Raw genomic sequence first — 55,120 nt, forward strand, 5'->3', positions numbered from 1 at the left:
CTCCATCTCGCGCAGCGATTGCTCGCGCGTGGCCAGCTCGGCGGCGCCGTCGGCCTGGAGCTGGGCCAGCAGGCGCTGCTGCTGCGCCAGCAGCTCGGCCGACTCTTGCAGTGCTGCCGGCGACACGAAGCCGGCGTTCGCGAGCTCGGCCGTGCGCCCGTGGTTGCGGCGCCCGGCGGCCAGCTCGAACTCGGCCTGCGTCAGCGCGCGGCGCTGCGCCGCCCGCGCGGCCATCCATTGCGAGCGCAGGCTGGAGAGATTGGCCAGCTGCTGGGCCACTTCGGCCGAACGGGCCAGCAGCTCCTGCTCGCGCTGCGGGCTGGAGAGCCGGAACATCAGCTGGCCGCGCGTCAGCGTGGCGCCGTCATTGACCAGCACGGACTCGACCCGGCCGTCCTCGACCGAATCCAGCAGCACCGATTGCAGGGGCGCCACGCTGGCCCGGCTGACCAGGTCGTCGCGGAACTGGCCGGCCTGCACCGTGCTCAAGTCCACGTCGGACAGGCGCACCGGCGCGCCCAGCGACAGCAGCGGCAGGCCCTGCCACAGCAGCAGGCCGAGCAAGCTGGCGCCGCCTGCCGCGAGCGCGGCGCGGCGCTGCCAGCGCGGCCGGCTGGTCAGTGGCCGGTCCATCGCGGCGCCGCTGTGGGGCGGCGGATGCAGGGGGCTGACGCTCATCGTCATTGCAGGGCCAGCACAGGCCGCAGCGCCAGGGCCCGCCGCAACTGCCTGAGCGTGGACAGGGCGGTCAGCAGACCCAGCAGGACGATGGCCATCACCAGCGGCCACGGGCCCAGCGGCGCCTGGGCCACGAACTCGCGCAGATAGAGCTGCCCGGCCCACCAGGCCAGCGGCAGCCCCAGCGCGCAGCCGGCCAGCACCACGGCGGCAAACTCGCGCATCAGGAGCGCGAGGATGGCGCCATGGCCGGCGCCATGCAGCTTGCGCAGCACGATCTCGCGGGTGCGCAGGCGCAAGGTGTAGGTGGCCAGGGCATAGATGCCGACGCTGGCCATCAGCAGGGCGATACCGCCTGCGGTGGCGATCAGCCAGCCCAGGCGCCGGTCGTCCTCATACTGGCGCGCCAGCTGCTGGGCGACGGTCAGGGTCTCGACGACCGTGTCGCCGGCCCATTGCTGCAGCAGCGGAGCCAGCGCGGCGCGGGTGGCGGCCGGGTCGCTGCTGCGCAGGCTGACCGTGCCCAGGCGGCCGGTGCGGGGCTCGAACAGCGCGGGCTGGTGCGGCTCCCGAGTGCTCTCCAGGCGGATGTCCTCGATCACGGCCACCACCTGACGCGGCGCCTCCCAGTAGCGCGCGCCATCCAGCGTCTGGCCGATGGCGGCCGCCGGGCTGGCGAAACCGAGCGCGGCCACGGCCGAGCGCTCCAGCACCACGCCTTGCTTGTCTTCGGCCAGGTGGTCGCTGGAGAGCCTGCCGGCCACCAGGGGAACGCCGTAGAACTCGAAGAAGCCGGGGCCTACCTCGTTGCCGACGCGCAGCGACACCGGCCCCCGAGTGGTCTTGAACTCGGCGACGTTGGACATGAAGTTGCGCCCCGGGATGTCGCGGCTGCTGGTCACCGCCTGCACGCCCGGCAGGCGTTGCAGGCGCTGCCAGAGGGCCGGGTACTCCTCGTCGCCCCGGCCCTGCGGCAGGTCGAAGGCCAGCCGGCCATCGACCTGGATGCCCAGATCGCGGCGGCCCGCATACTCGTTCTGCCACAGCACGGTGCAGGCCAGGGCCACCAGGGCGGCGGCAGCGGCAAACTGCAGGAGGGTCAGGCCGCGGCGCAGCCAGCGTCCGGCCGGGCCCTCGCTGTGCTGGCGACCGGCCAGCGAGGCGGCGCAGGGCACGCGCAGGGCGATGCCGGCGAGCGGCGCACCGGTCAGCAGGCCCAGCAGCAGGCACAGGACAGCGACGCCCGCGATATTGCCCAGGCCCAGCAGCGGGGTGTCGAAGCGATGGCCGACCAGGCTCTCGAAGCCCGGCGCGGCCCACCAGGCGAATAGCAGGCCCAGGGCGCCGGAGAGCAGGGCCACCAGCGCGGCTTCACCGAGGAACTGGGCCGTCAACTGCCGGGCGCTGGCGCCCAACGATTTGCGCAGGCCGATCTCGCGCTGGCGGCGCAGCGTGCGCACGCTGGAGATGTTGACGAAGTTGATGGCCGCCAGCAGCAGCGCCGCCAGCGCTGCCACCCCGAGGCTCAGCATCTGAAGACGGCGCAGCGGGCTGCCGGCGCCACGCCAGCCGTACTCGCTGAACGTGATGGCGCGGAAGTAGCCGGCCTTGCCGCCGCCGGCCAGGAAGTCGGCCGGCATCTGCGGCGGCAGCGGCTGGGCGTCCAGCAGGGCCTGCGCGCGCTCGGCCAGCTCGGTGGGCGTGGCGCCGGGCGCGAGCTTGGCGAACAGTGAGGAGCCGCCCCACCACCAGTTGAGCATCTGGGCCTCGGCGGCCCGGGCCGGCGGAGAGCCGAAGCCGGCCAGCACCTCGTAGCGGCCCAGCATGCTGTTGCGGCTGGGCTCGGCCAGCAGGGCCTGGACCGTCAGGGTGATCTCGAACGGTCCCTCCGGGCCCTGGCCATAGACCTGCACCTGGCGCCCCAGCACCTCGCGGCGGCTGCCGAACAGACGCTCGGCCGCCGCCTCCGTGAGGGCCAGGCCTTCGGGGCTGGCGAGCGCCGCCTTCAGGTCGCCGGCCAGCACCTGGATGGGGAACAGCTCGGGCAAGGCCGGATCGGCCAGCACCACCTGCATCTGCGCGGCCCGCTGGCCGGCCCGCAGACCCACTTGCACATTGCGCGCACGGGCCATGGCCTGCAGCGGCGCATGGCTGTCCTTCAGGCCCTGGGCCAGCGCGCCGGCCGGCACCGAATCGAACCATTCGCTGTGCCGGCCGCCGGGGCCGCGCACCCGCCATTCAAAGCTGATCAGGCGGTCGGCATCGGGCAAGGCGGCGTCGGTCCAGAGCTTGTCGCGCGCAAAGGCGCCGGCCAGCACCGTCATGGCAATGGCGACGGCCAGGCCGATCACGACGATGGCGGCATAGCCCGGGTCGCTGATCAGCTGGCGCCAGCCCACGCGCAGCTGGCGGGAGAGTGAAGGGAGATGGAGGCTCATGCCGGTGTTCTGTGCAAATACCGGGCCAGCGTTGAAGGCCTGGCGGATCAGGCACTTGGCCTCGGTGGATGGGCATGCTGTCCGCTCCCGGACAGGGGCTACTGTCCGGATCCGGACAGTCGATTGCCGCCGCCGCGCCGGCCCTGCTATGGTCGCGCTCCGATGACAGACGCCCGCATCCTCGTGCTCGACGACGACCCCGACGTGGGCACTGCCGCGCGCCTGCTTTTGCGGCGTCGCTTCGGCAGCGTCGAGTTGCTGAACCGCCCGGCCGAGCTGCTGCCGCAGCTGGAGCGCGGCCCGGCCGATGTGCTCTTGCTCGACATGAACTTCACGCCCGGCCGCTCCGATGGCGAGGAGGGCCTGCGGCTCTTGCGCCAGGTGCTGAGCCGCAACGATGCGCCGGCCGTGGTCATGATGACCGCCTATGCCGAGATCGACCTGGCGGTGCAGGCCTTGAAGCTCGGCGCCTTCGACTTCATCACCAAGCCCTGGGACAACCAGAAGCTCGTGGCCACAGTCAACGCCGCACTGGCCAGCCGCCAGCCGCGTGCGGCGGCGAGCAGCGACAGCCTGCTGCTCGGCGACTCGGCGTCCATGCGCGAGCTGCGCGCCCTGATCGCCAGCGTCGCGCCCACCGAGGCCAATGTGCTGGTGCTGGGTGAGATGGGCTCGGGCAAGGAGCTGGTGGCGCAGGAGATCCATGCCCGCTCCCGGCGGGCGGGCCAAGCCTTTCTGGCCGTGGACCTCGGCGCCCTGCCCGAGACGACGCTGGAGAGCGAGCTTTTCGGCCATCGGCGCGGCAGCTTCACCGATGCGCGCGCGGACCGGCCCGGCCGCTTCCAGGCGGCGCAGGGCGGCACGATTTTTCTGGACGAGATCGGCAACCTGCCGCTGCAGCACCAGGCCAAGCTCCTGACCGCGCTGGAGCGTCGCGAGGTCACGGCGCTCGGCGCGGACCGGGCCGAGGCCATCGACGTGCGCGTGGTCAGCGCCACCAACCTGAGCGAGCGCGAGCTGTTCGATGCGCAGCGCTTCCGGCCCGATCTCCTGTACCGGCTCAACACCATCGTCTTGCGCGTGCCGCCGCTGCGCGAGCGGCGCGATGACATTCCGCTGCTGGCCCATCACTACCTTGGAAAATACGCGTCCCAGTACGACAAGCCGCCGCGTCCGCTGTCCGATGCGGCCCTGGAAGCGCTGCAGCGCCACGACTGGCACGGCAATGTGCGTGCGCTGCGCCATGCCTGCGAGCGGGCCGTGATCCTGGCGAACGGCGCGCGCTTCGAGCCCGCCGATTTCTCCTTGCAGGGACCGCCGGCCGCCGCTGACGTCATGCCCCGCATGGCCTCGATGAACGAGCGTGAGCGGGCGGCGCTGGACGAGGCGTTGCACGAATCGCAGGGCAATATCAGCCAGGCCGCGCGCCTGCTGGGCCTGAGCCGCGCGGCGCTGTACCGGCGGATGGAAAAGCATGGACTTTGAGCGCCTGACCCGTCGCCGCCGTGCCCAGGTCGCGCTGGGCAGCCTGCTGCTGATGCTGGCCGCCGTGGGCGCCACGCGCTGGGCAGATGCGCCGCGCTGGCTGGCCTTGGCCCTGCTGCTGGGGCTGGCCGGATTGTTGCTCGCCTGGCGTGGCCTCGCCGGCCTGCGGGCGGGGCCGGCTGCGGCGGCCCCGCTCCCCGCTTTTGCCGAGGACAGCGAGCGCCAGGCCCAGCGCCTGGTGCTGCTGGAGAGCCAGCTGGCCCAGGTGCCCGTGGCCTTGTGGACGCAGTCCGCCGGTGGCGAGGTGAAGCCGCTCAATGCCCGGGCCCACCGGCTGATCGCCCCCGGCGGCGCGCTGGACCGCAGCGAGCTGCTGGCCCGTCTCGCGGCCTCCCGGGGCGCTGCCGGCCATGAGCTCCTGCGCGTGGCCACCGAGCGGGGCAGCGAGCGCTGGCTGCTGGCCGGCAGTGCCCTGAACCTGGCCGGCGCCCAGACACGCCTGCTGGCCCTGATGCCGGTGGAAAGCGAGCTGGAGGCCGAGACGCTGCGCGCCTGGCGCCAGCTGGTGCATGTGCTGACGCACGAGATCATGAACTCGCTGACGCCCATCGCCTCGCTCTCGCGCACCGCGCAGGAGCTGGTGGCGGAGTCCAATGCGCCCGATCCCGATCTCACGCTGGCGCTGGAGGCCGTGGCCCGGCGTGCCGAGTCGCTGGCCCGCTTCGTCACCGACTACCGCCAGGTCAGCGACTGGCCCGAGCCCCGCTTCGAGGTGGTAGAGCTGCGCGCCTTGCTGGACCGGCTGGAGGCCCTGGTCGGCGAGAGCTGGCGCGCGCGCGGCGGCACGGCCCGCTTCGAGCTCGACGAAGCCACGCTCAGCCTGCGCGCCGATGCCGGCCAGCTGGAGCAGGTGCTGCTGAACCTGATCAAGAACGCCGCCGATGCCACCGCCGGCCTGGCCGCGCCCAGCCTGCAGCTGAGCGCCCGCCAGGTGCGCGGCGGCCGCCTGCAGATCAGCGTGCAGGACAACGGCCCCGGCGTGCCGCCGGGCCTGGAAGCCGACATCTTTCTGCCCTTCTTCAGCGCCCGCCCGGGCGGCTCCGGCATCGGCCTCGCCGTGGTGCGCAACCTCGTGCACGGCATGGGCGGCACGGTGCGCTGCCTGCGGCCGCTGGGTGGCGGCGGCCTGTTCGTGCTGAGCTTCTGAGACTGGTCAGGCCCGGGCCGTCCTGGCATGCTGGGCCGGCCCTCGCGCATGCCCGGGGGCCGGAGATCTTCATGCGCAAAGCGATCGTCAGCTTGTTGGGAGTCCTGGCCATGAGCCTCACATCGATGGCAGGCGCCCAGCCTGCAGCCCCTGCCTGCGAGGGCGCGGAACACCGCGCCTTCGACTTCTGGCTGGGTGAATGGAATGTCCATGTGGCCGGCGGCAAGCTGGCCGGTACCAACTCCATCAAGCGCGAGATCGGCGGCTGCGTGCTGCATGAGCGCTATGACACGGGGCGCGGCTACAGCGGCGAGAGCTTCAACATCTACGATGCGCCCCGCAAGCTCTGGCACCAGACCTGGGTCGACTCCAGCGGCCTGCTGCTGGTGCTCGAGGGCGGCCTGCGCGAGGGCCGCATGGTGCTGGAAGGCCAGACCACCGGTGGCGACGGCAAAGTGACCCGCCACCGCATCAGCTGGACGCCGCAGGCCGATGGCAGCGTGCGCCAGCTGTGGGAGTCGACAGGCCCCTCCGGCGAATGGACCGTGGCCTTCGACGGGCGCTACACGCGGCGCTAGTCCCCGTAAGAAGGCAGCGCCGCTGCACCGGGACTTGCCTGTTCAGCGCCTTGCGGGCCTGGCATGCTCGCGCCTTGCCCAACACAAGCAGACAGGAGCAGCCCATGGAACTCGGCGCCTTTTCCATCAGCCTGGCGGTCAAGGACATCACCGCGTCGCAGGCTTTCTACGAGAAGCTCGGCTTCAAGGCCTTTGGCGGCAATGCAACGCAGCGCTGGCTGATACTCAAGAACGGCCCCCACGTGATCGGCCTGTTCCAGGGCATGTTCGAGAAGAACGTGCTGACCTTCAACCCCGGTTGGAACCAGGACGCGCAGGCGGTGGACCCGTTCACCGATGTGCGCGAGATCCAGCGCCAGCTGAAGGCGGCAGGCCTGCACCTGGCGAGCGAGGCGGACGAGGGCACGAGCGGCCCCGCAAGCCTGGTGGTCGTCGACCCCGACGGCAATCCTGTGCTCCTCGATCAACACCGCTGATCTGCCGCTGAAATTTTGAAACCTGCCGCCCCACCAGCACCTGGCCCGATGTCCGTCCATGAAGAGCGCCTGCGCGCGCTGGCCCTGCAATCGCCCTGGCTGATGGAAGGCCTGCGCGCCGCCCGCAGCCTGGGTCTCTCGTCCTGGTGCATAGGCGCGGGGGCGGTGCGCAACCTGGTGTGGGATTCGCTGCATGGCCGCAGCGGGCGGCCGGAGCTGGCCGACGTGGACCTGGTGTATTTCGATGCCCATTCGATGCAGGCCGGGTCGGAGCAGGCTTTGCAGCAGCGCCTGCAAGCGGTCTGCCCCGAACTGCCCTGGGAGGTCTGCAACCAGGCGCGGGTCCATCTGTGGTTCGAGGCGCACTTCGGCCATGCCGTGGCGCCGCTGCAGTCGCTTGAAGAATCGGTGGCCTGCTGGCCCGAGTACGCCACGGCCGTGGGCCTGTGGCTGGATGAGCGCGACGAGATCCAGGTGATCGCGCCGCATGGGCTGGATGATCTGTTCGGCTGCGTGGTGCGGCGCAACCCGCAGCGCGTCAGCAGCGAGACCTACCGCCAGCGCCTGGCGCAAAAGCGCTACGCCGAGCGCTGGCCGCAGGTGCGGGTGCACCCGGCCTGAAAAGCCATTGCGCCTTCAGGCCTCTTCGGCCAGGCTGGGCTGCGGCGGGCGCTGGGCCGGGCGGGCCAGCACGCGGCCGCTGACCCAGGCGTTCTGGTACTCGGGCAGGGTGGCCAGGGCCGAGTCCAGGCCGCGCACCAGGGCCACGCCCGAGGCCCCGGCGGCCGCGCAGTCGCGGGCCTGGGTGGGCGCGAGCACACCGCCAATCGCCACCACCGGCCGGCCGGCCATCAGCGACCACCAGGCCAGGTTGTCCATGCCCTGCGGATGCCAGGGCATGTCCTTGGTTGTCGTGGGCCAGACCGGGCCGCAGGCGATGTAGCTTGGCGCCAGGCCCCGTGCCCGTGCCAGCTCCCACAGGCTGTGGCTGGACAGGCCCAGCGCAATGCCGCTGTCCAGCAGCCAGCGCTGCTCGTCCGGACGCAGTGCGGCCCAGTCCTGCTGTCCGAGGTGCAGGTGGCGGGCGCCGGCCAGCACGGCGGCACGCCAGTGGTCGTTGATCCAGAGCCGGCTGCTGCGGCCCTGCACCGCCAGCAGCGCGGCGCGGATCTCTTCGGCCAGCGCGTCATCGCTGGCCGGGGCCTTGATGCGCAGCTGGATCTGAGGCACGCCGGCCTCGGCCAGCTGCACGACCCGCGCGGCCGATTCGCACAAGCCGTAGAGGCCCAGCTCCACCGGTTCGGCGGGATAGCGCAGCACATGCAGCCAGCGCGCTGGCGCCAGCGGGTCGAGTTCGGGGCCGAAGCTCATCACCGGCATGGCGCCGGGCTCCAGCACGAAGCTCGCTCGGGCGCGCACCGGGCCGGGCCCGCGGCCGGCGGCATGGCCGTCGCGCACGGCGCACCAGGTCAGCATCTTGGCCAGCACCACGGCATCGGGCAGGGCGAAGCCGCGGCTCAGCGCCGCCGCTGCCGCGCTGGCGAAGGTGCAGCCGGTGCCGTGGTGATGCCTGGCCGGCAGGCGCGGGCTGGCCAGCCAGCCGCTGGCCAGGTCGCTGTCGAGGTAGTCAAGGGCCAGGTCTTGCCCAGCGGGCGTGGAGAGATCATCGCCGCCGGTGATGCAGACGGCGCGGGCACCGGCCTCGCGCAGCCTGGCGGCGAGCTCGGGCAGGCTGTGGGTCTGCGGCGGCAGGGCCAGCAGGCGCTCGGCCTCCTGGCGGTTGGGCGTGATCAGGCTGGCGCGCGGCAGCAGCTGCTCGCGCAGGGCCTGCAGCATGGCCGTGTTGCCGAAGCTCAGGCCGCCGGCACTGGCGCCCAGCACCGGGTCGACGACCAGCGGGAGGCCGGGGTCGTCCCTGCGCATGCGGTCCAGCGTCTGCGCCACCAATTGCACGGTGGCGGCCGAGCCGAGCAGGCCGGTCTTGATGGCACGCGGCCACAGGTCGGCCGCCAGGGCCTCGAGCTGGGCCTCGATCTGCACCACCGGCAGCGGGCAGATGGCGCTGACGCCGCAGGAGTTCTGCGCCGTGACCGCCGCCACGACCGGGCACAGGTGCACGCCCAGGGCCTTGGCGGCGCCGCTGTCGGCCGTGAGGCCAGCGCCGCCGCCGCTGTCGCTGCCGGCGATGCTCCAGACGATGGGCGGATGGGGCTCCCTCGTCCAAGTCATGTGAGCCCCTCGCTCAGCGGGTACGCTGACCGATCCCCCGAGGGGAACGATGGCCGCGGCTCCAAGCTCGCCTGCGCGAGCTTGGACGGCCAGAGTGCCATCGGCCTCTGGCCGGTGGCGGGGGCCGGCTTGGGAGCGGCCCTGCGCTCGGCCCGAAGGCACGCTGTTTGCGAGACGCTCATTGTGCTTCTCCCAACAAGAACGCATGCCCGCTGACCGGCGTCGAGGCGCGCGCAAAGTCCTGCGGCGCCATCAGCCCGGCGCGGTAGGCCGTGCGGCCGGCGCGCACGGCTTCGGCGAAGCCGCCGGCCATGGCCACCGGGTCGCGGGCCTGGGACACGGCCGAGTTCAGCAGCACGGCGTCGAAGCCCAGTTCCAGCGCCTGGGCCGCCTGCGAGGGGGCGCCGAGGCCGGCGTCGATGATCAGGGTGGCGTCGGGCAAGCGCTCCCTGAGCGTGCGCAGGCCCGGCAGATTCAAGAGCCCCTGGCCCGAGCCAATTGGCGCGCCCCAGGGCATCAGCACGGCACAGCCGGCATCGAGCAGGCGGCGGCACAGCACCAGGTCTTCGGTGCAGTAGGGCAGGACCGTGAACCCGAGCTTGACCAGGCTGCGTGCCGCCTCCAGGAGCTCGAACGGATCGGGCTGCAAGGTGTGGGCATCGCCTATCACCTCGAGCTTGACCCAGGCCGTGCCATAGAGCTCGCGCGCCATGCAGGCGAGTTGCACGGCCTCGCGCGCCGTGTGGCAGCCGGCGGTGTTGGGCAGCAGGTGCGCGCCTTGCGCGCGGGCTGCCTGCAGGGCCAGGTCCACGAAGCCGTTGTCGCCGCCCTGGACGGTGCGCTTGAGGCCCAGGGTCACGAGCTGGCTGCCCGAAGCCTGGATGGCCGCGCCGAGCACGGCCGGGCTGGGATAGCCGGCCGTGCCGAGCAGCAGGCGGCTGCTCAGGCTGACGCCGGCAATGGTCAAGACATCGGTAGGGCTCATCCTCAGCCTCCCGTGATGGGCTTGAACAGCAGCACCTGGTCGCCATGGCGCAAAACCGTGTGATGACGCGCATCACGCGGCACGAACTCGCCATTGCGGGCCGTGGCCACGCCGGTGGGTTCGCGGCCCAGCTGGCTGATCAGGCCGGCCAGGGTGGTGCCGGCGCCCAGGCGCAACGGCGCCTCATCGAGACGGATCTCGATGTGCGGTTCTTTGCTCGTAGTCACGATTCCTCCTCCAAGGTGCCGAGCCCGCTTCTTGTGAGCAGCTCTTGCACCAGCGCCGGCCCCAACAGGCAGCCATGGCGATACAGGCCGTTGATACGCAACTGGCCGGGTGCGCACTGTACCTCGGGCCGGTGGTCGGGCAGCGCCGGCCTTAAGGCAACCTCGAGATTCGCGATGCGGGCCTCGGCCAGCGCCGGCATCAGGCTGTGGGCCGCTGCCATCAGCTCGACGGCGGTGCGCAGGCTCACCGGGCTCAGGTCTTCGCTCTCGATTTCGCTGGCGCCCAGCACCAGGGTCGATTCGTTGCGCGGCACCAGGTAGAGCCGGTGGCGTGGGGGCAGCAGCCGGAGCGGCCGGCGCAGGCCGTGGTCGCTCAAGGAGAGCGTCAGGATCTCGCCGCGCACGCCACGCAGTGGCAAGGCGGGGCGGGCACCGAGGCCACGGCAGTCGATGGCCCAGTCGGCCTCGATGTCGCGGCCGTCGGCCAGCAGCAAGCGATGTGGCAGCACCTGGCTGACCGGCTGCTCCCAATGCCAGCGCGCAGCGGCAGCAGCTTGGTGCAGGGCGGCCAGCGCGGCCGGCGGGTCGATGAAACCCTCTCCCTCCAGCCGCCAGGCCAGCAGACCGGGCGCCAGCGAGGGCTCGAGCTCGCGCAGGGCCGGCTCGGCCAAGGGCACGGCACCGACCACGTGCTGCAGCACGCGCTGGGCCGCGCCGGCATCGCCGCGATGCGCGAGCAGGAGGCTGCCCTCGCGCCGCAGCCGTACCTTGGCGGGCAGGCGCGCGCAGATGCGCGGCCACAGCTGCAGCGAGCGCCAGCCGGCCGCCACCATGGCGGTGTCGGCGCCGCTGTCCTGCTCGGCCAGCGGGCTCAAGAGGCCGGCCGCGCTGAAGGCGGCGGCACGCGGCGGGCCAGCCGGGGCGGGGCCGGACGAGGGATCGAAGACCTCGACCTCATGACCGGCCCGCACCAGGGCCCAGGCGAACAGGCGGCCGGCGAGGCCGGCGCCGGCAATGGCGATGCGGGCCATCAGGCGCTCGTGCTGACGCTGATGGGGATGTAGAGCTCGCCCCCATGGGCACGGAACTCGGCGCTCTTCTGTGCCATGCCGTCGGCCGCCGCAGCCTGGGCCGCGCTGTACTCGCGCACCTCCTGCGTGATCTTCATCGAGCAGAACTTGGGGCCGCACATGGAGCAGAAATGCGCGACCTTGGCGCTGTCCTTGGGCAGGGTCTCGTCGTGGAACTCGCGCGCCGTGTCGGGGTCGAGGCCGAGGTTGAACTGGTCCTCCCAGCGGAACTCGAAGCGCGCCTTGGACAGCGCATCGTCGCGCGCCCGCGCCCCCGGATGACCCTTGGCCAGGTCGGCCGCATGGGCGGCGATCTTGTAGGCCATCAGGCCCTGCTTGACGTCGTCGCGGTCGGGCAGGCCCAGGTGTTCCTTGGGCGTGACGTAGCAGAGCATGGCGCAGCCGAACCAGCCGATCATGGCCGCGCCTATGCCCGAGGTGATGTGGTCGTAGCCGGGGGCGATGTCGGTGGTCAGCGGGCCCAGCGTGTAGAAGGGCGCCTCGTCGCAGTGCTTCAGCTGCTCGTCCATGTTGGCCTGGATCAGGTGCATGGGCACATGGCCCGGCCCCTCGACCATGGTCTGGACGTCGTGCTGCCATGCCAGCTTGGTCAGCTCACCGAGCGTGCGCAGCTCGGCGAACTGCGCCTCGTCGTTGGCGTCGGCCAGCGAGCCGGGGCGCAGGCCGTCGCCGAGGGAGAAGCTGATGTCATAGGCCTTCATGATTTCGCAGATCTCTTCGAAATGCGTGTGCAGGAAGTTTTCCCGGTGGTGGGCGATGCACCACTTGGCCATGATGGAGCCGCCGCGCGACACGATGCCGGTGCGCCGCTTGACGGTCAGCGGTACATGGGCGAGGCGCAGGCCGGCGTGGATGGTGAAGTAGTCCACCCCCTGCTCGGCCTGCTCGATCAGGGTGTCGCGGAAGATCGCCCAGTTCAGCTCCTCAGCCACGCCGCCGACCTTCTCCAGCGCCTGGTAGATGGGCACGGTGCCGATGGGCACCGAGGCGTTGCGCAGGATCCAGTCCCGCGTCGTGTGGATGTTCTTGCCGGTGCTGAGGTCCATCACCGTGTCCGCGCCCCAGCGCGTGGCCCAGACCAGTTTCTCCACCTCTTCCTCGATGCTGGAACCGAGGGCCGAGTTGCCGATGTTGGCATTGACCTTGACCAGGAAGTTGCGGCCTATGGCCATCGGCTCCAGCTCGGGGTGGTTGATGTTGGCCGGGATGATGGCGCGGCCGCGAGCCACCTCGTCGCGCACGAACTCGGGGGTGATGAGGCTGGGGATGGAGGCGCCGCGCGAGTCGCCGCGCAGGCGGTTCTCGCGCTCGGCGTCCAGCTCGTACTCGCGCATCCACTCGAGGCGCTGGTTCTCGCGTATCGCCACGAACTCCATCTCGGCCGTGACGATGCCGCGCCGCGCATAGTGCAGCTGCGTGACGTTGGCGCCAGGTCTTGCCCGGCGCGGCTGACGCTGCAGGCCTTCGCTGCCGGCGCGCAGGGATTGCTGCTGGGCGACTTCGCGCAGTCCGTCATCCTGAAGCGCGATGCGGCGACCCTCGTAGGCCTCGGTGTCGCCCCGGGCCTCGACCCAGGCCGAGCGCGGGGCGGGCAGGCCGAGGCGCACGTCGATGGGCATGTTCGGGTCGGTGTAGGGGCCGGAGGCGTCGTAGACGCAGACCTGCTCGCCGTTGGTCAGCGAGATCTGGCGCTGCGGCACGCGCAGCTCGGGGAAGCGTTCGCCGCGCAGCCAGGTCTTGGTCGATGCGGGCAGGGGCGTGCGGCTGCGCTGCAGCAGCTCGGCGAAGTTGGGCTTGTCGCTCATGGCGTCTCCGGTGGTCGCTGGTGGACTCCGGAGGTCTGCCCTGGGCTGGCCATGGCGGCGTTAGGGCGGATGACGGACGGCCGGCGGCAGGCAGCCGCTGGTACTACATCTCGTCAAGCTCTTCTTACGCCGGTACTGGCCGGATCAAGTTCAGCGGGTCCGTGGCTTTGGCCACATCTCAGCCCGACGCCGTCGACTTGACAGCAGGGCCCCCCGGAGCGAGCCGCGAGTATAGCCACCGGTCTGCGCAGGACTTCACGGCCGCGCCCAGCGGGTCCGGAGAAACCCGTGGGTCCGCGCAATCCACCCTGGCTAAATTGCTCGCGCAAGGCGTCACGAGCGCCAAATTCCATTGACGCCACGACGACGAGGGGAGGCTGCCATGAAGCACTGCATTCGCATGGGAACGGGTCTGGGCCTGGCATGGGCCCTGTGCGGCGCCGCCTTGGCGCAGAGCAATGCACCGGTTGTCGTGACCCCGGCGGCCAAGCCGGCGCTGACGCCTGAAGAGCGCGCCAAGCGCGACGCCGACAAGGTCTTCCACTGGATACGCATGAATGCCGACAAGGCACCCGCGCCCAAGCCGGTGGCCGCTGCAGCCCCCAAACCCGCAGCCAAGCCGGTGGCTGTGGCTGCGGCCGCGGCGCCCAAGGCCGCCAGCAGGGCGGTCGTCGATGCCGCGCCCGAAACCTCAGCGCCGCCCACCGTGGTGGCTGTGTCGGACAACACCAGCGTCGCCTCTCGTGAGATCGAACCGCCGCCCCAGGTGGCGCTGGCGGTGCCGCGTTCGGAGCCGGTGCCTGCGCCGGCCGTTGCAGCCCCGGCTCAGCAAGCGGAGCCCGAGTTGCAGTTGCTGAACCGCGTGGCGCCGGAGTTCCCGCGCCAGCTGGCCAACACCATCACCAGCGGCTCCGTGATGGTGCGCTTCATGGTTCAGCCCGATGGTTCGGTGCGCAATGCTGAGGCCCTGAAGAGCTCGCACCGCAAACTCACCGTGGCCGCGCTGGATGCGGTCAACCAATGGCGCTTCGCGCCGGTGAGCTCGCCGCGCGAAGCCACGGTCGAGATCGGCTTCAGCCGCGGCGAGTAGGCGCTGCTGGCCCTGCCAGCCAGCGCTCGAAGTCGGGTGCCGGCATGGGCCGGGCGAACAGATAGCCCTGGCCATAGTCGCAGCCCGCAGCCGCCAGCAGCGCGCGCTGCTGCTCCGTCTCAATGCCCTCGGCCACCACCTTGAGTCCGAGCTGGTGGGCCATCGCGATCATGGCCTCGCACAGCACCAGGTCGTCGCTGCCCGGTTGCAGGTGGCGCACGAAGCTCTGGTCGATCTTCAGGAGATCGATGTCGAACTTCTTCAAGTAGGACAGCGAGGAGTAGCCGGTACCGAAGTCGTCGATCGCCACCTGGATGCCCGCGTCGCGGAAGCGCAGCAGGTGCTCGTTGGTACCCGCCTGGTCGTCCATCAGCAGGCCTTCGGTGATCTCGATGACGATGGCCTCGCCCGGCAAGCCGAGCTGCTTGAGCTGGGCCAGCCAGTCCTGGAACAGCGTGCCGCCACCCCTGTACTGCTGCGGTGAGGTGTTGATCGCGATCTGCAGTTGCGCGTGGCCGGCGGCACGCAAGTGCGCCGCGAACGCAGTGGCCTCGCGGAACACCCAGTCACCGAGCTCGTGGATCAGTCCGGATTCCTCGGCCAGTGGAATGAAGAGGGCCGGGCTGACGGCACCGCGCTCCGGATGCTGCCAGCGCAGCAGGGCTTCGGCCTTGTGGGCGCGGCCATCCAGCAGGCTGACCACCGGCTGGTAGTGCAGCGCGAACTGGCGCAGCGGCAGGGCTGCGCGCAGGTCGCTGGCCAGGGCCATGCGCCGCTGCGCGGACTCCTGCATGGCCGGCGTGTAGAACTGGCAGCGGTTGCGGCCCTCGGCCTTGGCGGCGTACATGGCCTGGTCGGCATTCTTCATCAGGAGCTCGGCATCCGCGCCATCGAGCGGGAACACCGTGATGCCTATGCTGGCCGACAAGTACACCTCGGTGCCCGCAATCGCAAACGGGCGCGCCAGCTGCTGCAGGATGTCGGTGGCGATGCGCTCGATCTGAACAGGCTCGCCGAGCTCCGCGAGGATGACGGTGAATTCGTCGCCGCCCAGGCGGGCCACGATGTCGGTCTCGCGCACGCAATGCTGGAGCCGTGCGGCCGCCTCATGCAGCAGCGCGTCGCCGGCGCTGTGGCCCAGGGTGTCATTGACTTCCTTGAAGTGGTCCAGGTCGATGAAGAGCAGGGCGAAGGGCTGGTTGCTGCGCTGCGACTTGGCCAGCTCCAGGCGCAGCCGCTCGGCAAACATCGAGCGGTTGGGTAGGCCGGTCACCACGTCGAAATTGGCCTGGCGCCAGATCAGCTGCTCGTCCTGCTTGCGCCGGGTGATGTCGACGAACAGGCCGATGTGGCGGTGCACGCTCCCGTCGGCCGCGTAGATGGTCGAGACGGTCAGCCATTCGACATAGAGCTCGCCGGTCTTGCGGCGGTTGCAGATCTCGCCCTCCCAGCGCCCCGTCTGGCTGATCTGGCGGGCCATGTCGGCATAGAAGCCGGGCTCATGTTGGCCCGAGCGCAGCAGCGCCGGCGTGTGGCCCAGCGCCTCGGCCTCGCTGTAGCCGGTGACCTGGGTGAAGGCCGGGTTGACCGCGACGATGCGGTGCCCGGCATCGGTGACCACCAGGCCTTCGCCGGCCTGCTCGAACACCTGGGCGGCCAGCTCGACGCGGGCATGCGAGTCGCGCAGCCGCTGCTGCATCTCGTTGATGGTCTGCTCCAGCAGATCCAGCTCGTCATGGCGGCGGGCACGCCAGCGCCGGCCCAGGCGCAGCGGCGCGGCACTGCGCTCGGCGCGCAGCTGGTGCAGGTGGCTGGCCACGTTGGCCAGGTGGCGGCCTATCAGCCCGTGGAACAGCAACAGGATGAAGGCCGAGAGCGCAAAGATCTGCACGCCCTGGCTCAGCAGCGTGGTGAAGCTGCGCTCGGCCACGCGTTGCAGCGCCTCGTCCAGCGAGCCGGCGATCAGCACGCTGCCCACATGCTGGCCGCGCGACTCGGCCGGGCCGTAGAGCTCGAAGCGCTGGCTCAGGCGTTGCCGGGCCTGCGGGTGGCCGTCCTCGAGGAAGGCCTGGCCGGCCTCGTCCAGCAACTGGACCGATTCGATGTCGGGCAGGCGCAGGATGCCCTGCAGCTGCAGGCGGGCATCGCGCTGGTCCAGGTTCCAGAGGCTGAGCCCCAGGCTGTGGCCGAAAGCCTGGCCGACCCAGTGCAGCCGGGTCTCGACGGCACGCACCTCGCGGCGGTAGTCCAGCGCCAGGTTGAGGCCGGTGGCGAGCAAGGTGATCAGGAGGCTGAAGGCGAGCACGCTGCCGGCAAAGCGCCAGGCCAGGCTGCTGCGGCCCAGCTGTTGCAGCGTGGCATCGAAACGTCGAGGAGAGGCGGGCTTCACGGTAGGCAGGGACGACGGCAAGCGACCCGGCAGGGCGCATGGGTCGGCCGGCATCATGACCCTGGCCGCCCGGGCGCAGGTTGACTGCCGTCAAGCCGAGGCCGAGCAGTTGCCGAGCGTCGCCGCCATGGCCTCGATGAAGAGGCGCGAGCGCATCGGCATCAGCTTGCGGCCCGGGAACACGGCCCAGCATTCCACCGGCGCCAGGCACCAGTCGGGCAGCACCCGCACCAGTTGGCCGGCCTCGACGAAGGGGCGGGCATAGTGGTCGCCCACGGCCGTGATGCCCACGCCGGCGCAGGCCAGCTTGAGCAGCATGTCGGGGGCATTGATCAGCGTGCGCTGGGCTGGCTCGCCCTGCCATTGCTCCTGAGCCGGCTCGCCGCGCCGCAGCTGCCAGGGCATCGGGTCGCCGTTGCGGCCGAGGATCATCAGGCCGTGCATGCTCTCCAGCGCCTCGGGCCGCAACGGTTCGCCGTGGCGCTGCAGGTAGTCGGGTGAGGCATAGAGGCCATTGCTCATCAGGGCCATGCGGCGCGCGGCGAGCTGGCTGTCCTCGCCCAGCGTGCCCATGCGCACGGCGATGTCGAAGCGCTCGGCAATCAGGTCGACCCTGCGCGGCGAGAGGTCCAGCTCCAGTTGCACATCCGGGTAGTCCAGCGTGAAGCGGGTCAGCATTTCGGAGAGCGCCTGGTGCGCCAGATCCGCCGGCATGGTCACGCGCAGCCGCCCGGTGGGCCGCTGCTGGCGGTGCAGGGCCAGGGCCAGGGCCTGGTCCACCTCGGCCGTGAGGGCTCGCGCATGCTCCAGCACACCCTGGCCGAACTCGGTCAGCACCAGGCGGCGGGTGCTGCGCTGCAGCAGCTTCTCACCCAGGCGCTGCTCCAGCGCGGCGATGCGGCGGGAGACGGTGGATTTGGGCAGGTTCAGGCGCTCGGCGGCACGGCTGAAGCTGCCGGCTTCCATCACCCTGGCAAACATCAAGAGATCGTCGGCGTCCAGGCTCATTGTTCTATCAGTGGAACAGTCATGTCCAATTTGAAATCTTCTGTGCCACGGATGTTCCCAATAAAGTGAGTCCATCGTCAAGCAACGGACGAAACAACCCCAGCAAACGGAGCTCACCATGAACATTCTGCAAATCAATTCCAGCGCCCGCCGAGTTCAAGACGGTCAGGGCTCCTGGTCCACCCGCCTGGCCGACGAAATCACGGCCGCCCTCAAGGCCCAGAACAACACCGGTTCGCTGACCGTGCACGAACTGGCCGCCACGCCGCTGCCCCCGATGGACGAGGCCGCCCTCGGCGCCCTGTTCACCCCGGCCGAGGCTCGCAGCCCCGAGCAGCAAGCCCGCGTGGCCCTGAACGACGCCTTGATCGCCGAGGTGCAGGCAGCCGACGCCATCGTCATCGGCGCCCCGATGATCAATTTCGGCGTCAGCTCGCAGCTGAAGAACTGGATCGACGCGATTGCCCGCGCCGGTGTCACCTTCCGCTACACCGCCACCGGTCCTGAAGGCCTGCTGAAGAACAAGAAGGTCTATGTGGTGACGACGCGCGGCGGCGTGCACCGCGACCTGCCGACCGATGGCGTGACGCCCTATCTGCGCACCGTTTTGGCCTTCCTGGGCCTGACCGACGTGCAGTTCGTGTTCGCCGAAGGCCTGAACATGGGCCCCGAGGCCGAGGCCGCCGGCATTGCCAGCGCCCGTGCGCAGATCGCCGCCATCACTGAAACCGCTACGGTCTAATCAACGCAACGCATCAAGAAGGAGATCCGTCATGTCTGCCACCGTCACCCAAGCCCGCCCCGTGGAGCGCCTGATCGCAGGCCAGCCCACCAGCGATGGCGCCGGTGTGAAGCTGACCCGTGTGCTCACGAACCAGTTGCAGCGGCGCTTGGATCCCTTCCTGATGCTCGATGCCTTTGGCTCGGACAAGGCCGATGACTACATCGCCGGCTTTCCCGACCATCCGCACCGGGGCTTCGAGACCATCACCTACATGCTGGAAGGCCGCATGCGCCACCGCGACTCGGCCGGCAACGAAGGCCTGCTCGGCCCGGGCGGCGTGCAGTGGATGACGGCCGGCCGTGGCGTGATCCATTCCGAGCTGCCCGAGCAGCAGGAAGGCCGCATGGAAGGCTTCCAGCTCTGGCTGAACCTGCCCGGCAAGGACAAGATGCGCGACCCCTGGTACCGCGACATCCCGACCGCCGAGATCCCGGAGCTGGCTACCTCCGAAGGTGTCGAGGTGCGGGTGATCGCGGGCGAGAGCCATGGCCTGGCCGGTGCAGTGCAGCGCGACCATACCGAGCCGCTCTACCTGGACCTGCACCTGCCCGCCGGTGCCCGTTTCGAGCAGCAGCTGCCGGCCGCGCACAACGCCTTTGTCTACGTCTACCGGGGCAGCCTGAAGATCGGTGCAACGAATGTGCCGCAGCAGCGCATGGCCATCCTGGCCAATGCCGCAGGCAGCGACGGCATCGTGGTGCAGGCCGGCGAGGAGCCGACCCGCGCGATCCTGATCGCCGGCCGGCCCTTGAACGAGCCTATCGCCCAGTACGGCCCCTTCGTGATGAACACGCAGGCCGAGCTGATGCAGGCGGTGCGCGACTTCCAGGAAGGCCGGCTGGCCTGAGCCGGCTCAGCCGCCGCGCAGCCGCAGCGCGCTGGCATCGGGCGCCAGCAGTCGGGCGCCGTCATAGCCGTGCACCGCGCCGAAAGGCCCGGTGCCGGCGTTCCATTCGGCGGCCCATTGGCGCATCTCCTCGTTGCTGCGGCCGACGAAGTTCCACCACAGCAACACCGGCTCGTCGAGCGGCTCGCCGCCGAGCAGCAAGAGCCGCGCTGCGCCCTCGTTTTGCAGCTGCACCTCGCTCGCGCCCGGCGGCACATAGAGCAGGCGGCCCGGTTCCAGCGTCTCGTGCTGGCCGTCGATCCGCACGCTCAGGCGGCCCTCCAGCACCATCAGCCCATGCTCGAAGCTGCGCTGGAGCGGCAGCTGCAATTGCGCGGCGGCGGCGCAGGCCAGGTCCAGGCCGAGCAACGGCGTGTGGGCCGGCACCGGCGATTGCTGCAGGCCGTGCTGCGCGCTGTTGACGCTGCCCATCAAGAGGGTGAGTTCGAAGCCACCCTCTTGCCAACGCGGCAGCTGCGGGAAGTGCTCGAAGGCCGGCGCGCAATGGCGCTCCGACTCGGGCAGGGCGATCCAGAGCTGGGCCAGTTGCAGGCGCGCGCTCAGCGATTCTTCCGAATGGCAGATGCCGCGCCCTGCCGTCATCAGATTGACCTGGCCGGGCCGCAGCACCTGCTCGCTGCCGAGGCTGTCGCGGTGCAGGATCTCGCCCTCGATCAGCCAGCTGAAGGTCTGCAGGCCGGTGTGCGGATGCGGGCCCACGCGCATCGGGGTTGTCAGGTCGGCAGGGCCGGCGTGATCGAGGAAGCACCAGGCGCCGACGCGCCGGCGCGCGGCCACCGGCAGGGCGCGGCGAATCGGCAGGCCGCCGACATTGCCTTCATGGGCGTTGAGCAGTTCGAGTTGAGCCATCTCAGTACCGCCCGGCCGTCCGTAGGTACTGAGGCGCCCCCTCGGGGGGCAGCGAAAGCATTGAGCGTGGGGGCTTCATTTCGTCAGACTCGCTTGGACTTCTGCACATGGGCCGCAAAGCCCTTCATGAAGCCGCGCAGCTGTTCGCGCAGCGCCTCGTCGCTCAGTTGGCCATCGGCATCGAACAGGTTCTGGGCGCGCGAGACCATCAGGCGGCCGCCCATCCAGAAGTCCACCGCAAAGGCCCGCATCACGCTCAGCAGCGCGTCTTGCGACTGGATGGTGCCGAAGCCGCCCTGGCTGGCGCCCATCATGGCCACCGGCTTGCCGGCGAAGAACCTGCCTTCGGCCGGCGGGCGCGACAGCCAGTCCAGGCCGTTCTTCAGCACGCCGGGGATGGCGTTGTTGTACTCGGGCGTGCCGATCACCAGGCCGTCGGCCGCCTTGATCGCTTCGCGCAGCGTGGTCACGGCGGCGGGCACGCCTTGCGCCTCCAGGTCGCCGTCGTACAGCGGGATGCCGTGCAGCGTGTGCACCGTCAGCGTCACGCCCTCGGGGCACAGGGTGGCGGCGGTGCGCAAGAGGGCGGTGTTGAAGGAGGCGGCGCGCAGGCTGCCGGACAGGGCGATCAGGTTCATGGTCATGGCGGGCGATCCTCGTGCTGGCAACGGTACCGGGCCGATTATCGGCAGCCCGGCTGTGTTGGAATCGGCGCCTTGTGCAGATTGGAGTTCGCATGAAAAAGCACGTCCGCAGATCGCCCCTTCTGGCCTTGTTGGCCGCCTTGAGCTGCACCGCCTTCGCCGCCGATGCGCCGCAGCGCCTTGACAAGCAGGGCGAGCAGGCCTTCCGGCTGCAACAGCCGCTGCAGGACTTCTACGACACGGCCTTCGTCTGGAGCGACGGCGGCCGTGCCGAGCCCAAGCTGCTGGACCTTGATGAGCTGGCCCAGCGCCTCGTGGCCTATGACGTGGTCTTCTTCGGCGAGAGCCACCGCCACCCCGGCATCCACCTGCAGCAGCAGCGCCTCTTGCGCGCGCTGCAGGCCCGCCACCCGGCCATGATCGTGTCCTTCGAACAGTTCGAGCGCGACGTGCAGCCGGTGGTTGATGCCTACCTGGCCGGCAAGCTGGGCGAGAACGCCCTGGTCGAGGACGGCCGGGCCTGGGACAACTACCGGCCCTCCTACCGCCCGCTGGTCCAGTTCGCCAAAGACCGAGGCTTGAGCGTGGTCGCGGCCGAGGCGCCGACCTGGGCGATCTCCTGCATAGGCCAGCAGGGCCTGGCGGTGCTGGAGCGTTTCACGCCCGAGGAACGCAGCTGGGTGGCGCGTGAGCTCGATGTCGGCCCTGGCGCCTATCGCGACAAGTACATGAAGTTCCAGGCTGGCGCCGCCACGCATGGCGGCGGCGCGGCGATGTCGGAAGCGGCCAAGGCACGCGCCGAACGCAGCTTCGCCGCTCAGGTGGCGCGCGACGAAACCATGGCCGAAGCGATTGCCGAGGCGCTGAAGAAGCAGCCGGGTGCCAAGGTCCTGCACCTGAACGGCAACTTCCATTCGGCCGCTTTCCTCGGCACGGCCGAGCGGCTGCAGCGCCGCCTGCCCAAGCTGAAGATCGCGGTGATCGACCCCGTCGAGGTGGCCGATCCCAAGGCGCCGGGCTTTGCCGCAGCGGCGCTGAAGGAGGGCACGGTGCTGCAACTGGCCTATCCCAACCCCGAGGCCTTTGCGCCCATTGAAGACCAGAGCGCCTGGGTCCGCAAGATCATGGCCAAGCGCGCAGCCAATCCCTGCAAATACCCGCCGGCAGGCTCCTAGCAGACCGTCGGCCGGCAATTCCTTGCGTTTGCGCAGAGGGCTGGCGGGTCGGGGGTCGGACGGCTGATTTCTGTCAATGACTTTCAGGGGCTTGGCGCCGAACATTCGGTGCAGCCGGAACGCTTTTTCAGAGTCCGGCAGGGGAGTTCCATGCGACTGAAAGACTTGCGTATCGGCGCCCGGCTGGGCCTGGGGTTCGGCCTTCTGATCATGCTGCTGCTGGGCGTGAGCCTGCTGGCCTACCGCAACTTCGGTGTGGTGCAGACCGTCAATGCCCACCTCATCGAGGTCGACTGGGTGAAGGCCGATGCGGCCAATGCGATCAATGCGCTGACCCGCGCCAATGCGCGGCGCACGATGGAGCTGGTGCTGGCCACCGATGCCGCGCAGCTGCAGCGCGTTAAGGCCGACATCGAATCCAACAAGCAGCAGATCAACGAGGCCCTCGCTACCCTGGACAAGCTCGTGGTCCTGCCGGAAGGCCGTGCCTTGCTGGCCGAGCTGGTGGCGGCTCGCAAGCGCTACGTGGCCTCGTTCGGCCAGGTGGCCAAGTTGGTCGACGAAGGGCACAAGGACCAGGCGGTGCTACTGCTTCAGGGCGAGACGCTGCCTGCGCTTGATGCACTCCAGGCGCCGGTGACTGGACTCGCCGCGCTGCAGAAGAAGGTGGTGGGGCAGAGCAGCGCCGTGCTGAGCGCCGACATCGATACGGCACGCAATCTGGTGCTGTTGCTGGGCCTGGCTGGGCTCTGCATTGGCGTGGTGGCGGCATGGTGGATCACCCGCTCGATTGCCGTGCCGATGGCGCGGGCGGTGCAGGTGGCACGCACGGTGGCTGCGGGCGACCTGAGCAGCCACATCGTTGCCGACAGCCACGACGAGACCGGCCAGCTGCTGCAGGCGCTCGACGAGATGAACCGCAGCCTGCTGGACATCGTCGGGCAGGTGCGCAGCGGCGCCGACGGCATGGCCACGGCCACCGGCCAGATCGCGGCCGGCAACCTGGACCTCTCTCAGCGCACCGAGGAGCAGGCCAGCGCCCTGCAGCAGACCGCAGCCTCGATGGAGCAACTGGCCGCCACCGTCAAGCAGAACTACGACAGCGGCGTGCATGCCAACCAGCTCGCCGAATCGGCGGCCCAGGTGGCCGTGCGCGGCGGCTCGCTGGTGGGGCAGGTGGTGCACACGATGGAGGCCATCAACCAGTCCTCGACCCGCATTGCCGACATCATCGGCGTGATCGATGGCATTGCCTTCCAGACCAACATCCTGGCCTTGAATGCGGCCGTCGAGGCCGCGCGTGCCGGCGAAGAGGGGCGCGGCTTTGCCGTGGTGGCCAGCGAGGTGCGGGCGCTGGCGCAGCGCTCGGCGGCCGCCGCCAAGGAGATCAAGACGCTGATCACGACCTCGGTGGAGAACGTCTCCCAGGGCTGCCAGCAGGTCGAGCAGGCCGGCAGCACCATGGACGAGATCGTGGTCTGCGTGCGCCGCGTCGCCGACCTGATGCGCGAGGTGACCCATGCCAGCCGTGAGCAGACCACGGGCATCGAGCAGGTCAACCAGGCTGTCGCGCAGATGGACCAGGTGACGCAGCAGAACGCCGCGCTGGTCGAGGAGGCGGCGGCGGCCGCCCAGTCGCTCGAGTGCCAGGCCCAGGGCCTGCAGCACTCGGTCAGCGTGTTCCGCCTCAGCCCGGCCTGAAGGGAGTCCCGACATGGCCTACTTCGAATGGGCGGACGACCTGGCGATCGACGCCGGCGGTCCCATCGACCAGGACCACCGCCACCTGGTCGACATGGTCAATGCGCTGCACACGGCGACCAGCGAGGGGCGCGGCCGCGAGGTGGTCGGCCCCATCCTCGAGGAGCTGATCGCCTACACCGATGCCCACCTGCGCCGCGAGGAACAGGAGATGGCGCGCGTGCGCTTCCCCACGCTGGAGGAGCACTTGCGCTGGCACCGCAAGTTCATCGCCGACTTGAACGACCTCAGGCAGCGCTACGAGACCGGCAGCGTGACGGTGGCGGCGCAGTTGTCCATGGTGCTGCGCGACTGGCTGTCGCTGCACATCCGGCGCTCGGACCGCGAGCTGCGGGAGTTCCTCAAGCAGCCCTAGGCTTCCAGCGCTTCAGAAGCAGGGCATTGCTGACCACGCAGACGCTGGACAGCGCCATGGCGCCGCCGGCGATCACCGGGTTCAGCAGGCCGAAGGCGGCCAGCGGAATGCCGACCACGTTGTAGGCAAAGGCCCAGAACAGGTTCTGGTGGATCTTGCGCACGGTGGCGCGCGACAGCGCAATCGCCTGCGGCACCAGGGCCGGGTCGCCGCGCATCAGGGTGATGCCGGCCACCTGCATGGCCACGTCGGTGCCGGTGGCCATGGCCAGGCCCACATCGGCGGCGGCCAGGGCGGGGGCATCGTTGATGCCGTCGCCGACCATGGCCACGCGGCGGGCGCCGCCGGCCTTCAGTTCCGAAACGATCCGCGCCTTGTCCTCGGGCAGGACCTCGGCGCGCACTTCCTCGAGGCCGAGCTGGGCGGCCACGGCATTCGCAGCGGCCTGGTTGTCGCCGCTCAGCATCACGGTGTGCAGGCCTTGCGATTTCAGCTGGCGCAGCGCCTCGGCGGCGCCGGGCTTGAGCTGGTCGGCAAAGGCGAGGCGGGCCAGCAGGCGCGGCTGCGGTGATGTTGTGGCGAGCCAGGACTGGGTCGCGCCATCGGTCATGGAAACCTCGGCCTGCAGCCCCAGCTCGGTCATGTAGCGCGCGCTGCCCAGATGCAGGGTCTGGCCGGGCTCGGCCAGCTCGGCCGTCACGCCACGGCCGGGCACGGCGCGCAGGTTTCGCGTCGCAGGCAAGACCTGGCCCTTGGCGGCGTCCAGCACCGCACGGGCCAGCGGATGCTCGCTGCCGGACTGCAGCGCCGCCGCCCAGCGCAGCAGTTGCGCCGCGTCCTCGCCGGCCGTGGGCTCGAGCTTCAGGAGCGTCGGATGGCCGACCGTCAGCGTGCCGGTCTTGTCGAAGGCCACGGTGTCCAGGTGGGCCGCCAGTTCCAGCGCCTCGGCGTCCTTGATCAGGATGCCGAGCCGCGCCGCCACACCGGTGCCGGCCATGATGGCCGTCGGCGTGGCCAGGCCCAGGGCACAGGGGCAGGCAATCACCAGCACGGCCACGGCATTGAGCAGGGCCTGCTGCCAGTCGCCGCTGGCCAGGCCCCAGCCGAGCAGGGTCAGCAGGGCCAGGCCAATCACCACGGGCACGAAGATGGCGCTGACCCGGTCCACCAGGCGCTGGATCGGTGCCTTGGCGGCCTGGGCCGATTCCACCAGGCGCACGATGCGCGAGAGCGTGGACTCGGCGCCCAGAGCCGTGGTGCGCAGCAAGAGCTGACCCTCGCCATTGATCGCGCCGCCCACCACCCGGCTCTGCGCCTGCTTGGCCACCGGCAGGCTCTCGCCGGTGATCAGGGATTCATCGACCTCGCTGCTGCCCTCCAGCACCAGGCCGTCGACCGGGATGCGCTCACCGGGGCGCACCAGCACCTCGTCGCCAAGGCGCAGCTTGCTGATCGGCAACTCCTGCTCCTGGCCATCGCGCAGCACGTGCGCGGTCTCGGGGCGCAGTTGCTTCAGCGCGCGTATCGCCTCGGTGGTCTGGCGCTTGGCGCGGGCTTCCAGCCATTTGCCGAGCAGGACCAGGGTGATGACGACGGCGGCCGATTCGAAGTAGAGACCGTGTTGCTCGCCGCCAAGCAGCAGGTAGAGGCTGAGGCCGAAGGCCGCGCTGGTGCCGAGGGCCACCAGCAGGTCCATGTTGCCGCTGCCGGCGCGCAGGGCAGCCCAGCCGGCCTTGTAGAAGCGCGCGCCGAGCCAGAACTGCACGGGCGCGGCCAGGGCGAGTTGCAGCCGGCCGTCGATCATCCAGTGGTGGCCGGCCAGCAGGCCCAGCATCGGCAGGACCAGGGGCGCGCTCAGCAGGGCTGCGATCAGCACCGGCCAGCCGCTGGCTGACCAGCCGGTCTGGTGCGCGGCCGGATCATCCTCGAGCCGGGCCTGGTAGCCGGCCTTGCTGACCGCTTCCAGCAATTGCGGCAAGGCCACGCTGCGCTGGGCCTGGACCGTGGCGGTCTCGGTGGCCAGGTTGATGCTGGCCTCGTCCACGCCCGGCAGCTTTTTCAGCGCCCGCTCGACGCGGCCCACGCAGGAGGCGCAGGTCATCCCTTCAATCGCCAGGGTCCAGGTCTGGGTGGGGCTGCTGTTCATGGCGACGCAGGATAAGCTGTGGCTGATTGACCTGTCTTGAGGAGTGACAAATGGAGCCGACCGTGGAGCAATTCAAGCTGCCCGACATGAGCTGTGGCCATTGCGTGGCCGCGATCACCGAAGCGCTGGGCGAGCTGGATGCAAAGGCACAGCTGAGCTTCGACCGCGAAGCCCGCAGCCTGCAGGTTCAGGGCAGCAGCAAGAGCCGCGCCGAGCTGGCGGCGGCACTCAGCGAGGCTGGCTATCCGCCGGCTGCCTGAGGCTGCCAGCGACGGCCTCGGCCGGCGCTGGACGCCCGCAGCCCCGCTCGCCACAATCAGCCGTATCCGCCGGCCCTGGGCCTGGGCTGCTTCGGCAAGCGAGCTGGGATGACAACAAGAGCGCAGGAAGAAGCCGTCAATCCGCATTACCTGGGCCACCTGGTAGCCAGCGCGGCCGCGCATCGGATCGAGGTTACCGAGGACATCGTCAGTGGCAATGGCATCAAGCTGCTGGCCAAGGGCGCGGCGCTCGATGCCGATGTGCACGAGCGCCTGCTGCGACACAAGCTGAGCCGGCCGCTCGAAGACTGCCTCGGTGCGGCCGAGGGCGTCTCTCCCACGCAGATCGCCGAAGCGGCCGAGCAATTGCTGGACAAGCATCCGCTGCTGCGCGCCCTGGCCGCGCATGATCGGGCCCTGCCCATCCAGCAGTCGCTGGCCAAGCTGCGGCTGAGTGGGCCCATGCAATCCTTGCTGACCGTCTATGCCGACCAGCCGGGCGGGCGCCTGCACCATGCTGTCGGCGTGGCCCTGATCGCCAAGGCCCTCGCGCGGCGCCTGCTGCCGGGCGACATCGATGCCCATCGCCTGCTGGGCCTGGCCGGCCTGCTGCACGACGTGGGCGAGCTCTACCTGGCCCCCGATGTGCTGAGCCGCGATGGTGAGCTGGAAGCCGAGCAATGGCGCCACATCGTCAGCCATCCGGTGATTGGCCAGCGTGTGCTTAGTGGCCTGGAGGGCAGCAGCGCGGCGTTGGCCGAGCTGGTGCTGTCCCACCATGAGCGGCTGGATGGCTTCGGCTATCCGCGCGGTCTGCACCAGAACCAGTTCGCGCTGCAGGCCCAGATCCTGGCCTCGGCCGAATGGCTGATGGGCCTGATCGATGCCGGCGCCCTGCCCATCACCCAGTCCAGCGTGGCCAGCAAGCTGATACCGGGCGAGTTCAGCGAGGCCATCTTCGAGAGCCTGCGCCAGGCGGCCACCAGTTGCGAAGGCCCCGACCATGTGCTGGACGAAGACCGTGGCCTGGCCGCCGCGCTGCCGCGTGCGCTGCGCGTGGCCGAACTGCTGGCGCGCTTCCGCTCGTCGCGGGCCCAGCTGCGCGCGCGCGCCGTGGGTGCCAGCCCTGAGCTGCGCGGCTTGCTGGACCTTTGCCTGCAGCGCATGCTGCAGCTGCAGGTGGCTTTCAGCAGCGCCGGCCTGGATGCCGACCATCCCGAGACCCTGGTGCATCAGCTGGTGCTGGACGAGGGCCCGGTGCAGCTCGAGGTGCTGGCCCTGCTGCGTGAATTCCACTGGCGCATGCGCGAGCTGGAGCGCGAGCTGCAGCTGCGCTCGGCCAGCCTCAGCCAGGAGGACCGCTTGATGGTGGGCGACCTGATTGCCGCCGTGAAGGGAAGCGCGCTGGCTTGATCTTTTTCAAGACGGGCGAGCCGGGGAGCCTCAAGAATCCAGGGCGTTCAGGATCGAGGAGTTGTTGTCCATGACCAGTCTGCCGAAGCCGGTGCCGCGTCCGATGCCGCGGTCAACCCGCATTACCTGAACCATGTGGTGGCCATGGCCGCCACGCGCCAGGTGCAGACGAGCGAAGACGTCTACAGCGCCCAGGGCATCAAGCTGCTGGCCAAGGGCGCGACCATCGACGCGAGCACGCGCGACCGCCTGCTGGTCCACAAGCTGCAGAAACCGCTGGAGGACTGCGTGCAGGTGGTCGATGGCGTGGTGCCGGAGTTGTTCGGGCCGTTGGCCGAGCAGCTGCAGGAGGCGCATCCGCTGCTGCGCACCTTGTGCGCCCACCAGCGCGCGCAGCCGGTGGCGGCCACCTTGTCCAGCCTGCGCCTGAGCATGCAGGTGCAGTCGCTGCTGACCGTCTATTGCAACTACCAGGGCGACCGGCTGAACCACAGCGTTGGCGTTGCCATGCTGGCGCTGGCCCTGGCGCGGCGCCTGCTGCCCGACCAGATCGACCGCCACCGCCAACTGGCCCTCGCAGGCCTGTTGCACGACGTGGGCGAGCTCTACATCGACCCCAGCTACCTGGAGCGCGGCACGACTTTGCAGCCGGAGCAATGGCGCCACATCGTCAGCCATCCGGTGATAGGTCATCGTGTGCTGCTGGACATGCCGGGCGCCGGGCCCGCGGTGGCCGAGGCCGTGCTCAACCACCATGAGCGGCTGGATGGCTTTGGCTACCCGCGCGGCCTCGTGGAGGAGCAGGTGCCGCTGGATGGCCAGATCCTCGCCGTGGCGGAATGGCTGATGGCCCTGATCGAATCCGGCAGCGGCGCGCTGGCCCGCGCCAGCGTGGCCAGCAAGCTGATCCCCGGTGAGTTCAGCCCCAGCCTGCTGGAGGCCATCAATGCCGCAGCACGCGGCAGCGGCGAACTGGACGCCTGGTTGCAGTCGCTGCAGCCGCTGGGGCAGATGAGCGAAGAGTTCGAGCGGGTGCGCGCGGCGCTGCTGCGCGCCGGCCTGCTGGTCGATGCCGACCTGCAGGTGGTGCAGGAACTGGTGAAGCGCTTGCGCGGCGAGGAAGAAGCAGAAGCGCTGGTCGAGACAACGTAAGCTGACTTCAGTGCAGCTTTCGTTTGTCGCCGTCGAACTGGCTGGGGCGGAACACATTGCCCTCCCAGTCGCCCTCGGCCAGCGGATTGCCGGTCTTGACCCGGCGTATCAGCGACTCGGTCTCGGCCCGCGCGCGGCGCGCCTCGCGGCGGCGGCCCCGGAAGTCCAGCAGCCTGTGCAGGCGCTCGCGCATCTCGCGCAGCCAGGCGTCGAAGCGTGCGCGCTGCACCGGGCCCAGCATCATGTGCAGGGCCATCAGCAGGCAGACGATCAGGCCAAGGGCGGCGACGGGCTTGGGCAGCATGGTCGGGGTTAGGGGTTGACGGCCGAGTGTCGCGCATCTGCGCGCAGCGCGCACAGCGGAATAACGCGGGCTTTCTACAATGCGCCCTGCCCTGAACCGGGGCTGACGGTAGGAGACCGAACTTGAAGACACGGAATCTGGTGGCCAACAGCTGCCTGGCCCTGGCCATCTCGGCGGCGCTGATCGGCGCTTCGCTGAGCCAAGCTGCCCCGGTGGCGGCGCCCAACCTGACGCTGGAACAGCTGTTCCGCGCCGAGTCCTATCGCGGCGAAGCGGCGCGCGATGCGGACTTCAGCCACAGCGGCCGCTATCTGGCCTATGCCTGGGCACCGTACCGCGAGCCGGGTGGTGACCTGCATGTCTTTGACAACAAGACCGGCAAGACGCTGCGCCTGACCTCGCCGGCCCTGATGGCCGCCTACGACGCGCCCGAGGACCTGGAGCGTTTCGACAAGAAGCTGAAGCAGCGCAACAGCGAGACGGCCGAGCGCCAGGCCCGCGAGGAAGCCTATGCCGCCTACCTGCGCGGCGAGAAGGTGGACCTCGAGCAATGGGAAAAGGCCGCCATCGAGGAGCTGAAGAAGGAAGTCGCCGACAAGAAGGCCAAGGACGACGCACAGAAGGCGGCCGACAAGGCCGAGGCTGATGCCGAGAAGCGCGCCATGGCCGCGCTGGCTGCCAAGCGCGCCGGTAAGCCCGTGCCGGCTGAGGCTCCGACTACCGCTGCCTCGGCTGCCTCGGCACCCGCCGCTGCCGCTTCGGCCGCCAAGGCCGCCGAGAAGGAAGCCTGGGAATGGCGCGACGAGCTGAAGAAGAAGCTCGCCAAGAACAAGCTCAAGGCCGGCGACCTCTATCCCGGCGTGCGCCAGATCGTCTGGGCCAATGAGAAGGACGAGCTGATCTTCCAGTACCGCGGCGCCTTGTTCCGCTGGGTGGCCGGCTCTGAGCGCATCCAGCCGCTGCTGGCCACGCAGCGCAACCTGCGCATCGTCGGCTACACGCCGGACGACCAGGGCTTCGTCTACATGGACGAAGGCCGCGTGCTGCGCTCGCGCTTCGCCTCGGGCGGCGTGCAGGTGCTGAACCGCGAGCTGATCCATCCGGACGATGCGGACAAGAAATACAAGATCTCGTCCACCGTGATCAGCGAAGACGGCCGCTGGATGGCCCTGGTGGCCCAGGCGCCGCTCGGCGAGGAGGGCAAGCCCGCACCGCGCCCCGGCCGTCAGGTCGAGATCATGAATTACAGCGAACGTTTCGCCACGGCCAAGAAGGTCGACCGCGAGGTCTCGGATGACAAGCGCATGGTGCAGCCCACTGCGCTCTACATCCGCGCCGTGCCGCAAGGCGATGCTGCACCGGCCAAGCAGTCGGCGCCGGTGTTCACGCATCCGGGTGGCGATGTCTGGTTCGAGATGAGCCCGGTGGCCTGGAGCAAGGATGGCAAGCAGTACACGTTCTCCACCTGGGAGCGTGAGAAGGAGCTGCTGAAGGTGTACCTCGGCAAGGCCGACGAGAAGGCCAAGCCCGAGGTGGTGATCGAGCGCCGTGGCGACGTCGGCCATGAAGTGGTCAGCGTGCTGAACCCGCGCTTCACGCCCGACGGCCAGACCCTGGTCGTGGTGATGGATGAAGCCGGCTGGCGCCAGCCCTATGGCTGGAACGTTGCCAAGCGCGAGCTCAAGCCCCTGCTGAAGGGCGAGTTCGAAGCCCACCAGGTGCTGGGCTTCACGCCCGACAGCAAGCAGATGCTGGTGCTGGCCAACAAGGACGACTTCGCCGCGATGAACGTCTTCAAGGTCAACCTGGCGGACGGCAGCATGCAGGCCCTGGGCTCGGCGCCGGACTACCACCGCAGCGCCGTCGCTTCCTACGATGGCAACCAGGTGGCCGCGATGGCCGGCAACTGGGCCGCACGCCCCGAGCTCAAGCTCCTGAAGGCCGGCACGGCGCCCAAGCAGCTGACCGACAGCCATGACCCGAGCTGGTCCAAGGTCGACGTGATGCGCCCCGAGCGCTTCAGCTTCAAGAACCGCCATGGCGACACCCTGCATGCCTACTGGTTCAAGCCGGCAGGCTGGCAGGCCAGCGACAAGCGTCCGGCCGTGGTCTACGTCTACGGCGGCCCGCTGAACGACCGCCACACGGTGGAGACCGACAGCTTCCAGCCCACCGGCTACATGTTCGGCATGTACATGGCGGCCAAGCATGGCTACGTGACCGTGGCCGTGGACACGCGCGGCCACTCGAACTACGGCCGCCGCTTCTCCGGCGCCAACTTCGAGCAGGTCGGCCTGCCGCAGGCGGAAGACCTGGAAGACCTGCACAAGTACATCGCCGGCAACCTCGGCGTGGACGCGCAGCGCGTGGGCCTGAACGGCTGGAGCTTTGGCGGCTTCCAGACGCAGTACGTCATGTACAGCAAGCCCGACCTGTACGCCGCCGGCATCGCCGGTGCCGGCCCGACCGAATGGGAGAACTACAACAGCTGGTACAGCGGCCGCACCATCGGCAAGGTCGACCGGACCAAGCCGAACCTGCGCAAGTACTCGCTGCTGCCCATGGCCAAGAACCTGAAGCACCCGCTGCTGCTGGTGCACGGCATGCAGGACCCGAACGTGCTGTACCAGGACACGGTCAACGTCTACCGCGAGCTGCTGGTCACCGGCAAGGAAGCCCTGGTCGACCTGTTCCTCGATCCGGACGGCGAGCATGGCCTCGGCGGCGCGATCAAGACCCCGGGCTGGCACCGCAAGTACGAGCGCTTCTGGCTCGACCATCTGGGTACGGTGAAGTGAAGGCAGGGGCTCGCGTGAAAACGCTGTGTCTGCTGGGCGGCGAGTCCAGCGGCAAGACCACGCTCGCGCGGGCCCTGGCCGAGCGGCTTGGCACCGTCTGGGTGCCCGAGTACGGCCGCACCCGCTGGGAAGAAATCGGCGGTGTGCTGTCGGTCGAGGAGCTGATACGCGTGGGCCAGGTCCAGGTCGAGCATGAAGAGCAATTCGCGGCGCAAGCACGCGACTGGCTGATCTGCGACACCTCGGCCCTGACCACCCTCGTGTACTGCGAGCTCGACCATGGCTGTGCACCGCCTGAGCTGGCGCGCCTTGCGCGCCGGCCCTATGACCTGATCGTCCTGTGCGAGCCGGACTTCGAGTTCGTGCAGGACGGTTGCCGGCGCGATGCCGGCTTCACCTCGGCCCAGCATCTGCGCGCCGTTGAGCTGTTAGGCGAGTTCGGCCTGCCCTATGTGTCGGTCACCGGCACGGTGGAGCAGCGGCTGCGGCAGCTCGCTGAATACCTGAGTCCGCACCTGACTCAGCCCGTCGCGGCCTGAGCTTGCTGGCGCTGTTCGCGCCACATCCGCCCAATCGTCCAGCTGTTGGTGGCCAGCAAGGTCAGCTCCAGCAGCGAGCCGCCTATGGAGCCGACCAGCAGGTTGTTGGCCACCCACAGGCCTGTTCCCACCAGCATCAAGAGCCGCATCCGCAGCCCCTGCAGGAAGAACAGCGCGCTCGTGCCGATGATGGAAGCCGTGATCGGCAAGAGCGAAGCCCAGCCCTGGAACAGCCAGGCGCCGAGGCCGGCCGACAAGCCGATGAAGACGAGCGCCACCCAGGGCGAGCGGCTCCTGATTGAGGCCAGCGAGCGGCCCAGCGACACCAGCGTCGAGGCCACCGCCGTGGGCTCGCCAAGCAGCCAGAAGTGCAGGGCATAGGCAGCGCATTCGCCGGCCATGAAGAGCTTGAAGCGCAGGTCGTCTTTCTGCGCGAAGCAGGCGAGGCCGAGGGCGAAGGCGAGATAGCCCAGCAGCTGGGCCGGGCTGAGCCAATCAGCCATTTATCGCGTGGGAATCAGGCCGCGTTCAGGTGGGATAACGGCGCGTGAACAGCTCCGGCACCGACTCGGCCACCGAGCGGCTCAGCGCGTCGCGCACGGTCGGGTCGGCCAGTTCCTCGCGCTCCTCGTCGCTGAGCTGGGCTTCGTCACCACCCAGCTGGGCGATGGGCTCGAGCAGCAGGCCGGCCTCGGCGTCGTCAAACAGCGGTGCCCAGGCTTGCGGGTTCATGTCGACGGCGGTCAGGAAGCCGATGCTCCACTCCTCGGCGTCGATCATTTCCTCGTCGCCCTTCTCGGCCACGCTGAAGATCGGTTCCCAGCGGTCCGGTGCCTCACGCAACTGGCAGGTGATCGAATGCAGATGGCGCAGGGCCAGCAGCACCACACGCTTCTTCTGCTTGCCGCTCTTGAAGGGCGCCGGGTCTTCGCCGGTGTCGCCACCCCAGAGGGCGGGCAGCCAGGCGCTGCCGGGCAGTTCCTCGATGGGCTGGGGGGACAGCAGCAGGGCGGTGAGGTAGCCGTCCAGTGCCTCGATGTTCATCGCGGCCTCGGTGGGCAGCTCGGTCAGCAGGCCGTCCAGCGCCTCGAGTTCGGCGTCGGAGAGGGGCAGGCGGTCGGCTTGCTGGGGGCGGTAGTGGGGATATTCCATGGGGATCAGCCGGGTCGGCCGTGGCGGCTCTTGGGTTTCGTGGCATCGAACTGGAGCAGCTGGCTCTTCAAGAGGGCCATCAGCACGCGGGCATTCGCCTCGGTCATGATCAGCATGGAGCTGGGCTCGATGCCATCGACGGCCGCCTTGGGCGAGATCAGTGCATCCATCTTGAGCATGACCTGGCCGTGGGGCGTGTTGGACGCGGCCTTGAACTTCTGGATTTCGACGTTGTGAATCTTCATAAGGCCTCTATTAGAACTGGTAGCCGAGCTGGGCCCTCAATTGCGCCCTGGGCGATTCCTTGTTGAGGCCCAGCAGCAGGCCCGCATCCCAGCGCAGGCTGCCGCCGGCATAGGGCCGGTGGCCGAAGAGCGCCGGCCCGACCAGGTGCTCCTGGAGGCCGAAGCGATGCGGGTTGGAGACCGGCCCGGTCTCTCCGAGCGCCTGCACGCCCCATTCCCAGCCGGGCGCCAGCAGGGTCTTGATCTGCGCCTGGTATTGCAGCTCGGCGGGGATGTAGCGGCCGGGCCTCAGCCATTTGTAGACGAAGAGATTGAGGTTCAGGTCGAAGCCGTCGCCGGCGTACTGGAACATCGGCCCGGCACTCCAGGTCCAGCCGGAGTTGATGAAGTCGGGCTTCCAGATGCTGGTGTAGAGCGCCCATTCGCTGCGGCCGCCGCTGCTGATGGCGAACTGGTTGGTCCAGTACCAGCCGTTGTAGGACAGGGCGCGGCCGTTGTCGCGGTTCCAGCTGACCCAGGCCTCGGTGTACCAGTTCGAGGTCGGCGCGATGCCCACGGCCAGCGACTGGCCGGTGCTGCTGATCTCGCGCTTGTCGGCCGCGCCCCAGCCCAGGCGCACCAGCGGCCGGCTGCTGCCGAAGTAGGGCGTGACCACATAGTCGTAGGCATCGGCATGCACCGAGGCCGCCGCCAGCAGCGTCAAGCCAGCAATGAAGAAGGACGGCAGGGCTCGTGGCATCAACTTCCTCCGGGAGGGCGAAGCCGACTATGCCATCGGTGCCCTTGCTTGGGGCTTTCAGCGTTTGCTGGTCGCCCGCAGTTTGCCGATCAGGTTGACGATGATCAGACAGGCCGCGCCGGCCAGCAGGCCCAGTGCGGCATCAAAGCCCAGCGAGACCGCCCAGGCGAGGCCGCCGGCCGAAGCCTGCAGCGCCTCGCTGGCATGGTGGGCCGCTGGCAGACCATGGCTGAGGATGCCGCCGCCCACCAGGAACATCGCTGCCGTGCCGGCCACCGACAGCGCCTTCATCAGCCAGGGCGCCGCCACCAGCATGCCGCGGCCCAGGCGCTGCTGCCAGGCGGCGGACTTGCGGCTGAGCCACAGGCCGGCGTCGTCGATCTTCACGATGCCGGCCACCAGGCCATAGACACCAATCGTCATCACCACGGCAATACCGCTGAGCACCAGCAGCTGCGTGGTGAAGGAGGCGGTGGCGACGGTGCCCAGCGTGATCGCGATGATCTCGGCCGAGAGGATGAAGTCGGTACGGATGGCGCCACGGATCTTGTCGCGCTCATAGGCGACCAGGTCGGTTTTGGGATCCTTCAGCGCCTTGGTCAGCGCCTCGTGCTGGGCCGCGTCCTCGGCATCGCTGTGCAGGAACTTGTGAGCCAGCTTCTCGAAGCCCTCGAAGCACAGGTAGGCGCCGCCCACCATCAGGAGCGGCGTGACGGCCCAGGGCGCCCAGGCGCTGATGGCCAGCGCGGCCGGCACCAGGATGGCCTTGTTCACCAGCGACCCCTTGCCCACGGCCCAGACCACCGGCAGCTCGCGCTCGGCGGCCACGCCGGTGACCTGCTGGGCATTGAGCGCCAGATCGTCCCCGAGCACGCCGGTGGTCTTCTGGGCCGCGACCTTGCTGAGCAGGGCCACGTCGTCCAGCGTGGTGGCGATGTCGTCTAGCAATGCGAGCAGGCTGGAGGCCATGCGAAATCCTTGGGCTGGGTGGCAAAAACGGCGGAGGCGCGTTTGTACCCGATTCCAGGCCGATTTCCAGCGGGGGTCAAACCTTGCCTTTTGCGCGGGGCTCGCCTATTTTCGAATGCATGGCACGTCCCATGCGCATCGAATTGGCCGGCGCGGTGTACCACGTCAGCGCCCGCAGCGAGGCCGGCGAACCGGTGTTCGCCGACGATGCTGATCGCGCGTCTCTGCTCGCCGTGCTGGGCCAGGCCATGCAGCGCTTCGATGCCCAGGTGCTGGCCTATTGCCTGATGCCCGACCACTACCACCTGGTGCTGTTCACGCGCCAGGCCAATCTCTCGCGCATGATGCGCCATCTCAACGGCGTCTACACGCAGGGCTACAACCGCCGCCATGGCACGAGCGGCCATCTGTTCCAGGGCCGCTTCAAGGCGGTGCTGGTGGACCGCGAGGCCCTGTTGCTCGATGCCTGCCGCTACGTGGAGCTCAATCCGCAGCGCCTCGGCCTCGCGCGCAGCGCGGCCGACTGGGCCTGGTCCAGCTGCCGCGCCCACCTGGGCCTGGCCGATGCGCCGGCCTGGCTCGATGTGGACGGCCTCCATGGCCACCTGCTCGAACGCCCGGCCTTGAGCGCGGCCGACCATCGCCGGGCCGCCGAGCGCTATGCCAAGCTGCTGTCCAGCGAGCCTGACCTGCAGCTCTGGGAAGGCCATTTGCGCCAGCAGATCTTCCTTGGCGACGCCAAGTTCGCCGAGCGCATGCAGGCCATGACGCGCCAGCGCCGCCGGGGCGCCGAGCTGCCTCGCGCTGGCCGTCCACGCAGCTTTGCGCAATGGCTGGGCGAGAGCGGCTCGCGCGAGCAGGCGCTGTACCGCGCCCACACCCAGGGCGGCATCTCGATGACGGCCCTGGCCGGCGAGTTGGGGCTCTCGGTCTCGCGCATCAGCCGTTTGATCAAGGGCGTCGAGCGCGGCGCGGGATGATCGCGCGCTGGCTGCTGCTTTTTGTCCTGCCTTTCGCCCTGCTGTGCGGCGGCAAAGCGCTGGCGGCCGAGCCCTATGCAGGCCCACTGTTCGATGCCCATCTGCACTTCAATGTCGAGGCCTATGAGGGCCCGCATCCACTCAGCGACGTGCTGCCGCGCCTGAAGCGTGCCGGCGTGCGCGCCGTGCTGGCCAACAGCCGGCCCAATGCGGGCACGCATGAGCTGGCCGCGAGCCCGGCCGTGCGGGCTGCTGGCATCACCGTCGTGCCCTTTGTGCGCCTCTACCGCAACCGGGCCGACTACACGGGCTGGTTCGCCGACCCGTCCATCCACCAGATGGTGCTGGACGAGCTGGCACGCGGCACAGCCGCCGGCCCGTTCCGGGGCCTCGGTGAATTCCATCTGTACGAGAGCGCCAATGCCGACGGCCCGGTGGCGCGCTCGCTGATGAAGCTCAGTGCCGAGATGGGCCTGTGGGTGCTGGCCCATGTGGACGACGAAGCCATCGTCAGGCTGATGGCCCACGAGCCCCGGGCCCGCCTCATCTGGGCCCACACCGGCATTGGCGGCACGCCGATCGAGCGGGTGCGCGAGCTGCTGGCGCGCTATCCGCAGCTGATGGGCGAGCTGTCCTATCGCCCCGGCCTCACGGTGGGTGAGGGCCGGCTGGAAGGCGAATGGCGCGAACTGCTAAGCCAGCACAGCGAGCGCTTCCTGATCGGCTCCGACACCTGGACGCCCTCGCGCTGGCCGCAGTACGAGGCCCTGATGGCCGAGGCGCGCCGCTGGCTCGGCGACCTGCCGCCGGCCGCCGCGCGGCGCATCGCCTGGGGCAATGGCCAGCGGATGTTTGGGCTGCCCGAGCCTTGATGCCGTCGAGGGCGAACTACCTGCCGCGCCTGCTGAGCTCGCCCGCCTTCCTCCACTGGCCGTAGGCCCCGTACAGGCAGCCAGCAACTGCTGCAACGCAGAGAAGCGCGGCAAAGTAGGCGATACCCAGCGGCTGTCCGGGTTTGCCTGCGGCGACCTCCTGTTGAACCCCCTGGATCACCAGATAGACGATTCTCAGAATGAACAAGGGCGCCGCTGAAAGCAGCACCAGCCAGACGGCGGTGAATCGGAGGAGGGCGGGAGATTGGGTTGCTGGGCGCATCTCGCTGGGGGTGTGAATGGAGGCCTGCGGCTCTCCGGGATCTGGGGCATTGTCAACGCGGTCTGAGTGAGCAATTTGTACGAGGTCGCGCGCGGGTTACCAACACAGCCTGTGGACAAGATCGTGGGCAAGCTGCCCACAGTGTTGCCAAGTGCTTGATCCTTCAAGCGGATTCTTGCCTTGCCCAAAAATGCGGCAAGCCTGGCGATTCGTCGCCTCGGCTGTCGAACCGTCGGCCGCCAATCGCCCCCGCCGTTCGCGCTTCCTAGCATCCGCCCCATCCAACAACCCGAGGAGATGGCAATGAGGAAGACGAACAAGCGGCTGGCCCAGACCCTGCTGACAGCCACGCTGGTGCTGGCCGGCATCGCGCAGGCCCAGGTGATCGAGGTGAAGCCGGGCCGCGAGGTGCTGGAGGGCGAGCCGCTCAGCCTGGCCGTGAGCCAGCTGAAGGCCGGCAGCCGCATCAAACTGCGCACGAGTCGCTTGCTGCAGGGCTATATGGGCCTGCAGGTCTACCAGGCCGAGGCGCAGTTCGAGGCGGATGCCACCGGCCGCGTCGATCCCGGCCGCCAGGCGCCGCAAGGCGGCAGCTACGCCGGTGTCGATGCACGTGGCCTGTTCTGGGCGATGAAGCCGGCGCGGCCTGCCGAGAGCCTGAGCCAGCAGCTGCGCGAGGCACCGTCTGGCGAGATCCTGATCCAGGCTTTCAGCGCCGGTGCCGATGGCACCGAGACCCTTCTGGCCGAGCAGCGCCTGCTGATGCGCAAGCTGGCGGAAGGCCTGCAGCGTCGCGATGCCGAGGGCCTGCCGGGCGCGCAATTGGTGCTGCCGCCCAAGGCCCAGGGCAAGCTGCCGGTGGTGATCGTGCTGGGCGGTTCGGAGGGCGGTTCCGGCAGCTCGCGGGGCCTGGCGGCCGAGCTGGCGTCCCGGGGCCTCGCCGCTCTGGCCATGCCCTATTACTCGCCGCAGCGCTGGGGCGCCACCGGTCCGATGCCGCCCGAGTTGCCTGAGCTGCCCAAGAGCTTCGCAATGATCGAGCTGAGCCAGCTGGAGCAGGCGCGCGACTGGCTTGCTAAGCAGCCCGAGATCGATGCCTCGCGCATCGCGGTCTACGGCGTTTCCAAGGGGGCGGAATTCGCGCTGGCGGCCTCGTCACACATGGCCTGGCTGCGCAGCGTCGTGGCTGTGGTGCCGAGCGATGTGGTCTGGGAGGGGTGGGATTCGACGAACAGCGCGGCGCTGAACCAGCCGTCCTTTGCCTGGAAGGGTCAGGCCTTGCCTTTCGTGCCTTACGTGGATTTCCAGCAGGAATTCGCCGGGTTCATGACCGGTGCACCGGTGATCGTGCGGCGACCGCAGGACAAGGGTCGCGCCGCGAACCCGGAGCGCGCTGCGGCCGCGCGCATCGAGGTCGAGCGCTTCAAGGGTGAAATGCTCCTGATCGCCGGTAGCGACGACCAGATGTGGGATTCCGGGGGCATGGCCCGCAACATCGCGGCCCGTCGCGTGCAGGCGGGCCTCGCGACCGAGGCCCTGGTCTACGAGGGTGCCGGCCACGCAATCAATGGCAGCGGCTATGCGCCCACGACCCAGCACAACGCCGGGCCGATGAAGATGGGCGGCACGCCCGAGGCCGATGCCCGCGCCCAGGGCGATGCCTGGCCGCGCATGATCGCCTTCCTGCGCCGCACGCTGGCGGCACAGTGATCGTCAGGGCTTCTCGGCCAGGGCTTTGAGGTTGTTCAAGCCGCCTTCGAAGTCCTTGCCGATCATGCCGTCCATGAAGAGGGCGAACCAGCGCATCAGGGGGTTCTTGCCCATGTCGCCATCCATGACCCAGGTGACCTGGGTCATCTCGCCCTGGGCCACGAAGCGCAGCTCGCCGGTCGAGGTGGAATTGAAGTCGGGGAAGAAGAGGTCGTAGGCCGCGCGCTTGCCAGGCTCGGCGGCGGTGAAGGTCATCTTGCCGTCGCCCTCGCTCTTGCTCTTCCAGGCCCAGACCGCGCCGACGCCCGATTCGGGGCCGCTGTACTCGATCGTCATGCCCGGGTCGCGCTGGTTCCAGACGCTCCATTGTTTCCACATGCGCGGGTTGGCCACCAGGGCATAGACCTTGTCCGGCGCAGCCTTGACGCTGACCGTGCGCTCGACGTGGTACTTGGACGAGACCAGCATGCCGCCGACCAGCACGACGGCCGCCAGGGCGAGCAGGATCAGGCCGAGGATCTTGAGGACTTTCATGTCTGCGCTCCTTGCGTCTTGGTGGCCGGCAGCTTCGCGCCGGGTGTGTGGCATCGCAATGCGCACAAACCTCTAGACTGCGCCCTATGCTGTCACCCGAACAAATTGCGCAATTCCAGGAGCAGGGCTATCTGGTCCTGCCCGGCTTCAAGCCTGCTGTCGAGATCGCCGCCGTGCGCGACCGCGCCGGCCATATCGTTGCGGCCTTCGACCCGCACGAGAACCGTCCGGTCTTCACCACGCAGGAGCAGGATCGCAAGGTGGACGACTACTTCCTCGACTCGGCCACGCAGGTGCGCTGTTTCTTTGAGGAAGAGGCGCATGACGAGCAGGGTCGCTTGCGCGTGCCCAAGGAACTGGCGATCAACAAGATCGGCCATGCCTTGCACGACCTCGACCCGGTATTCGAGCGCTTCTCGCATGGGCCTGAACTCGCTGCCGTGGCGCACGACCTCGGCCTCACGCGGCCGCAGGTCTGGCAGTCCATGTACATCTTCAAGCAGCCCGGCATAGGCGGCGAGGTGCGCTGGCACCAGGACGCATCGTTCTTCGACAGTGATCCCATCACGGTGACGACCTTCTGGTTCGCCCTCGAAGACGCCACGCGCGAGAACGGCTGCCTGTGGGTGGAGCCGGGTGGCCATCGCGGACCCTTGCGTGAGCGCTTCGTGCGTGAGGGCCGGCAGGTGAAGATGGAGACGCTGGATACGACGCCCTGGCCGGGCCCGGACTTTGGAGCGGTGCCGTTAGAGGCCGAGGCTGGCACGCTGGTGCTGTTCCATGGCCGGCTGCCGCACTACAGCGCGCCGAATCGCTCTAGCGTGTCACGGCATGCATATACCTTGCATGTGACGGATGCGGGCAGCATCTACTCGCCGCGCAACTGGCTGCAGCGCGGCCAAGAGTTGCCGGTGCGCGGATTTATTTCGCCTTCTTGACAGGCCGCGTCCAACCGCTGATGGCGACCTGCTTGCCGCGCGCCACGGCGAGCTCGCCGCTACCAACGGGCTTGGTGATGGTTGAGCCGCCGCCGATGGTGGCGCCCGCACCGATCTCCACCGGCGCGACCAGCACGCAGTTGGAGCCCACATGCACGTCAGCGCCGATCACCGTGCGGTGCTTGTTGGCGCCGTCGTAGTTGGCAGTGATGGAGCCGGCGCCGTAGTTGACGCGCTCGCCCACGGTGGCATCGCCCAGGTAGGCCAGGTGGTTGGCCTTGGCACCCTTGGCCAGCGTGGAGTTCTTCACCTCGACGAAGTTGCCGATGTGGACTTCGTCACCCAGGTCCGCACCAGGACGCAGGCGGGCGAAGGGGCCGATCAGCGCACCAGCGCCGACCTTGGCGCCGCCGGCCTTCTCGCCGTCGATGTGGGTGAATTCATGGAGGCGTGCGCCGGCCGCGATGGTGGCGTTGCGGATCACGCAGTAGGCGCCGATCTTCACGTTGTCGCCAAGCGTGACCTGCCCTTCGAACACGCAGCCCACGTCGATCTCCACGTCCGAGCCCACGGTGAGCTCGCCGCGCAGGTCGAAGCGGGCCGGGTCGGCCAGGCGGGTGCCGTGGTTCTCCATCAGACTCTCGGCCTGCTGGCGCTGGAAGCGGCGCTCCAGGTCGGACAGCTGCAAGGGGCTGTTGACGCCCAGCACCTCGGTCTCGTTCGGCGCGGCAATGCCGGCCACCGGCAGGCCCTCGGCCACGGCCATGGCGACGATGTCGGTGAGGTAGTACTCGCCCTGGGCGTTGTCGTTCTTGAGCGCTGCGAGCCAGCGTTTCAGCGCGGCGGTGGGCGCGGCCATCATGCCGGTGTAGCCCTCGCGGATCTGGCGCTGCTCGGGGCTGGCGTCTTTGTGTTCGACGATGGCGCGCACGCCGCCCGTGGCATCGCGGACGATGCGGCCATAGCCGCTCGGATCGGCCAGCTCGATGGTGAGCAGGGCCAGCTGCTGGCCGCCTTGGCAGGCCTCGACCAGCTTGGCAGCGGTCTCGGTGCGAATGAGGGGCACGTCGCCGTTGAGGATCAGCGTGACCGGCGCGGCATCATCCAGCGCCGGCACGGCCTGCTGGACCGCATGGCCGGTGCCCAGCTGCGGCATCTGGCGCACAAAGGCCAGGCCTGGCGCGGCCACGGCCGCTTCAACGGCCTCGGCGCCATGGCCGGTGATCACGATGCGTCGGGCTTCGCCCAGGCCTTCGCTGGTCTGCAGCACATGCTGCAAGAGCGAACGGCCGGCCAGCTTGTGCAGCACCTTGGGCAGGGCGGACTTCATCCGCGTGCCCTTGCCGGCGGCCATGATGACGATGTTGAGCGAAGACGACATGCGCGGCGATTCCCTAGGCTGGAGGAGCCGCGATTATCGCGGCGCGCATGTGCGACTCAGCGCTGCACAGTCACCGATACCGGGTGCGGCTTGTCCTTGGTCTGTGGAAAATCACTCAGCGCCGCCTGGAACATCGCACCGAAGATCTTGTCGTCGCCCATGGACAGGCCGTCGCTCTGGGCGCGCGCCTCGTAGACCGGCAGGCCGCTGGAGCGATCCCGCACCAGCACGGCGACTTCGCGCTCGTAATTGCGCTCGCGCAGTGTGAAGGGGCCGTAAAACATTCGGCTCGGCGGGCCGAAGCGCCAGCTCGTGCGCCAGTGGCGCCACAGCGGATCATCCCAGGGGGAATACTCGGTCAGCGTGGAGCGGGCGCCGACGGCGACCACGAAGTCGGCCGTCTTCGCGTCGGCGGCCGGCGTGAACCCGGCTTTTTCCAGGGCGGCGCGGGCGCCGGCCTCGATGGCATCACGCTGCTCGGAGGCCTTCTGCGAAGGCATGCGTTCGATGGCGTAGCTGCCGGCCTTGCGATCAGCGGGCCATTCGCCATAGGTGGCCACGTCGCTGGTCAGGGTGTACATGCTGCCGCAGCCGACTGCGGCGAGCACCGTGGCGCCGAGCAGGGCGCTGAGCGCAAGACGTCGATGGAATTTCAACATGGTGGCCTCCGGTGTTCTGGGATGAGGCCATTGTGAACGCATCGCGCTGCGTTCTTGTTTACCAATGTTTCAATCGATGTCGCGTTGCAAGCTGATGATGTTGCTCGCCGGGGCGGTGGTCGCGCAGGTCTCGTCGTCGTCGAAGGCGATGTCGCCGTCCGGCATGGGCGCGCCGGTGGCCTTGATCGAGGTGAACGGGAACAGGTTGCGGTCCATCATGTGCGAGGTCACGATGTTGCCCATGGCGGTGAACATGTTCTCGATGCGGCCCGGGAAGCGCTTGTCCCAGTCGTTCAGCATGGCCTTGACCTGTACGCGCTGCAGGTTCTCCTGGCTGCCGCAGAGGTTGCACGGAATGATGGGGAACTCGCGGTGCTGTGCCCAGCGCACCAGGTCGGGTTCGCGCACATAGGCCAGCGGGCGGATCACCACGTTCTTGCCATCGTCGCTGACCAGCTTCGGCGGCATGCCCTTCATGCGGCTGCCGAAGAACATGTTCAGCATCAGCGTGGTGACGATGTCGTCGCGGTGGTGGCCGAGGGCGATCTTGGTTGCGCCGAGTTCACCGGCCACGCGGTAGAGGATGCCGCGACGCAGGCGCGAGCACAGGCTGCAGGTCGTCTTGCCCTCGGGAATCAGCTGCTTGACGATGCTGTAGGTGTCCTGGTTCTCGATGTGGAAGTCCACGCCACGCGACTTCAGGTAAGCCGGCAGCACTTCCTCGGGGAAGCCGGGCTGCTTCTGATCGAGATTGACCGCCACGATGCTGAACTTGATCGGCGCCCGCTGCTGCAGGTTGATCAGGATGTCCAGCATCGTGTAGCTGTCCTTGCCACCCGAGAGGCAGACCATGACCTTGTCGCCGTCTTCGATCATGTTGAAGTCGGTGATGGCCTGGCCGACCTGGCGGTGCAGGCGCTTGGACAGCTTGTTGATCTCGTGCGCAGCCTTCTTTTCGGCGGCCTTCGCCTCGGCCTCGGCCGCGTCGATGGGATTGAGGAGTTCGGTCGTCGTCATAGCTTGTTCACCACTGGCCACATTCGGCCGAAATTGCGACTTGGCAGTCAGGGAAGATTTCCAGCTTGCTCACCTTGATGCGCACGCCCACCACGCCGTGCAGCTTCATCAGCCGCGTGCAGAGCTTGCCGAGCAGGGCCTCGAGCAGGTCGGTGTGCTCGGCCGTGCACTCGTCGATGATGATCTGGCGGATGCGGCGGTAGTCCAGCACATGGCCGATGTCGGCATCGCGCGAGACGATGGTCTGGGCCCCGAGATTGACCTCGGCATCAACGAGGATGGGCTGCGGGCCCTCGCGTTCGAAATCGAGCACGCCGAGGTTGGCGCCGAAGCGCAGGCCGCTGATGTGGATCACCTGGCGGTTGTTGCGGCGCAAGGCCAGCGGCGGCTGGCTCTCGGCCAGCGGGCGCAGGAAGTTCTCGACCTGCTTGGCCGCGACCACGCCATCGCCCAGCGCGGTCTGCACGCTCGGATGCTGACGGCCACTGGCATCGCCAGCCACGAAGAGGCCGAGAGCCGCAAAGCGCGGCTCATCGCGGAAGGGGTGGGAGGGCGCGGTGACGCCGGCACGCTGCAAGGCGTCCGATACCAGCAGCCAGGCGCTGGCCTCGGGCTCGTAGCCCAGCAGCACGGCCACGTGGTCGAAGTGCTCGTCGCCGAATTGCTTGGAGCGCACCAGCAGTTGCTCGCCCTCGATCTGCACCGTGGCCGGCATGGCGCAGGCCGGGCGGCGGACGATGGTCTCGGCAGCATCGAGCTGCTGGATCAGATGGGTTTGCGCCCGCCAGTCGCTGCGCGACCAGATCGTCACCTGGTGACCGCGCGCGGCCAGGTACAGCGCGTTCTCGACCGCGTTGTCGCCACCGCCCAGCAGCAGGGTGTGGCCAGGCTTCAGGCTTTCGCGGCGCTCGGTCAGCTCCAGTGAATCCAGCACGTTGGTGCTGCGCGGCCGCTGCGGATAGAGCGGTTCGGGTCGGCGCGGCTGCAGGCCGGTGGCCAGCAAGAGGCTGCGGGCGCGTATCGATTCACCGCCATGTAGGTAAAGCGTCCAGCCCTCGCTGGCATGCCAGTCCAGGTGATCCAGCCGGGTGTTCAGCTCGGTGTGGATCTGGGCCAGCTTGTCCACGTGCGCGGCATAGCGCTCGCCCAGGGCTGCCAGCGTCTCGCCCGGGTGGCCGAGCAGCCAGTCCTGCGGATAGCGCAGGCTGGAGAGGCTGCCGCAGAGCTGCGGGCCGCGCTCCAGCAGGGCCGTGGACAGACCCAGCTGCGCCAGCCAGGCGGCCGCGCTGCAGCCGGCCGGACCGCCGCCCAGGACGGCGCAATCAACGGAGGAGGGCAGGGTGTCGGACATGGGCGTGGTGGGGCCTCGTGGGTGGGCTGCGGGGCTGGGTTTTCCGGAGAAACCCCGAATTATCCCAGGCCAGCGGCAAAGGCGCCCGGCCGCCCCCCGCGCTTCAGCGGGGCGGAGCCCGCCAGCGGCGCCACAGCCGCCAGCCCAGCAGCAGGGCCAGCACGGCACCATAGATCGCCGGTTCGCCGAACAGCTGCTTGCCGGCACGCATCCAGATGAAGTGGCCGAGGGCGATCAGCGAGATCGCGTAGACCCCCTTGTGCAAGGCCTGCCAGCGCTTCGCGCCCAGGGCCTTGATGGCGCGGTTGAAGCTGGTGGCCGCCAGCGGCAGCAGCAGCAGCCAGGCGCTGAAACCCATCAGGATGAAGGGGCGCTTGGCGATGTCCTTGAGGATGTCGCCCGGCTCCAGCCCCATGTCCAGCCAGGCGTAGCAGAGCAGGTGGATGCAGGCGTAGCAGAACGTCGTCACGCCGATCATGCGGCGGAAGCGCGCGAGCGCCGGCTGCTTGATGAGCTCGCGCAGCGGCGTGATCGCGAGCGTCAGCCACAGCATGCGCATTGTCCAGTCGCCGGTGCCGCGTATCAGGGCCTCGGCCGGATTGGCTCCGAGGCCGTCGTTGAAAGCGCCCCAGCTGAGGCGGGCCAACGGCAGCAGCAGAACGAGGAGCAGCAGCGGCTTGGCTGCAGGATGCAGCCAGAGAGATCGACGCGGTGCCGTCATCAGTAGTTCTTGCGCAGGTCCATGCCCGCGTAGAGCTGCCCGACCTGGGCTTCGTAGCCATTGAACATCAGCGTCGGCCGCTTCTTGGCAAAAAGGCCGTCCTCGCCGATGCGTCGCTCGCTCGCCTGGCTCCAGCGCGGATGGTCGACCTGCGGGTTCACGTTGGAATAGAAGCCGTACTCCCGCTGCGCCGCCTTGGTCCAGCTGCTGTTGGGCTGCTTCTCCACCAGGCGGATCTTGACGATGGACTTGGCCGACTTGAAGCCGTACTTCCAGGGCACGACGAGGCGCAGCGGCGCGCCGTTCTGCTTGGGCAGGACCTCGCCGTACATGCCGAAGGCGAGCAGGGTGAGCGGATGCAGGGCCTCGTCCATGCGCAGGCCTTCCACATAGGGCCAGTCCAGCGCGCCATTGCTGAGCTCGGGCATTTGCGCCTTGTCGGCCAGGGTCGTGAACTCGACGAACTTGGCGCGGGAATTGGGCTCGACCTTCTTGATCAACTCGGCCAGCGAATAGCCAATCCAGGGAATCACCATGGACCAGCCCTCGACGCAGCGCAGCCGGTAGAGCCGCTCTTCCATGGGGCTGAGCTTGAGCAGGGCCTCGAGGTCGAAGCGGCCGGGCTTGGCGCATTCGCCTTCGACGACCACGCTCCAGGGCGAGGTCTTCAGCGTGTGGGCGTTGCGCGCGGGCTCGGACTTGTCGGTGCCGAACTCGTAGAAGTTGTTGTAGCGCGTTGCGTCTTCATAGCGCGTGGGCTTGTCCATCACCAGGGCGCCGGCCAGGCTGCTCTTGGTGGCGGCGAGCTTGGCGCCTTGACCTTGAGCCTGGGCCAGATTCGGCAGCAGGCTGGCAGCGCCCAGGGCGAGCAGCTCGCGCCGGCTCGCATACAGCGAGCGCGGCGTGACTTCGGATTCAAGCTGGCGGCCGTGGCCGCGGTCGGGATGGAAATGCATGGCGGTGCTGCTCGCTTTGCGTTGAGGATCTGACCCGTCTGTCGGGCCAGCGCCGCAAAGCTTACTGCCGGGCTGCAATCCCTGTGTTTCTACAGGGTTCCGTAGCTGTGCAAGCCCGAGAGGAACATGTTGACGCCGAGGAAGGCGAAGGTCGTCACCAGCAGGCCCAAGAGCGCCCACCAGGCCGACATCGCGCCGCGCAGGCCCTTCATCAGGCGCATGTGCAGCCAGGCCGCGTAGTTCAGCCAGACGATCAGCGCCCAGGTTTCCTTCGGGTCCCAGCTCCAGTAGCCGCCCCAGGCTTCGGCGGCCCAGAAAGCGCCGAGGATGGTGGCGATGGTGAAGAAGGCGAAGCCGAGGGCGATGGCCTTGTACATCAGGTCGTCGATCACCGCGAGCGAGGGCAGGCGGGCCGACAGCGGCTTGCGCAGCGCGACGCAGAGAGCGAGGAATACCGCCACCGCGCCCATCTTGCGGGCCCAGCCATCCAGGCCGGCGACCGTCTCGGCCGGCAGCTGCGCGCCGAAGCGCACCGCCAGGATCAGGGCCACCAGACCCACGGGCACGCCGACCAGGCCGGTCAGCAGCGCCTGCTTGCTGGCGGTCTTGAGCAGATAGGCCAGGGCCACCATGGCCGACAGCGCGAAGGTGCCGTAGCCGACGAAGTTGGCCGGCACATGGATCTTCATCCACCAGCTCTGCAGGGCCGGCACCAGCGGCTGGATCTCATGGGCGCCGCGCTCCACCGTGTACCAGAGCAGGAAGCCGACCGCGCCGGCCACCACCAGCATCACATAGGCGCCCAGCGCGCGGGTCTTGAAGCGTTCTTCGTAGTACAGGTAGATCAGCGTCGTGAGCCAGGTGAACAGCACGAACACTTCGTACAGGTTGCTGACCGGGATGTGGCCGATGTCGGGCGCGATCTGGTGGCTCTCGAACCAGCGCACCATGGTGCCGACCAGGGCCATGAAGACGGCGCCCCAGGCCAGCTTGGATCCGAGCACCTCGGCCGTGCTGCGCTCACTCTTGGTGAAGAAGCCCACCCAGTAGGCGGCCATGCTCATGAAGACCAAGAGGCTCATCCACAGGATGGCGCTCTGGCTGGACAGCATGTACTTCAGGAAGAAGACCTTGTCGGCCGCCGCCAGGTCGGCGCCGAAACCGTCGAGCTGGCGCAGATAGAGGTTGATCGCGAGCAGGCTGGCGGCGCCCACCAGCAGGGTCAGGAGGCGCACAGGCCGCCAGAACCAGCCCAGGGCGATCAGCGCTGGCATGGCGAAGCCGAGGATGCCCTTCTCATAGACGTCCATGGCGGCGCCATAGCGCGAGAAGGCATAGCCGCCGCCCAGCAGCACGAGCAGGGCGAAGGCCCAGTCGGCCGTGCTGCGCGCCGTCCAGTGGCTGCGCCGGCCCAGGGTCATCGTGGTGGTGTTCATGTGGGCTTCACTTCCTCGGATTGATTCAACAGCACCTGGCTGAGGCGCGTGAACTCGGTGTCGGTGTCCAGGGTCTGGCGCGTGCTGGAGAGGGCCATGCGCACGCGGGTCTGGCCGGGCGCCATGGGTTCCAGCCAGATCCACATCCGGCGTTCGCGCACATAGAGCATGGCGAAGACGCCGACGATCAGCAAGACCGCCCCCAGATAGACCAGCTTCTGGCCAGGGGCTCGCGCCACCTGGAACACGCTGGCCTGGACCTGCTTGAACTCGTCCAGCTGCAGCAGCACCGGCGCCGGGTAGACCATGCTGTCGGACAGCGAGAGCACAGACTGGGTCATGAAGGCTTGGATGGCGGCGTCACCATTCGGTGCCGGCTTTCCAGCGCGCTCCTGGTTGATCTTGTGCAACTCGTACAGGCTGCCGTTGAGGATGCGCAGCAGCACCTCGGAGAAGCCGGCACGCTGGGCCTCGGGCACCTCGCCCTCGACCAGGGCCGACAGCGCCGGCAGGCCGCCCCAGGCCTCAGAAGGCGGCGGCGAGCCCGGCTTGATGCCTTCGACACCGGCGAACAGGTTCAGCGCGCGCAGGGCCATGGCTTGCAGCTGCGGGCGCATCGTCGCCTTGTCGGCCGGCATGGCGGCCTCGGCGTAGCGGCGGGCGGCCAGCTCACGCCGGGCCGGGTCGGCCAGGGCCTGACGCAGGCGGTGCCAGCCATCGATGCTGCCCTCGGCATCGACCGGAATGCGCAGGTAGCGGAAGGGTTCGGCCGGCGTGTCGCGCACGCCGGCGAGGAAGACGCGCTGGCCGTCCAGGTCCACCGGCACCATGTAGTTGTTGAACTCGCGCGCCTGGCCGGCGGCGTCGCGCAGCTTGTAGCTGACCGAGGGGCCCACGTTGCGCAGGCTCTTGTCGCCCGGGGCCTTGGCGCTGCTGCCCAGGTGCTTGCTGAGGCTCTCGGCCAGGTCGACCTTGCGCACGTCGGTGCCGCTCGCGGCGCCGCCGCTCATGTTCTCGACATTGATCACCCGCAATCCGGTGAACTCCAGGTTCAGCTTGTCCTGGCCATTGCTCAGCGTCGTGCCGCTGCCGACCATGCCTTCCAGCATGAAGGGCTGGGCCGTGCTGCTCAGAGGCAGGGCGCGCAGCTTGAGCGTGGAGCCGCCGTCGTCGAAGCTGCTCTGGTAGAGGGCCACGCCGTCGTGAATGACCGGCTCGTTGACCTTGACCGTGGCCTCGCGCGTGACGCCGGTGGCGTGGTCGCGGATCAGGATCTCGCTGGCGAACAGCTTGGGCGCGCCGGTCTCGTAGAACTCGACGATGAACTTCTTCAGCTCCACGTCGAAGGGCAGTTCCTGCAGCACCACGCCGTCGGTCATCGACAGGATGGCGGTGGCCGCACGCCCGCCCTCGGGCACCAGCAGATTGCCTCGGTAGCTCGGGCTGCTGGCCGGCAGTCGGTGTTCGGCCTTGACTTCGCTGACCAGGCCGCCGCCGCTGTAAATCGTCTTGCCCTGGGCCCACATCAGACCGCGCACGAGCAGGTCGCCGTCGAGCAGGCCGCCGAGGCAGATCAGGATGATCGAGGAATGTGCGGCGAGATAGCCGATCTTGTTGGCCGCGCCCTTGCGGGCCGCCACCATGGTGCCGCGGTCGCGCACCTGGGCCTTGGCCTTCCAGCCCTCAGCGCCGAGCAGGTCGGACACCTTCTGCAGCGCGGCCTCGGCCGGCAGGGCCAGCTCGCCGAGCGCCCTGTGGTGGAAGGCCTGCAGCGACTGCTCGCGGATGCCTTCCTTGTAGCTCTTCAGGTCCGCAATGATCTTCGGCGTATTGCGGGCGATGCACAGGCTGGTCGAGACGACCAGGAAGATCAGCATCAAGAGGAACCACCAGGCGCTGTAGATGGTGTACAGGTCGATGCGGCCGAGCAGCTCGGACCAGAACGGCCCGAACTGGTTCACGTAGTTGTTCAGCGGCTCGCGTTGCTTGACCACGGTGCCGACGACCGCCGCGATGCAGATCGCCACGAACAGCGCGATGGCAAAGCGCATCGAGGACAGCAGCTCAATCAGGTCGGGCAGGACGCGCGAGCGCTGGCTGGGAGCGGCAGGAGGCAGGGTGGTTTCAGCGGAGGACATCGCGGAATTGTCGTGGCGGCGTGAGCACAGGCCTTTGAGCCAAGAAAAAGGCCGGTGACATGCACCGGCCTTTGACGCGGGGGCTGCCCGTGATCGCTCAGCGCAGGCCGGCGATGTAGTCGGACACCGCCTTGATCTCGCGATCATTCATCTTGGCGGCCACGCCCGTCATCTGGGCGCTGTTCTGGCGGGTGCCGGCGCGGAAGGCGTTCAGCTGGGCCTCGGTGTAGTCGCTGTGCTGGCCCGAGAGGCGCGGGTACTGGGCGGGGATGCCGGCACCACTGGGGCTGTGGCAGCCGGCGCAGGCCGGGATGTTGCGGTCGGCAATGCCGCCACGGTAGATCTTTTCACCCAGGGCCACCAGGGCCTTGTCCTTGGCGAAGCCCGGCTTGGCCTGCTTGGAGGCGTAGAACGCGGCGACGTTCTTCATGTCTTCCGGGCTCAGCGGGGCGGCCATGCCGCTCATGATGGGGTTGGCGCGCTTGCCTTCCTTGAACTCGGTCAGCTGCTTGGCCAGGTATTCGGCGTGCTGGCCTTGCAGGATGGGGTTGGCGGGGCTGCCGCGCGAACCATCCGCCGTGTGGCAGGCAGCACACACTTGCGTGGACAGGGCTTGGCCCTTGGCCAGGTCGGGCTTGGCGGGGGCCTTGGTCTCCGACGCATGGGCTGCGGCGGCCAGAAACAGACCCGTCAACAGGAGAGCGGCATTCTTCATGGGTATGGGTTCTCTAAGCGCAAGCGGCGGATTTTACAATGTCTATTCACCAGCCCAGGATCTTCATGACAGCGAACAACACAAAGCCGCCCGCCCAGGCCCCGGAAGTCGAGGGCGAGGTCAGCGACAAGCAGGTCCTCGGCTGGACCCATACGGCGCGTTTCCTGACCACCGCCAGCCAGCTGGAGCACCTGCCGGCCACCGAGCTGGCCGAGATCGCCTTCGTCGGTCGCAGCAATGCCGGCAAGAGCACGGCCATCAACACCCTGGCCCAGCAAAAGCGCCTAGCCTTCGCCTCCAAGACGCCGGGCCGCACCCAGCACATCAACCTGTTCCACCTGGGCCCCAAGGACGCACCCGACGCCCTGTTCGCTGACCTGCCCGGCTACGGCTATGCCGCCGTGGCCAAGGCCGCCAAGCTGCGCTGGCAGAAGGTGATGGCCGACTACCTGGACGTGCGCCGCAGCCTCTCGGGCGTGGTGCTGATGGTCGATTCGCGCCTGGGCCTGACCGATCTGGACAAGCAGCTCCTGCAGTTCGTCCAGCGCCGCGTGGCCAGCGGCGAGGTGCGCTTGCTGGTGCTGCTGACCAAGTCCGACAAGCTCAACCGCAAGGAGGCCGATGCCGCCCTGCGCAAGGCACAGGACGAGCTGGGCGAGCTGGCGACCGAGGAGTCCGACGTCTCGATCACCTTGTTCTCGGCGCTGAAGAAGCAGGGCGTGGCCGATGTGGCCCACATCCTGCACCAATGGGTGCGCGAACACCGCGCGGCCGAGCCCGTGGGCGACGTGCCTGAACTGGCTGAGCCCGCCGAGCCCGGCCAGCCGGACGGCGCCGTGTCACCCGCCTGACAAGCCGGCCGGCCCGCGCTGCCGATACTCGGCAGCCATGAGCATCGAACGCTTTGACCTGAGCCTGCCGCACGGCATCACGCTCTCCTGCCGGGCCGCCGGTGAGGAGGGCCTGCCGCGCCTCGTCTTCCTGCACGGCTTCCCCGAGGCCGCCTTCGTCTGGGACGAGCTGATGTTGGCGCTCGCCCCACGCTTCCGCTGCATCGCGCCCAACCTGCGCGGCTATGAGCGCTCCAGTCGCCCGGCCGAGGTCGAGGCCTACCGTGCCAAGCACCTGATGGCCGACGTTGCCGCGGTGATCGCTGCCACCGGCACAGGCCCGCTGGCCGCCCTCGTGGCGCACGACTGGGGCGGTGCCGTGGCCTGGAACCTGGCGGTGCAGCAGCCCACGCTGATGCAGCGCCTCGTCATCATCAACTCGCCGCACCCCGGCACCTTCCTGCGCGAGTTGCAGCAGAGCGAGGCCCAGCGTGAGGCCAGCGCCTACATGAACCGCTTGTGCGAGCTGCGGGCTGAGCAGGCTTTGGCGGCTGACGACTACGCCGCGCTCTGGCCCTTCTTCACCGAGCATGGCGGCCGGCCCTGGTTGACCGACGAGCTCAAAGCCCGCTACCGCGAAGTCTGGGACCAGGGCCTGACCGGCCCCTTGAACTACTACCGCGCTTCGCCGATGCGTCCGCCCACGGCCAGCGACCCCGCCGCCATGGCCCTGAAGTTCGCCCCCGAGTTCGTGACCGTGAAGCTGCCGACCACCGTGATCTGGGGCCTGGACGACCGGGCCCTGCCGCCGGCCATGCTCGATGGCCTGGAGCAGTTCGTGCCGGAGCTCGATCTGCACCGCGTGCCGGGCGCCGGGCACTGGATCGTCCATGAGCAACCAGCCTTGCTGGCCGGGCTGATCGAACAGGCCGTCAGGGCCGCCCGATGAACAAATAGATGTTGGTGCCGCCGCGCGGCGCGTGGCCGAGGGCGAGGTAGAGCGGGCCGAAGCCGGTGTCGGCGCCAATGAAGGCGCTCGCGGCATAGCGCAGGTTCTTGAAGCTCGCGTCGCTGCGCTGGGCCCAGGCGTTGCCGGCCTCCAGCGAGCCGCCGATGAAGAAGCCTCGCGTCAGCACCGGCGCTTCGCGCAGCCGCAGGTAGTAGGTGGCGCGGGCAAAGGCCAGGGTGTTGCCGAAGAGCTGGCCCTGCTGGTAGCCGGAGAGCTGCTGGAAGCCGCCCAGCGTGTAGGGGCCTTGCGTGGAGTCGGTCGGCTGGTTGGCCTGAAGCAGGCGCGCATGCAGGTTCAAAGTGTGGGCGCCGAGGCTGCCCACGGCCGTGCCCTGCAATTCGAAGCGGCTGAAGTGCTGGCGCCGCGTGTTGGTGCCCGCCTGCTGTCCGGTGATCGCCTCGGCCACCAGGCGGTAGCCGCGCTGCGGGAAGTTGGCGAAGTCCAGCTGGTCGATCACCGTCTTCAGCCGCAGGCCGGTTTCGCTCCAGGTCTGGCTGAACACGTCATCCGACACGTCGACGGTCAGCAGCTTGGGCGTGATGCGCCAGCGCTGGTGCGTGAGGCCGAGGCGCACTTCGCCAAGGCGCCCCCAGGGCTGACCCAGGTCCAGGCCGATCTGGCCGGACTGCCGCGCCAGCCGCGCCAGGCCCTTGCCCGTGTCGGGATCGTAGATGTTGATCTGGCGTCGCTCCACCTCGCCCCAGCCGGAGACGAACCAGTCTTCCGAGGTCCCGAGCTTCTGGATCAAGGGGTGGTAGAGCTCGCTGTAGAAGCGTGGTGTCTGGCCCAGGGTGAGCTGGTTGCGCCATTCCGTGCCATGGTCGGTCAGCCAGTGGCGGTTGTGGCTGAGCCGCAGGTTGAACGAGCTCTCGGCAGCGAAGTCGGTCGACAGGTCGAGGCCGACGCGGAAGTAGTTCGGCCCCCAGGGCTTGTCTTCCATCAGGAACACGAGGGTGTCGCCTTCGGGGCGCTGCTCCACGTGGTAGTCCACCCGAACATAGTCGCCGGAGGAGGCAAGCTTGCGCGTGTCGCGCTCGGCCTTGGCCGGGTCGAAGATCTGGCCCGGCTGTGTTTCGAGCTGGGCCTTGAAGCGCTCGGGGTTGGTGTTGTCGCTGCCCTCGAAGGCCACGGCCTCCAGCGAGGGCGCGGCAGGCTTGCTTGGCAGGTGGGCGCTGCGCCAGCGCTGGTACTCGGCCTCGGGCAGGGCCAGCTGGCGCAGGCGAGGCAGCAGGGCCTCGGTGGCGGCCTCGCCCTGGGCGATGAAGTCGCGGCCACGCTCGAAATCGGCCGAGGTCAGCTTGCCCAGGTTGGGCGTCAGCAGGATGTCCTCGTTCCACAGGCTGGCCAGGCTGCGCTGGACGTTCTGCTCGGTGAGGATGTTGATCATCTGGCCGGTCAGGCCCACGACCGAACCCAGGGCCGAGCGGCCCGACAGCGGTGTGCCCACATTCACGGCGATCAGTTGGTCGGCACCCATGCGGCGGGCGATGTCGACCGGCAGGTTGTTGACGAGGCCACCGTCGCCGAGGATGCGCTCGTTCCATTCGATGGGCGCGAACACGCCAGGCACGCTCATGCTGGAGCGCATGGCGAGCGCCAGATCGCCCTCGCCGACGACGACCTGCTGGCCGTCCTCCATGTTGGTGGCCACTGCGCGGAACGGGATGGGCAGCTGGTCGAACTGCTGGACCATGCGCACCGGCAGGGTGAGG

52 protein-coding genes, 1 pseudogene and 1 riboswitch (2 of these 54 only partly in view) are annotated in these 55,120 nt (G+C 68.9%); of the genes and pseudogenes, 22 read left to right on the forward strand and 31 right to left on the reverse strand.

The window, feature by feature from the left end; translation table 11 throughout:
• On the reverse strand, positions 1 to 678 hold the 5' portion of the coding sequence (locus J7U46_RS18170; RefSeq protein WP_282828377.1) for an efflux RND transporter periplasmic adaptor subunit. The gene continues 615 nt to the left of window position 1, outside the view; the window shows 678 of its 1,293 coding nt (coding positions 1-678); its start codon is at positions 676 to 678; its stop codon lies beyond the left edge, outside the window.
• 2 nt (positions 679 to 680) lie between these two features.
• Complete coding sequence (locus J7U46_RS18175) at positions 681 to 3,116, reverse strand: FtsX-like permease family protein (RefSeq protein WP_282828379.1); 2,436 nt, start codon at positions 3,114 to 3,116, stop codon at positions 681 to 683.
• Positions 3,117 to 3,278: 162 nt separating this feature from the next.
• Between J7U46_RS18175 and J7U46_RS18180 the strand changes: the two genes are divergently transcribed.
• From J7U46_RS18180 to J7U46_RS18200, 5 genes are all read left to right on the forward strand, one after another.
• Positions 3,279 to 4,601, forward strand: coding sequence for a sigma-54 dependent transcriptional regulator (locus J7U46_RS18180; RefSeq protein ID WP_282828381.1), 1,323 nt, complete (start codon positions 3,279 to 3,281; stop codon positions 4,599 to 4,601).
• Entirely contained in the window at positions 4,591 to 5,808 is a 1,218-nt protein-coding gene (locus J7U46_RS18185) for an ATP-binding protein (protein ID WP_282828384.1), read from the forward strand. Before J7U46_RS18180 ends, J7U46_RS18185 begins: the two co-directional genes overlap by 11 nt.
• Positions 5,809 to 5,879: 71 nt before the next feature.
• Positions 5,880 to 6,386 carry a hypothetical protein gene (locus J7U46_RS18190; protein ID WP_282828386.1) on the forward strand — a complete coding sequence of 169 codons (507 nt, stop codon included), beginning with the start codon at positions 5,880 to 5,882 and terminating at the stop codon, positions 6,384 to 6,386.
• Between the two features lie 104 nt (positions 6,387 to 6,490).
• Positions 6,491 to 6,862 (forward strand): VOC family protein, encoded by a 372-nt coding sequence (locus tag J7U46_RS18195; RefSeq protein ID WP_282828388.1) that lies wholly within the window; start codon positions 6,491 to 6,493, stop codon positions 6,860 to 6,862.
• 48 nt (positions 6,863 to 6,910) lie between these two features.
• Positions 6,911 to 7,483 carry a nucleotidyltransferase family protein gene (locus J7U46_RS18200; protein WP_282828390.1) on the forward strand — a complete coding sequence of 191 codons (573 nt, stop codon included), beginning with the start codon at positions 6,911 to 6,913 and terminating at the stop codon, positions 7,481 to 7,483.
• 15 nt (positions 7,484 to 7,498) lie between these two features.
• On the opposite strand, the gene J7U46_RS18205 is transcribed toward J7U46_RS18200, so the two are convergent.
• The 5 genes from J7U46_RS18205 to thiC form a co-directional block, all read right to left on the reverse strand.
• Positions 7,499 to 9,091, reverse strand: coding sequence for a bifunctional hydroxymethylpyrimidine kinase/phosphomethylpyrimidine kinase (locus J7U46_RS18205; protein ID WP_282828392.1), 1,593 nt, complete (start codon positions 9,089 to 9,091; stop codon positions 7,499 to 7,501).
• Positions 9,092 to 9,269: 178 nt separating this feature from the next.
• The gene (locus J7U46_RS18210) at positions 9,270 to 10,076 is read right to left on the reverse strand and encodes a thiazole synthase (RefSeq protein ID WP_282828394.1); all 807 of its coding nucleotides are present in this window, start codon (positions 10,074 to 10,076) and stop codon (positions 9,270 to 9,272) included.
• A gap of 2 nt (positions 10,077 to 10,078) precedes the next feature.
• The gene (gene thiS / locus J7U46_RS18215; RefSeq protein WP_282828396.1) at positions 10,079 to 10,303 is read right to left on the reverse strand and encodes a sulfur carrier protein ThiS; all 225 of its coding nucleotides are present in this window, start codon (positions 10,301 to 10,303) and stop codon (positions 10,079 to 10,081) included.
• Positions 10,300 to 11,334, reverse strand: a complete 1,035-nt coding sequence (locus J7U46_RS18220) for an FAD-dependent oxidoreductase (protein ID WP_282828398.1) — start codon at positions 11,332 to 11,334, stop codon at positions 10,300 to 10,302. The genes thiS and J7U46_RS18220 overlap by 4 nt, the downstream gene beginning before the upstream one ends.
• Entirely contained in the window at positions 11,334 to 13,199 is a 1,866-nt protein-coding gene (gene thiC / locus J7U46_RS18225; protein ID WP_282828400.1) for a phosphomethylpyrimidine synthase ThiC, read from the reverse strand. Before thiC ends, J7U46_RS18220 begins: the two co-directional genes overlap by 1 nt.
• A gap of 104 nt (positions 13,200 to 13,303) precedes the next feature.
• Positions 13,304 to 13,425, reverse strand: a riboswitch (TPP riboswitch).
• Between the two features lie 156 nt (positions 13,426 to 13,581).
• Between thiC and J7U46_RS18230 the strand changes: the two genes are divergently transcribed.
• Complete coding sequence (locus tag J7U46_RS18230) at positions 13,582 to 14,289, forward strand: energy transducer TonB (RefSeq protein ID WP_282828402.1); 708 nt, start codon at positions 13,582 to 13,584, stop codon at positions 14,287 to 14,289.
• Here J7U46_RS18230 and J7U46_RS18235 read toward each other — a convergent pair.
• Together J7U46_RS18235 and J7U46_RS18240 are read right to left on the reverse strand one after the other, a co-directional pair.
• Positions 14,273 to 16,678: an EAL domain-containing protein gene (locus J7U46_RS18235; protein WP_282828404.1), complete on the reverse strand. Its 2,406-nt coding sequence runs from the start codon at positions 16,676 to 16,678 to the stop codon at positions 14,273 to 14,275. The genes J7U46_RS18230 and J7U46_RS18235 overlap by 17 nt on opposite strands.
• Positions 16,679 to 16,768: 90 nt before the next feature.
• On the reverse strand, positions 16,769 to 17,686 hold the full coding sequence (locus J7U46_RS18240; protein WP_282828406.1) for a LysR family transcriptional regulator: 918 nt from the start codon (positions 17,684 to 17,686) through the stop codon (positions 16,769 to 16,771).
• A 118-nt stretch (positions 17,687 to 17,804) separates the two neighbouring features.
• On the opposite strand from J7U46_RS18240, the gene J7U46_RS18245 reads away from it, so the two are divergent.
• On the forward strand, positions 17,805 to 18,428 hold the full coding sequence (locus J7U46_RS18245) for an NAD(P)H-dependent oxidoreductase (RefSeq protein ID WP_282828407.1): 624 nt from the start codon (positions 17,805 to 17,807) through the stop codon (positions 18,426 to 18,428).
• Positions 18,429 to 18,459: 31 nt separating this feature from the next.
• Positions 18,460 to 19,317, forward strand: a complete 858-nt coding sequence (locus J7U46_RS18250) for a pirin family protein (RefSeq protein WP_282828409.1) — start codon at positions 18,460 to 18,462, stop codon at positions 19,315 to 19,317.
• 6 nt (positions 19,318 to 19,323) lie between these two features.
• On the opposite strand, the gene J7U46_RS18255 is transcribed toward J7U46_RS18250, so the two are convergent.
• Together J7U46_RS18255 and J7U46_RS18260 are read right to left on the reverse strand one after the other, a co-directional pair.
• Complete coding sequence (locus J7U46_RS18255; protein WP_282828412.1) at positions 19,324 to 20,226, reverse strand: pirin family protein; 903 nt, start codon at positions 20,224 to 20,226, stop codon at positions 19,324 to 19,326.
• Positions 20,227 to 20,309: 83 nt separating this feature from the next.
• Positions 20,310 to 20,870, reverse strand: coding sequence for an NADPH-dependent FMN reductase (locus J7U46_RS18260; RefSeq protein ID WP_282828414.1), 561 nt, complete (start codon positions 20,868 to 20,870; stop codon positions 20,310 to 20,312).
• 92 nt (positions 20,871 to 20,962) lie between these two features.
• Between J7U46_RS18260 and J7U46_RS18265 the strand changes: the two genes are divergently transcribed.
• From J7U46_RS18265 to J7U46_RS18275, 3 genes are all read left to right on the forward strand, one after another.
• Positions 20,963 to 22,045 (forward strand): ChaN family lipoprotein, encoded by a 1,083-nt coding sequence (locus J7U46_RS18265; RefSeq protein WP_282828416.1) that lies wholly within the window; start codon positions 20,963 to 20,965, stop codon positions 22,043 to 22,045.
• Between the two features lie 150 nt (positions 22,046 to 22,195).
• On the forward strand, positions 22,196 to 23,746 hold the full coding sequence (locus tag J7U46_RS18270) for a methyl-accepting chemotaxis protein (protein ID WP_282828417.1): 1,551 nt from the start codon (positions 22,196 to 22,198) through the stop codon (positions 23,744 to 23,746).
• Between the two features lie 13 nt (positions 23,747 to 23,759).
• A complete protein-coding gene (locus J7U46_RS18275; protein ID WP_282828418.1) occupies positions 23,760 to 24,161 on the forward strand; it encodes a bacteriohemerythrin in 402 nt (133 codons plus the stop codon).
• On the opposite strand, the gene J7U46_RS18280 is transcribed toward J7U46_RS18275, so the two are convergent.
• Complete coding sequence (locus J7U46_RS18280; RefSeq protein ID WP_282828420.1) at positions 24,148 to 26,307, reverse strand: heavy metal translocating P-type ATPase; 2,160 nt, start codon at positions 26,305 to 26,307, stop codon at positions 24,148 to 24,150. The two genes, J7U46_RS18275 and J7U46_RS18280, sit on opposite strands and share 14 nt — an antisense overlap.
• A 50-nt stretch (positions 26,308 to 26,357) precedes the next feature.
• Between J7U46_RS18280 and J7U46_RS18285 the strand changes: the two genes are divergently transcribed.
• The 3 genes from J7U46_RS18285 (at position 26,358) to J7U46_RS18295 (ending at position 29,132) form a co-directional block, all read left to right on the forward strand.
• Positions 26,358 to 26,567: a heavy-metal-associated domain-containing protein gene (locus J7U46_RS18285; RefSeq protein WP_282828422.1), complete on the forward strand. Its 210-nt coding sequence runs from the start codon at positions 26,358 to 26,360 to the stop codon at positions 26,565 to 26,567.
• Between the two features lie 108 nt (positions 26,568 to 26,675).
• A complete protein-coding gene (locus J7U46_RS18290; RefSeq protein WP_282828424.1) occupies positions 26,676 to 27,980 on the forward strand; it encodes an HD domain-containing phosphohydrolase in 1,305 nt (434 codons plus the stop codon).
• Positions 27,981 to 28,124: 144 nt separating this feature from the next.
• A complete protein-coding gene (locus J7U46_RS18295) occupies positions 28,125 to 29,132 on the forward strand; it encodes an HD domain-containing phosphohydrolase (protein ID WP_282828426.1) in 1,008 nt (335 codons plus the stop codon).
• Between the two features lie 7 nt (positions 29,133 to 29,139).
• On the opposite strand, the gene J7U46_RS18300 is transcribed toward J7U46_RS18295, so the two are convergent.
• Positions 29,140 to 29,436 (reverse strand): hypothetical protein, encoded by a 297-nt coding sequence (locus tag J7U46_RS18300; protein ID WP_282828428.1) that lies wholly within the window; start codon positions 29,434 to 29,436, stop codon positions 29,140 to 29,142.
• A gap of 122 nt (positions 29,437 to 29,558) precedes the next feature.
• Here J7U46_RS18300 and J7U46_RS18305 point away from each other — a divergent pair, with 122 nt between their 5' ends.
• On the forward strand, positions 29,559 to 32,234 hold the full coding sequence (locus J7U46_RS18305) for a prolyl oligopeptidase family serine peptidase (protein ID WP_282828430.1): 2,676 nt from the start codon (positions 29,559 to 29,561) through the stop codon (positions 32,232 to 32,234).
• 14 nt (positions 32,235 to 32,248) lie between these two features.
• Positions 32,249 to 32,773 (forward strand): ATP-binding protein, encoded by a 525-nt coding sequence (locus J7U46_RS18310; RefSeq protein ID WP_282828432.1) that lies wholly within the window; start codon positions 32,249 to 32,251, stop codon positions 32,771 to 32,773.
• Here the strand turns inward: J7U46_RS18310 and J7U46_RS18315 are convergent.
• From J7U46_RS18315 to J7U46_RS18335, 5 genes are read right to left on the reverse strand one after another with little or no spacing between them, the layout of a single operon-like run.
• Positions 32,755 to 33,276, reverse strand: coding sequence for a YgjV family protein (locus J7U46_RS18315; protein WP_282828434.1), 522 nt, complete (start codon positions 33,274 to 33,276; stop codon positions 32,755 to 32,757). The genes J7U46_RS18310 and J7U46_RS18315 overlap by 19 nt on opposite strands.
• A 25-nt stretch (positions 33,277 to 33,301) precedes the next feature.
• Positions 33,302 to 33,925 carry a UPF0149 family protein gene (locus J7U46_RS18320; protein ID WP_282828436.1) on the reverse strand — a complete coding sequence of 208 codons (624 nt, stop codon included), beginning with the start codon at positions 33,923 to 33,925 and terminating at the stop codon, positions 33,302 to 33,304.
• Between the two features lie 5 nt (positions 33,926 to 33,930).
• Entirely contained in the window at positions 33,931 to 34,170 is a 240-nt protein-coding gene (locus tag J7U46_RS18325) for a hypothetical protein (RefSeq protein WP_282828437.1), read from the reverse strand.
• Positions 34,171 to 34,180: 10 nt separating this feature from the next.
• Complete coding sequence (locus J7U46_RS18330) at positions 34,181 to 34,909, reverse strand: hypothetical protein (protein ID WP_282828438.1); 729 nt, start codon at positions 34,907 to 34,909, stop codon at positions 34,181 to 34,183.
• Between the two features lie 57 nt (positions 34,910 to 34,966).
• Entirely contained in the window at positions 34,967 to 35,878 is a 912-nt protein-coding gene (locus J7U46_RS18335) for a DUF808 domain-containing protein (protein WP_282828440.1), read from the reverse strand.
• A gap of 131 nt (positions 35,879 to 36,009) precedes the next feature.
• Between J7U46_RS18335 and J7U46_RS18340 the strand changes: the two genes are divergently transcribed.
• Together J7U46_RS18340 and J7U46_RS18345 are read left to right on the forward strand one after the other, a co-directional pair.
• A complete protein-coding gene (locus tag J7U46_RS18340) occupies positions 36,010 to 36,858 on the forward strand; it encodes a transposase (RefSeq protein ID WP_282828442.1) in 849 nt (282 codons plus the stop codon).
• Positions 36,855 to 37,730, forward strand: a complete 876-nt coding sequence (locus tag J7U46_RS18345) for an amidohydrolase family protein (protein WP_282828443.1) — start codon at positions 36,855 to 36,857, stop codon at positions 37,728 to 37,730. The genes J7U46_RS18340 and J7U46_RS18345 overlap by 4 nt, the downstream gene beginning before the upstream one ends.
• A 16-nt stretch (positions 37,731 to 37,746) precedes the next feature.
• Here J7U46_RS18345 and J7U46_RS18350 read toward each other — a convergent pair whose 3' ends face one another.
• Entirely contained in the window at positions 37,747 to 38,013 is a 267-nt protein-coding gene (locus J7U46_RS18350; protein ID WP_282828445.1) for a hypothetical protein, read from the reverse strand.
• A 303-nt stretch (positions 38,014 to 38,316) separates the two neighbouring features.
• On the opposite strand from J7U46_RS18350, the gene J7U46_RS18355 reads away from it, so the two are divergent.
• Positions 38,317 to 39,723 carry an acyl-CoA thioesterase/bile acid-CoA:amino acid N-acyltransferase family protein gene (locus tag J7U46_RS18355; RefSeq protein WP_282828447.1) on the forward strand — a complete coding sequence of 469 codons (1,407 nt, stop codon included), beginning with the start codon at positions 38,317 to 38,319 and terminating at the stop codon, positions 39,721 to 39,723.
• Between the two features lie 3 nt (positions 39,724 to 39,726).
• On the opposite strand, the gene J7U46_RS18360 is transcribed toward J7U46_RS18355, so the two are convergent.
• A complete protein-coding gene (locus J7U46_RS18360) occupies positions 39,727 to 40,257 on the reverse strand; it encodes an SRPBCC family protein (RefSeq protein WP_282828448.1) in 531 nt (176 codons plus the stop codon).
• A gap of 86 nt (positions 40,258 to 40,343) precedes the next feature.
• Between J7U46_RS18360 and J7U46_RS18365 the strand changes: the two genes are divergently transcribed.
• On the forward strand, positions 40,344 to 41,195 hold the full coding sequence (locus J7U46_RS18365; RefSeq protein WP_282828450.1) for a phytanoyl-CoA dioxygenase family protein: 852 nt from the start codon (positions 40,344 to 40,346) through the stop codon (positions 41,193 to 41,195).
• Here J7U46_RS18365 and glmU read toward each other — a convergent pair.
• From glmU to J7U46_RS18415, 10 genes and pseudogenes are all read right to left on the reverse strand, one after another.
• On the reverse strand, positions 41,179 to 42,576 hold the full coding sequence (gene glmU, locus J7U46_RS18370) for a bifunctional UDP-N-acetylglucosamine diphosphorylase/glucosamine-1-phosphate N-acetyltransferase GlmU (RefSeq protein WP_282828452.1): 1,398 nt from the start codon (positions 42,574 to 42,576) through the stop codon (positions 41,179 to 41,181). The two genes, J7U46_RS18365 and glmU, sit on opposite strands and share 17 nt — an antisense overlap.
• A 56-nt stretch (positions 42,577 to 42,632) precedes the next feature.
• Positions 42,633 to 43,235 (reverse strand): DUF4136 domain-containing protein, encoded by a 603-nt coding sequence (locus J7U46_RS18375; protein WP_282828454.1) that lies wholly within the window; start codon positions 43,233 to 43,235, stop codon positions 42,633 to 42,635.
• Positions 43,236 to 43,304: 69 nt separating this feature from the next.
• Positions 43,305 to 44,252, reverse strand: a complete 948-nt coding sequence (ttcA, locus tag J7U46_RS18380; RefSeq protein ID WP_282828456.1) for a tRNA 2-thiocytidine(32) synthetase TtcA — start codon at positions 44,250 to 44,252, stop codon at positions 43,305 to 43,307.
• Positions 44,253 to 44,259: 7 nt separating this feature from the next.
• The gene (locus tag J7U46_RS18385; RefSeq protein ID WP_282828785.1) at positions 44,260 to 44,628 is read right to left on the reverse strand and encodes a dihydroneopterin aldolase; all 369 of its coding nucleotides are present in this window, start codon (positions 44,626 to 44,628) and stop codon (positions 44,260 to 44,262) included.
• Positions 44,629 to 44,709: 81 nt separating this feature from the next.
• Positions 44,710 to 45,774, reverse strand: a pseudogene (locus tag J7U46_RS18390) (FAD-dependent oxidoreductase); the annotation flags it as partial.
• Entirely contained in the window at positions 45,707 to 46,324 is a 618-nt protein-coding gene (locus tag J7U46_RS18395; RefSeq protein ID WP_282828458.1) for a protein-methionine-sulfoxide reductase heme-binding subunit MsrQ, read from the reverse strand. The gene J7U46_RS18395 and the pseudogene J7U46_RS18390, both read right to left, overlap by 68 nt.
• Positions 46,324 to 47,280 (reverse strand): protein-methionine-sulfoxide reductase catalytic subunit MsrP, encoded by a 957-nt coding sequence (msrP, locus tag J7U46_RS18400; RefSeq protein WP_282828460.1) that lies wholly within the window; start codon positions 47,278 to 47,280, stop codon positions 46,324 to 46,326. Before msrP ends, J7U46_RS18395 begins: the two co-directional genes overlap by 1 nt.
• An 89-nt stretch (positions 47,281 to 47,369) precedes the next feature.
• Positions 47,370 to 48,716, reverse strand: a complete 1,347-nt coding sequence (gene ccsB / locus J7U46_RS18405) for a c-type cytochrome biogenesis protein CcsB (RefSeq protein ID WP_282828462.1) — start codon at positions 48,714 to 48,716, stop codon at positions 47,370 to 47,372.
• Positions 48,713 to 50,854, reverse strand: coding sequence for a cytochrome c biogenesis protein ResB (locus J7U46_RS18410; protein ID WP_282828463.1), 2,142 nt, complete (start codon positions 50,852 to 50,854; stop codon positions 48,713 to 48,715). The genes ccsB and J7U46_RS18410 overlap by 4 nt, the downstream gene beginning before the upstream one ends.
• Positions 50,855 to 50,951: 97 nt before the next feature.
• A complete protein-coding gene (locus J7U46_RS18415) occupies positions 50,952 to 51,569 on the reverse strand; it encodes a c-type cytochrome (protein ID WP_282828464.1) in 618 nt (205 codons plus the stop codon).
• A 65-nt stretch (positions 51,570 to 51,634) separates the two neighbouring features.
• Between J7U46_RS18415 and yihA the strand changes: the two genes are divergently transcribed.
• Both yihA and J7U46_RS18425 read left to right on the forward strand, forming a co-directional pair.
• Entirely contained in the window at positions 51,635 to 52,420 is a 786-nt protein-coding gene (gene yihA, locus J7U46_RS18420; RefSeq protein WP_282828466.1) for a ribosome biogenesis GTP-binding protein YihA/YsxC, read from the forward strand.
• Between the two features lie 37 nt (positions 52,421 to 52,457).
• Positions 52,458 to 53,348, forward strand: coding sequence for an alpha/beta hydrolase (locus J7U46_RS18425; protein ID WP_282828468.1), 891 nt, complete (start codon positions 52,458 to 52,460; stop codon positions 53,346 to 53,348).
• Here J7U46_RS18425 and J7U46_RS18430 read toward each other — a convergent pair.
• Positions 53,332 to 55,120, reverse strand: partial view of a patatin-like phospholipase family protein gene (locus tag J7U46_RS18430; RefSeq protein ID WP_282828470.1) — the 3' portion only. Its footprint extends 461 nt past the window's final position; only the last 1,789 of its 2,250 coding nucleotides appear in the window; the start codon falls outside the window, past its right edge — the gene reads right to left on this strand; its stop codon occupies positions 53,332 to 53,334. The two genes, J7U46_RS18425 and J7U46_RS18430, sit on opposite strands and share 17 nt — an antisense overlap.

Origin of the sequence: Pelomonas sp. V22, from assembly GCF_030014915.1 — a bacterium.
Classification (GTDB): Bacteria; Pseudomonadota; Gammaproteobacteria; order Burkholderiales; family Burkholderiaceae_C; genus JAUASW01.

Bases quoted from the DNA above. Each gene is read 5' to 3' on its own strand.
- J7U46_RS18175 (WP_282828379.1), bottom strand. From the start codon at position 3,116: ATGAGCCTCCATCTCCCTTCACTCTCCCGCCAGCTGCGCGTGGGCTGG.
- J7U46_RS18180 (WP_282828381.1), top strand. From the start codon at position 3,279: ATGACAGACGCCCGCATCCTCGTGCTCGACGACGACCCCGACGTGGGC.
- J7U46_RS18185 (WP_282828384.1), top strand. From the start codon at position 4,591: ATGGACTTTGAGCGCCTGACCCGTCGCCGCCGTGCCCAGGTCGCGCTG.
- J7U46_RS18190 (WP_282828386.1), top strand. From the start codon at position 5,880: ATGCGCAAAGCGATCGTCAGCTTGTTGGGAGTCCTGGCCATGAGCCTC.
- J7U46_RS18195 (WP_282828388.1), top strand. From the start codon at position 6,491: ATGGAACTCGGCGCCTTTTCCATCAGCCTGGCGGTCAAGGACATCACC.
- J7U46_RS18200 (WP_282828390.1), top strand. From the start codon at position 6,911: ATGTCCGTCCATGAAGAGCGCCTGCGCGCGCTGGCCCTGCAATCGCCC.
- J7U46_RS18205 (WP_282828392.1), bottom strand. From the start codon at position 9,091: ATGACTTGGACGAGGGAGCCCCATCCGCCCATCGTCTGGAGCATCGCC.
- J7U46_RS18210 (WP_282828394.1), bottom strand. From the start codon at position 10,076: ATGAGCCCTACCGATGTCTTGACCATTGCCGGCGTCAGCCTGAGCAGC.
- J7U46_RS18220 (WP_282828398.1), bottom strand. From the start codon at position 11,334: ATGGCCCGCATCGCCATTGCCGGCGCCGGCCTCGCCGGCCGCCTGTTC.
- thiC (WP_282828400.1), bottom strand. From the start codon at position 13,199: ATGAGCGACAAGCCCAACTTCGCCGAGCTGCTGCAGCGCAGCCGCACG.
- J7U46_RS18230 (WP_282828402.1), top strand. From the start codon at position 13,582: ATGAAGCACTGCATTCGCATGGGAACGGGTCTGGGCCTGGCATGGGCC.
- J7U46_RS18240 (WP_282828406.1), bottom strand. From the start codon at position 17,686: ATGAGCCTGGACGCCGACGATCTCTTGATGTTTGCCAGGGTGATGGAA.
- J7U46_RS18245 (WP_282828407.1), top strand. From the start codon at position 17,805: ATGAACATTCTGCAAATCAATTCCAGCGCCCGCCGAGTTCAAGACGGT.
- J7U46_RS18250 (WP_282828409.1), top strand. From the start codon at position 18,460: ATGTCTGCCACCGTCACCCAAGCCCGCCCCGTGGAGCGCCTGATCGCA.
- J7U46_RS18255 (WP_282828412.1), bottom strand. From the start codon at position 20,226: ATGGCTCAACTCGAACTGCTCAACGCCCATGAAGGCAATGTCGGCGGC.
- J7U46_RS18260 (WP_282828414.1), bottom strand. From the start codon at position 20,870: ATGACCATGAACCTGATCGCCCTGTCCGGCAGCCTGCGCGCCGCCTCC.
- J7U46_RS18265 (WP_282828416.1), top strand. From the start codon at position 20,963: ATGAAAAAGCACGTCCGCAGATCGCCCCTTCTGGCCTTGTTGGCCGCC.
- J7U46_RS18270 (WP_282828417.1), top strand. From the start codon at position 22,196: ATGCGACTGAAAGACTTGCGTATCGGCGCCCGGCTGGGCCTGGGGTTC.
- J7U46_RS18275 (WP_282828418.1), top strand. From the start codon at position 23,760: ATGGCCTACTTCGAATGGGCGGACGACCTGGCGATCGACGCCGGCGGT.
- J7U46_RS18280 (WP_282828420.1), bottom strand. From the start codon at position 26,307: ATGAACAGCAGCCCCACCCAGACCTGGACCCTGGCGATTGAAGGGATG.
- J7U46_RS18285 (WP_282828422.1), top strand. From the start codon at position 26,358: ATGGAGCCGACCGTGGAGCAATTCAAGCTGCCCGACATGAGCTGTGGC.
- J7U46_RS18290 (WP_282828424.1), top strand. From the start codon at position 26,676: ATGACAACAAGAGCGCAGGAAGAAGCCGTCAATCCGCATTACCTGGGC.
- J7U46_RS18295 (WP_282828426.1), top strand. From the start codon at position 28,125: ATGGCCGCCACGCGCCAGGTGCAGACGAGCGAAGACGTCTACAGCGCC.
- J7U46_RS18300 (WP_282828428.1), bottom strand. From the start codon at position 29,436: ATGCTGCCCAAGCCCGTCGCCGCCCTTGGCCTGATCGTCTGCCTGCTG.
- J7U46_RS18315 (WP_282828434.1), bottom strand. From the start codon at position 33,276: ATGGCTGATTGGCTCAGCCCGGCCCAGCTGCTGGGCTATCTCGCCTTC.
- J7U46_RS18320 (WP_282828436.1), bottom strand. From the start codon at position 33,925: ATGGAATATCCCCACTACCGCCCCCAGCAAGCCGACCGCCTGCCCCTC.
- J7U46_RS18325 (WP_282828437.1), bottom strand. From the start codon at position 34,170: ATGAAGATTCACAACGTCGAAATCCAGAAGTTCAAGGCCGCGTCCAAC.
- J7U46_RS18330 (WP_282828438.1), bottom strand. From the start codon at position 34,909: ATGCCACGAGCCCTGCCGTCCTTCTTCATTGCTGGCTTGACGCTGCTG.
- J7U46_RS18335 (WP_282828440.1), bottom strand. From the start codon at position 35,878: ATGGCCTCCAGCCTGCTCGCATTGCTAGACGACATCGCCACCACGCTG.
- J7U46_RS18340 (WP_282828442.1), top strand. From the start codon at position 36,010: ATGCGCATCGAATTGGCCGGCGCGGTGTACCACGTCAGCGCCCGCAGC.
- J7U46_RS18345 (WP_282828443.1), top strand. From the start codon at position 36,855: ATGATCGCGCGCTGGCTGCTGCTTTTTGTCCTGCCTTTCGCCCTGCTG.
- J7U46_RS18350 (WP_282828445.1), bottom strand. From the start codon at position 38,013: ATGCGCCCAGCAACCCAATCTCCCGCCCTCCTCCGATTCACCGCCGTC.
- J7U46_RS18355 (WP_282828447.1), top strand. From the start codon at position 38,317: ATGAGGAAGACGAACAAGCGGCTGGCCCAGACCCTGCTGACAGCCACG.
- J7U46_RS18360 (WP_282828448.1), bottom strand. From the start codon at position 40,257: ATGAAAGTCCTCAAGATCCTCGGCCTGATCCTGCTCGCCCTGGCGGCC.
- J7U46_RS18365 (WP_282828450.1), top strand. From the start codon at position 40,344: ATGCTGTCACCCGAACAAATTGCGCAATTCCAGGAGCAGGGCTATCTG.
- glmU (WP_282828452.1), bottom strand. From the start codon at position 42,576: ATGTCGTCTTCGCTCAACATCGTCATCATGGCCGCCGGCAAGGGCACG.
- J7U46_RS18375 (WP_282828454.1), bottom strand. From the start codon at position 43,235: ATGTTGAAATTCCATCGACGTCTTGCGCTCAGCGCCCTGCTCGGCGCC.
- ttcA (WP_282828456.1), bottom strand. From the start codon at position 44,252: ATGACGACGACCGAACTCCTCAATCCCATCGACGCGGCCGAGGCCGAG.
- J7U46_RS18395 (WP_282828458.1), bottom strand. From the start codon at position 46,324: ATGACGGCACCGCGTCGATCTCTCTGGCTGCATCCTGCAGCCAAGCCG.
- msrP (WP_282828460.1), bottom strand. From the start codon at position 47,280: ATGCATTTCCATCCCGACCGCGGCCACGGCCGCCAGCTTGAATCCGAA.
- ccsB (WP_282828462.1), bottom strand. From the start codon at position 48,716: ATGAACACCACCACGATGACCCTGGGCCGGCGCAGCCACTGGACGGCG.
- J7U46_RS18410 (WP_282828463.1), bottom strand. From the start codon at position 50,854: ATGTCCTCCGCTGAAACCACCCTGCCTCCTGCCGCTCCCAGCCAGCGC.
- J7U46_RS18415 (WP_282828464.1), bottom strand. From the start codon at position 51,569: ATGAAGAATGCCGCTCTCCTGTTGACGGGTCTGTTTCTGGCCGCCGCA.
- yihA (WP_282828466.1), top strand. From the start codon at position 51,635: ATGACAGCGAACAACACAAAGCCGCCCGCCCAGGCCCCGGAAGTCGAG.
- J7U46_RS18425 (WP_282828468.1), top strand. From the start codon at position 52,458: ATGAGCATCGAACGCTTTGACCTGAGCCTGCCGCACGGCATCACGCTC.